Origin of the sequence: Methanobrevibacter sp. (assembly GCF_045644645.1) — an archaeon.
Classification (GTDB): domain Archaea; phylum Methanobacteriota; class Methanobacteria; order Methanobacteriales; family Methanobacteriaceae; genus Methanocatella.
In genome coordinates this window covers 1-45,522 of the sequence record NZ_JAZRHE010000039.1, presented here as the reverse complement: position 1 = coordinate 45,522, position 45,522 = coordinate 1, and the positions used below count along the sequence as shown (strand labels likewise).

General features: G+C 34.4%; 50 protein-coding genes. 43 read left to right on the top strand and 7 right to left on the bottom strand.

The genetic code is table 11. The features are described 5' to 3' along the window. Positions 1-68: 68 nt before the first annotated feature. Entirely contained in the window at positions 69-581 is a 513-nt protein-coding gene (locus ACKI4K_RS02855) for a hypothetical protein (protein WP_407422091.1), read from the top strand. Here the strand turns inward: ACKI4K_RS02855 and ACKI4K_RS02850 are convergent. Then, a complete protein-coding gene (locus ACKI4K_RS02850; RefSeq protein ID WP_407422089.1) occupies positions 570-692 on the bottom strand; it encodes a hypothetical protein in 123 nt (40 codons plus the stop codon). The two genes, ACKI4K_RS02855 and ACKI4K_RS02850, sit on opposite strands and share 12 nt — an antisense overlap. Before the next feature lie 394 nt (positions 693-1,086). On the opposite strand from ACKI4K_RS02850, the gene ACKI4K_RS02845 reads away from it, so the two are divergent. The 31 genes from ACKI4K_RS02845 to serS all read left to right on the top strand — a co-directional run bounded on the left by ACKI4K_RS02845 (position 1,087) and on the right by serS (position 30,531). Beyond that, positions 1,087-1,698: a hypothetical protein gene (locus ACKI4K_RS02845; protein ID WP_407422087.1), complete on the top strand. Its 612-nt coding sequence runs from the start codon at positions 1,087-1,089 to the stop codon at positions 1,696-1,698. A 148-nt stretch (positions 1,699-1,846) separates the two neighbouring features. Beyond that, a complete protein-coding gene (locus ACKI4K_RS02840) occupies positions 1,847-2,164 on the top strand; it encodes a hypothetical protein (protein ID WP_407422085.1) in 318 nt (105 codons plus the stop codon). A 20-nt stretch (positions 2,165-2,184) separates the two neighbouring features. After that, positions 2,185-3,132: a DUF5309 family protein gene (locus ACKI4K_RS02835; protein WP_407422083.1), complete on the top strand. Its 948-nt coding sequence runs from the start codon at positions 2,185-2,187 to the stop codon at positions 3,130-3,132. Between the two features lie 52 nt (positions 3,133-3,184). Further along, on the top strand, positions 3,185-3,562 hold the full coding sequence (locus tag ACKI4K_RS02830) for a hypothetical protein (RefSeq protein WP_407422081.1): 378 nt from the start codon (positions 3,185-3,187) through the stop codon (positions 3,560-3,562). A 60-nt stretch (positions 3,563-3,622) separates the two neighbouring features. Beyond that, positions 3,623-4,123 (top strand): hypothetical protein, encoded by a 501-nt coding sequence (locus ACKI4K_RS02825; RefSeq protein ID WP_407422079.1) that lies wholly within the window; start codon positions 3,623-3,625, stop codon positions 4,121-4,123. A gap of 1 nt (position 4,124) precedes the next feature. Then, positions 4,125-4,469, top strand: a complete 345-nt coding sequence (locus tag ACKI4K_RS02820; protein WP_407422077.1) for a hypothetical protein — start codon at positions 4,125-4,127, stop codon at positions 4,467-4,469. Then, entirely contained in the window at positions 4,470-4,820 is a 351-nt protein-coding gene (locus ACKI4K_RS02815; protein ID WP_407422075.1) for an HK97 gp10 family phage protein, read from the top strand. It begins immediately after the preceding gene. Between the two features lie 21 nt (positions 4,821-4,841). Next, a complete protein-coding gene (locus tag ACKI4K_RS02810; protein ID WP_407422073.1) occupies positions 4,842-5,456 on the top strand; it encodes a hypothetical protein in 615 nt (204 codons plus the stop codon). After that, positions 5,453-5,665, top strand: a complete 213-nt coding sequence (locus ACKI4K_RS02805) for a hypothetical protein (protein ID WP_407422071.1) — start codon at positions 5,453-5,455, stop codon at positions 5,663-5,665. The genes ACKI4K_RS02810 and ACKI4K_RS02805 overlap by 4 nt, the downstream gene beginning before the upstream one ends. A 4-nt stretch (positions 5,666-5,669) precedes the next feature. After that, entirely contained in the window at positions 5,670-6,836 is a 1,167-nt protein-coding gene (locus tag ACKI4K_RS02800; protein WP_407422069.1) for a hypothetical protein, read from the top strand. Between the two features lie 12 nt (positions 6,837-6,848). Further along, positions 6,849-7,238 (top strand): hypothetical protein, encoded by a 390-nt coding sequence (locus tag ACKI4K_RS02795; RefSeq protein ID WP_407422067.1) that lies wholly within the window; start codon positions 6,849-6,851, stop codon positions 7,236-7,238. Positions 7,239-7,374: 136 nt separating this feature from the next. After that, entirely contained in the window at positions 7,375-8,112 is a 738-nt protein-coding gene (locus ACKI4K_RS02790; protein ID WP_407422065.1) for a hypothetical protein, read from the top strand. A 188-nt stretch (positions 8,113-8,300) separates the two neighbouring features. Beyond that, on the top strand, positions 8,301-10,952 hold the full coding sequence (locus tag ACKI4K_RS02785; RefSeq protein ID WP_407422063.1) for a hypothetical protein: 2,652 nt from the start codon (positions 8,301-8,303) through the stop codon (positions 10,950-10,952). Between the two features lies 1 nt (position 10,953). Continuing rightward, positions 10,954-11,571 carry a hypothetical protein gene (locus ACKI4K_RS02780; protein WP_407422061.1) on the top strand — a complete coding sequence of 206 codons (618 nt, stop codon included), beginning with the start codon at positions 10,954-10,956 and terminating at the stop codon, positions 11,569-11,571. Next, the gene (locus ACKI4K_RS02775; RefSeq protein ID WP_407422059.1) at positions 11,572-12,657 is read left to right on the top strand and encodes a hypothetical protein; all 1,086 of its coding nucleotides are present in this window, start codon (positions 11,572-11,574) and stop codon (positions 12,655-12,657) included. 19 nt (positions 12,658-12,676) lie between these two features. Then, a complete protein-coding gene (locus ACKI4K_RS02770; protein ID WP_407422057.1) occupies positions 12,677-13,813 on the top strand; it encodes a hypothetical protein in 1,137 nt (378 codons plus the stop codon). 5 nt (positions 13,814-13,818) lie between these two features. Next, positions 13,819-16,278, top strand: a complete 2,460-nt coding sequence (locus tag ACKI4K_RS02765) for a hypothetical protein (protein ID WP_407422055.1) — start codon at positions 13,819-13,821, stop codon at positions 16,276-16,278. 29 nt (positions 16,279-16,307) lie between these two features. After that, positions 16,308-16,742: a hypothetical protein gene (locus tag ACKI4K_RS02760; protein ID WP_407422053.1), complete on the top strand. Its 435-nt coding sequence runs from the start codon at positions 16,308-16,310 to the stop codon at positions 16,740-16,742. Continuing rightward, the gene (locus tag ACKI4K_RS02755) at positions 16,739-17,890 is read left to right on the top strand and encodes a baseplate J/gp47 family protein (protein ID WP_407422051.1); all 1,152 of its coding nucleotides are present in this window, start codon (positions 16,739-16,741) and stop codon (positions 17,888-17,890) included. The genes ACKI4K_RS02760 and ACKI4K_RS02755 overlap by 4 nt, the downstream gene beginning before the upstream one ends. 260 nt (positions 17,891-18,150) lie before the next feature. After that, the gene (locus tag ACKI4K_RS02750; RefSeq protein WP_407422049.1) at positions 18,151-19,968 is read left to right on the top strand and encodes a DUF1565 domain-containing protein; all 1,818 of its coding nucleotides are present in this window, start codon (positions 18,151-18,153) and stop codon (positions 19,966-19,968) included. A 6-nt stretch (positions 19,969-19,974) separates the two neighbouring features. Next, complete coding sequence (locus ACKI4K_RS02745; protein ID WP_407422047.1) at positions 19,975-21,150, top strand: hypothetical protein; 1,176 nt, start codon at positions 19,975-19,977, stop codon at positions 21,148-21,150. 10 nt (positions 21,151-21,160) lie between these two features. Continuing rightward, positions 21,161-21,427, top strand: coding sequence for a hypothetical protein (locus ACKI4K_RS02740; protein ID WP_407422045.1), 267 nt, complete (start codon positions 21,161-21,163; stop codon positions 21,425-21,427). Next, a complete protein-coding gene (locus tag ACKI4K_RS02735; protein ID WP_407422043.1) occupies positions 21,424-22,110 on the top strand; it encodes a hypothetical protein in 687 nt (228 codons plus the stop codon). Before ACKI4K_RS02740 ends, ACKI4K_RS02735 begins: the two co-directional genes overlap by 4 nt. A 5-nt stretch (positions 22,111-22,115) precedes the next feature. After that, a complete protein-coding gene (locus ACKI4K_RS02730) occupies positions 22,116-24,566 on the top strand; it encodes a hypothetical protein (protein ID WP_407422041.1) in 2,451 nt (816 codons plus the stop codon). A 4-nt stretch (positions 24,567-24,570) separates the two neighbouring features. Beyond that, positions 24,571-25,503 (top strand): hypothetical protein, encoded by a 933-nt coding sequence (locus ACKI4K_RS02725; RefSeq protein ID WP_407422039.1) that lies wholly within the window; start codon positions 24,571-24,573, stop codon positions 25,501-25,503. A gap of 20 nt (positions 25,504-25,523) precedes the next feature. Then, entirely contained in the window at positions 25,524-26,405 is an 882-nt protein-coding gene (locus tag ACKI4K_RS02720; RefSeq protein ID WP_407422037.1) for a hypothetical protein, read from the top strand. A gap of 6 nt (positions 26,406-26,411) precedes the next feature. Next, complete coding sequence (locus ACKI4K_RS02715) at positions 26,412-26,573, top strand: hypothetical protein (protein ID WP_407422035.1); 162 nt, start codon at positions 26,412-26,414, stop codon at positions 26,571-26,573. Positions 26,574-26,697: 124 nt separating this feature from the next. Next, a complete protein-coding gene (locus tag ACKI4K_RS02710; protein ID WP_407422033.1) occupies positions 26,698-27,453 on the top strand; it encodes a GIY-YIG nuclease family protein in 756 nt (251 codons plus the stop codon). A gap of 511 nt (positions 27,454-27,964) precedes the next feature. Next, positions 27,965-28,315 (top strand): arsenate reductase family protein, encoded by a 351-nt coding sequence (locus ACKI4K_RS02705; RefSeq protein WP_407422031.1) that lies wholly within the window; start codon positions 27,965-27,967, stop codon positions 28,313-28,315. Between the two features lie 412 nt (positions 28,316-28,727). Then, a complete protein-coding gene (locus ACKI4K_RS02700; protein ID WP_407422029.1) occupies positions 28,728-29,099 on the top strand; it encodes a winged helix-turn-helix transcriptional regulator in 372 nt (123 codons plus the stop codon). Between the two features lie 154 nt (positions 29,100-29,253). Continuing rightward, positions 29,254-30,531: a serine--tRNA ligase gene (gene serS / locus ACKI4K_RS02695; protein WP_407422027.1), complete on the top strand. Its 1,278-nt coding sequence runs from the start codon at positions 29,254-29,256 to the stop codon at positions 30,529-30,531. Between the two features lie 80 nt (positions 30,532-30,611). Here serS and ACKI4K_RS02690 read toward each other — a convergent pair whose 3' ends face one another. Then, positions 30,612-31,913 carry a dicarboxylate/amino acid:cation symporter gene (locus ACKI4K_RS02690; RefSeq protein ID WP_407422025.1) on the bottom strand — a complete coding sequence of 434 codons (1,302 nt, stop codon included), beginning with the start codon at positions 31,911-31,913 and terminating at the stop codon, positions 30,612-30,614. Positions 31,914-32,007: 94 nt separating this feature from the next. On the opposite strand from ACKI4K_RS02690, the gene ACKI4K_RS02685 reads away from it, so the two are divergent. Both ACKI4K_RS02685 and ACKI4K_RS02680 read left to right on the top strand, forming a co-directional pair. After that, a complete protein-coding gene (locus ACKI4K_RS02685) occupies positions 32,008-32,640 on the top strand; it encodes a flavodoxin family protein (RefSeq protein WP_407422023.1) in 633 nt (210 codons plus the stop codon). A gap of 111 nt (positions 32,641-32,751) precedes the next feature. Beyond that, on the top strand, positions 32,752-33,546 hold the full coding sequence (locus tag ACKI4K_RS02680) for a hypothetical protein (protein ID WP_407422021.1): 795 nt from the start codon (positions 32,752-32,754) through the stop codon (positions 33,544-33,546). Between the two features lie 207 nt (positions 33,547-33,753). Here ACKI4K_RS02680 and ACKI4K_RS02675 read toward each other — a convergent pair whose 3' ends face one another. Beyond that, the gene (locus ACKI4K_RS02675) at positions 33,754-34,239 is read right to left on the bottom strand and encodes a DUF308 domain-containing protein (protein ID WP_407422019.1); all 486 of its coding nucleotides are present in this window, start codon (positions 34,237-34,239) and stop codon (positions 33,754-33,756) included. A gap of 61 nt (positions 34,240-34,300) precedes the next feature. On the opposite strand from ACKI4K_RS02675, the gene ACKI4K_RS02670 reads away from it, so the two are divergent. Further along, positions 34,301-34,816, top strand: coding sequence for a nitroreductase family protein (locus ACKI4K_RS02670; protein ID WP_407422017.1), 516 nt, complete (start codon positions 34,301-34,303; stop codon positions 34,814-34,816). Further along, positions 34,803-35,969, top strand: coding sequence for a MalY/PatB family protein (locus tag ACKI4K_RS02665; RefSeq protein ID WP_407422015.1), 1,167 nt, complete (start codon positions 34,803-34,805; stop codon positions 35,967-35,969). The genes ACKI4K_RS02670 and ACKI4K_RS02665 overlap by 14 nt, the downstream gene beginning before the upstream one ends. 57 nt (positions 35,970-36,026) lie before the next feature. On the opposite strand, the gene nudC is transcribed toward ACKI4K_RS02665, so the two are convergent. Continuing rightward, positions 36,027-36,824 carry an NAD(+) diphosphatase gene (gene nudC / locus ACKI4K_RS02660; RefSeq protein WP_407422013.1) on the bottom strand — a complete coding sequence of 266 codons (798 nt, stop codon included), beginning with the start codon at positions 36,822-36,824 and terminating at the stop codon, positions 36,027-36,029. Between the two features lie 94 nt (positions 36,825-36,918). Here nudC and ACKI4K_RS02655 point away from each other — a divergent pair, with 94 nt between their 5' ends. The 6 genes from ACKI4K_RS02655 (at position 36,919) to ACKI4K_RS02630 (ending at position 40,733) form a co-directional block, all read left to right on the top strand. Further along, the gene (locus ACKI4K_RS02655; protein WP_407422011.1) at positions 36,919-37,419 is read left to right on the top strand and encodes a ferritin; all 501 of its coding nucleotides are present in this window, start codon (positions 36,919-36,921) and stop codon (positions 37,417-37,419) included. Between the two features lie 40 nt (positions 37,420-37,459). After that, positions 37,460-38,113: an adhesin gene (locus ACKI4K_RS02650; protein ID WP_407422009.1), complete on the top strand. Its 654-nt coding sequence runs from the start codon at positions 37,460-37,462 to the stop codon at positions 38,111-38,113. A 15-nt stretch (positions 38,114-38,128) separates the two neighbouring features. After that, positions 38,129-38,839: an ion channel gene (locus ACKI4K_RS02645; RefSeq protein WP_407422007.1), complete on the top strand. Its 711-nt coding sequence runs from the start codon at positions 38,129-38,131 to the stop codon at positions 38,837-38,839. Between the two features lie 266 nt (positions 38,840-39,105). After that, positions 39,106-40,089, top strand: coding sequence for a beta-ribofuranosylaminobenzene 5'-phosphate synthase (locus tag ACKI4K_RS02640; RefSeq protein ID WP_407422005.1), 984 nt, complete (start codon positions 39,106-39,108; stop codon positions 40,087-40,089). An 84-nt stretch (positions 40,090-40,173) separates the two neighbouring features. Continuing rightward, positions 40,174-40,458: a hypothetical protein gene (locus tag ACKI4K_RS02635; protein ID WP_407422003.1), complete on the top strand. Its 285-nt coding sequence runs from the start codon at positions 40,174-40,176 to the stop codon at positions 40,456-40,458. A gap of 2 nt (positions 40,459-40,460) precedes the next feature. After that, entirely contained in the window at positions 40,461-40,733 is a 273-nt protein-coding gene (locus ACKI4K_RS02630) for a hypothetical protein (protein ID WP_407422001.1), read from the top strand. Positions 40,734-40,753: 20 nt separating this feature from the next. Here the strand turns inward: ACKI4K_RS02630 and ACKI4K_RS02625 are convergent, their stop codons facing one another. From ACKI4K_RS02625 to ACKI4K_RS02615, 3 genes are all read right to left on the bottom strand, one after another. Beyond that, positions 40,754-41,536 (bottom strand): hypothetical protein, encoded by a 783-nt coding sequence (locus tag ACKI4K_RS02625; protein ID WP_407421999.1) that lies wholly within the window; start codon positions 41,534-41,536, stop codon positions 40,754-40,756. 68 nt (positions 41,537-41,604) lie between these two features. After that, a complete protein-coding gene (locus ACKI4K_RS02620; RefSeq protein ID WP_407421997.1) occupies positions 41,605-42,045 on the bottom strand; it encodes an acetolactate synthase in 441 nt (146 codons plus the stop codon). Between the two features lie 2 nt (positions 42,046-42,047). After that, positions 42,048-43,349: a phenylacetate--CoA ligase family protein gene (locus tag ACKI4K_RS02615; protein WP_407421995.1), complete on the bottom strand. Its 1,302-nt coding sequence runs from the start codon at positions 43,347-43,349 to the stop codon at positions 42,048-42,050. A 216-nt stretch (positions 43,350-43,565) separates the two neighbouring features. Between ACKI4K_RS02615 and ACKI4K_RS02610 the strand changes: the two genes are divergently transcribed. Further along, positions 43,566-45,491, top strand: coding sequence for a hypothetical protein (locus tag ACKI4K_RS02610; RefSeq protein ID WP_407421993.1), 1,926 nt, complete (start codon positions 43,566-43,568; stop codon positions 45,489-45,491). Positions 45,492-45,522: the final 31 nt, after the last annotated feature.

The window sequence follows — 45,522 nt, the reverse complement described above, 5'->3', positions numbered from 1 at the left end:
TTGGCCTCCGACTTAAAGTTCAAAAAAGGTATTAATATTTAAAACTAATTTTAAAAGGTGAAAAAACCATGCCAACTGATGACGAAACATTAAAAAGGGATAGAGAAATTTTAACTCATATCCAACATAGATATGATGAGGAAGAAAGAAGATTTCAGACTGTTGACTCTAAAATTAGTTCGATGATTGCTGTATTAATAATGATTTTTACAATACAAGGGTCATTATTCACAAATATTTTATCCAATATGGATAAATTAAATATTTTTATCATTGTTCTTTTTATTATATCATTAGTATTATATTTGGTATCTATTGGTTTTTTTATCAAAGCTCATTATTTTAAAAAGTTTTCTGCAACTCCAAAACCTTCTTTTTTAATGAATGAAGGTTCAAACGATGAATCTGAACATACGATTGTTAAAGATATGATTGCATTATATGGGGATTGTGTGAATGAAAATGAAGAAATAATAGAAAATAAAACAAGCATCGCAAAAAAAGGTTTTAATTTTTTAATTTATGGTGGATGCTTAAGTTTCATTTTCTTTGTTTGTTTTTTATTTGAATTATTCATCTAGTGTTTTATTTTCTAAGTTTTTATGTTTGGTAGCACCCTTTTCGACATATACTTTTCCATCTTCTTTTAAGGGGTAAGGATTTTTTGAGTCTTCTTTTTTGTCTTCACTCAATATTTCACCTCCATTTTATACTTTTTATTCTAAACATTTATAAATGATTTTTACATTTTTTTATCATAGTCATTTCGCTACTTTAAAACTTGTTTTCCACCTGGAATAAGTGGTTAAACTGTTCCATCAAATCACCCCATTTATTTCCTGGGTAAAAAAATAGCTTAGCTTACCATATAAAAAAAGTCTTTTTTGTTACCTCCTTTTGTGTAAAAAGACAATTTTTTAGTAACTCCTCATAATAATGAGGGGTTACTCATAAAAAACTTTTTTTTTAAATTATATTTTTTTGTCGTAATGTGAGATAGAATAAAAATACTTTTTTAGAGGATTTAAGGACTCCTCATCTCACAACCCAATTTAAAAGAATTTACTAAAAAAGGCTGAATTAAGAATGGAAACTAAAAAAGAATTCCAATGGTATGTTCCATTGCAGAAAAATAATACTTTAGAAGATGTGAAGTATCAGCTCAATGAGAATGGATCATTGGACATAGAAGGAATTGCAAGTACAATCAATAAAGACTTGCAAGGCGATGTGATGTTACCATCAGCTATTGATTCCATGAAGAAACAAATATTGGCCATGGGTAAAAATCTTCATGGAGACCATGAACCATTCCTTTTCAAAGGATTACTTGGAGCTGTCAACAAAGTTGATGAAACGGATGATGATAAGCTCCGAATCGGTGCTACTGTACTATCTAAGTATGCACAGGATATTAAGGAAATGATTGATATCGGTGTGAATCTTGGATTCAGTGTTGGTGGTGCTGCTACAAAGTATAAACTCAATAAAAGTAATGGTTTGGACATATCTGATGTGTATCTACGTGAAATTAGTTTAACTGCAATGCCCGCTAACCTTGAGACATTAGGCACAGTCACAACTCAAAAAGGAGTAGTGCAAGGCACTTGTCTCGGAGGCATTTGCCAGGAACTATCTAAAAATTTTAAAAAAACTCGAGAAGAGGAGATTACTATGTCTGAAGAAGAAAAAAAATAATCAAGAAGAAAATAAACCTCACGAAGAGGATTTAGACTCTAAAATTAAAAACATTGTTGATGAATTATGGGCTGAAAAACAACAAGGCATTGTTGATGCAGTTGTTAAAGAAGTCCGTTCAGAAATTAAAAATCTTGTTCAAGAAGCAATGAACCCTGAAGAACAAGGAGAAACTGGTGAAAGTGTTGAAAAATCATTTAACCCTGAAGACTTAGGGCCAGTCATTGCCAAAGCTGTACAAGAGGAAATGACAGATTTCAAAAAACAATTCTTTAAAAATATTGATAATAATCGCAACCCACAAAGTGGAGTGGATTTACAAAAACAAGAAGACCTTCTTAACAATAAACAAAAAGAAGAACTTACTAAAACTTATTCCACTGAAGAAACCGCAAAAATCTTAATGAAAAGACAAAGAACTGTTAATCCAATAATGGGTGCAGTATTAAATAATTTAGGTGAATAGATATGTCTGAAGAAATGAGTATGCAAGAAATTATTTCTAAAGTAGCAACTAATTCTGCTGAAATTCAAGAATTACAAAAAACATTCCAACAAGTGTCAGATTATCCAAATGCAATGCAAATTGAATATTCTGATAAGTTACAAACTAAAACTTTTGAAAGAGCACCTTTACTTAGGTTCTTAGAATCAAAAGGTCAAGTGTTTGATAATAAAGCAGCTATTGTTGGTTACTTTAAAGAAAATCCTGGTGAAGAAGACACAAAATGGATTGATGAATTAGAAGATCTTCCAGATTCAAATGCAGAATCCATTGATGAAATCACTGAAAAAATGAAAACAATTGCAGCACCAATCGAAGTCAGTATGATGTCTCAAATGGGAAATCATTATGTTGATATTCTCAAAAGAAGACAAGACCAAAAGTTCATTGAAGTAAACACTAAAACTGATGCTGCAATCATCGAAGGTTTCGGTACTAGTGCTAAAAAAGATTTCAAAGGTGTAACTAGACATGTTACCACAAATACTGAAAACTTAAATGGTGAACCTATCACTGAAGATATTATTGATGACATGTTAGAAGACATTCATAACAATAATGGTAATCCGGATGTTATGGTTGCGTCTTATGGTGTTGCTAAACAATTAAAAAAGATTGTTGCTCCTTACAGACGTTACAATGACAAAATTGACATAGGTTTAGGTCACCGTGTCACTAGTTATGAATCTATGGATGGTACTGAAATACCTATTCTCGTAGAATCAAACTATGATGTTGCTGGTGGAGATAAATTAGCTATTCTTGATTCTGAAACTTTAGAAGTACGTAGATTAATGCCACCTACATTAATCACTGATTTACCAGTCAACAAACTCGCTTACAAAAATGTTATCGCAGCATTCTTAACCATGTTAATGAACGGTGAGTTCAAAAATGGTATGATTACTGGTATTGGTCCTGGAGAATAAACATTCTCCATTTTGATTTTATTTTTATTAAATTTAATGGAGCTGATTAACGATGGCATTAACTAAAAAGCAATTAGCAGCATTAGATTCCTGCCCATGTCTTAAAGAATTAAAAGATTGGTTTATTGCAATTGACAATGAAGATGAACCTGCACCAATCAAAAAATATCATTTCATCAGTTATGGAGAATCAGCATGCACTACTGAATTAGGCCGAGGTACTGTTAAAACAACTGGTGTAACTACTTCAGGATATATTCAAGTCAAAGTAACCAGTAACAGTACAGACCAAAGTTTTGTAGGTCAAAAATTCTATGTTGTTGATACTGCTGAACCTGACGGTGAAACTGTTTATCAATTATACGCTGGTGCAGGAACAGGTGCTACTGGAATGTATGTAAAAATTTCTAATACTGCATTCCCAGAATAAGTGACTTTTTTACTTTTTTGAATTTCACTTATTTATTTTAAGTGGGAGGGATAGTAAAAAATGTCAGAAGAAGAAACAACTAATCATGATGAATTAGATAACTCAAGAGCTTTAATTATTAAAAAAATAAGTGCATATATTGGTGTTCCAATACTGCCGACTAATTTTACTCAATTTGAAAAATTTGATGGTGAAACTTTACATGTGAACATGTTCCCAATAAAAGAAGTAACTAATTTGACTATTGACAATAAACCTATTTCTGAGTTTACTGTTGATAATCAAGCTGGTTTAATTTACTTCCGACAACATTATACTGGTTTTTTGACGTTGGAGTATACAGCTTGTTTAACTGAAAATGATTATTCCTTGTATATTGAACCTTTAGTGGAAGATATGCTGGAATATGAAAATGATTCTGGTTGGGCAAAGAATGCTTCAAGTATTCGTGAAGGAGATGTCAGTATAAACCTTGATACAAGTATAGGTAAAGGTGCTTTAATACAGAAAAACTTGGATAATTTAAAGAGCATGTTTAACACTTATGCGAGAATGATTTAAAATGATTCCCTCCTTTTTTAATAACACCACTATTCAATTATATTCATACAGCCCTACTGGAGAATATGATGAATACGGTAAAAAATTTGAATATGTTTGTAAAGGTACTTTTGAAGTGGATCTACAACCATTAACTCCTGAATCAAGTCAAAAAGTATTCGGGAGAATAGAACAGGATTCATATAAAATGTACCTATCAAAGGATATTCCTATTGAATCAACTGATTTAATTAAAATCCCAGATTTGGGAACTTTTGAAATAGTGGGAACACCGGAAAAATGGAATCATTTATTAGAATACACTAAAGTAACCATTAAAAAACATCGCAAAGAAGGTGCTGTCTAAATGGTTCTGGAAATAGAAGTTGATTTTGGTTCAAAATTTGAAAAAATAACTAATGGTAACTGGAATCAAATTATTGACAGTGCTTTAAAACGAATGGTTGCTGAAGCAGATTCTATTTGTCAAAAAGAAGCACCTGTAAGGACAGGAACTCTCCGAAGAAGTATTGGTGCTTCACATCCTAGCATGTGTGTAGTTTGCCTTACTGGAGTAAACTATTGGGGTTATGTTCAATATGGAACCAGTAGACAATCAGCGAATCCATTTGTAACTCGAACCATCATGGAAGTAAAAAGTAAAAGATTATTTGAACTTAATCTTCGAGATGTACTGATTTCTCAAGGAATTTATTAAAAAAATGGAGGAATAAATTTTATGTTTCCTATGGAAAAAGCAATTTGGAATTTATTGAAAAATTCAATTTATTATGATAATGAAATTGTACTTCCTTTGATTCGTAGATTAACATCTCAAGATGAAACTCCCTGCATTACTATTCAACAAGCTTCAGAGGTTTACATCTCTGGAAAAAGAATACCTAATGCAAATGAGATTATTGAGTTGAAAAATAATGCGGAAGTATGGATCAATATATGGTGTGATACAGAAGAGCAAAGAAACTCTTTAGTGAATCAAGTAGAGACTCGTATCTTTCAAGCATTAGCTAATCATTATACGACATGCGCTAGGTATGATGATGGGGATTGTACTTTTCTGGAAAAGGAGTGTGCAACAAGGAATGTTACAAATGGTCGTACTGCTAAATGTCAATGTCCATATCCAAATGATTATGATTATTGTAGTTGGTTTAAACAAAATCAAATCATTAAGCGCACATTTGCGATAACTGGAGAACAAGACATGGATGAATTAGATTTAGTTAAACCAGTGCTTAGAACAATAATTAAAGTTGGAATGAATTATTATAAATGTTATAACGTTGGAGGCCATGAAATTGGCAATCTGATAGTTAATGAGGAATTATTATGACAAAAACTAAGAAAAAAGAAACCTCTGAAGAAAAATTCACATTAGTGGAATTAGTGAAAAATTCAGATTTACATTACCCATTAATAGTCCTGAATCTTTCTCATGCAGGTTTATTACAACAATATGAAAAAGAAGTTGAAGAAGAAGGCATTTTTGACATTGAGCCTTCAATAACTTTAACCGAATTTAACAAAATAATGGAGGCCTAAAATTATGCCTGATTCAAAAAGACCTGGAGTATATTTTGATGAAACTACTGAATTTGAGCTAGAAGGAACCGGCGGTAAAATCCCTGTTTTTATTGGTAAAACTGGAAATACTGCTGCAACTGGTTATAAAGTAGATGGTACTCAAGTACTCAAGTTCAAACATTATAATGAAGTTTGCAGAAGTATCGCAAATGGTGGAATCGGAACAGATACAACTTCCAACCCTCTACTTGCAGTTTTAGAAGAGTTCTTCGAGGAAGCTGAACCAAAATCTGCTGAAGATGTGGGTATTCCTTACATTTATGTCATTGACGTAGGAGCAGGAACTAGTAAAGATGTTTGGTTAACCGCATTAACAACTGCAAAACGTAAACCAGAGGCTATAGTTGAAGTATATTACGGAGCAGAAAACATCAGCGATAATAATTATACTTTCACAGATTTTATTATGGCTGCTAATGCAAGTATCGCCACCGAGACTGCTAACTTAAATCTTCGTAATGGATTTATCACTAAAGCAGGGGAAACTGATGCTAACTTAATTGCTTTAAATCCAACCAATGGAGGAATTTTAAAATCTCGTATTGGTATAGTTGAACCAGATAAATTTGGTAAACATGTTGCAATGCTTTGTTGCACACCATACTGGATTGAACCAGGATTCCTTGAATATCGCACTGTAAATGTTGGGGAATTTAAAGAAAGAACTGATGCAGAAATTGTAGCATTGCAAAATGCAGGTATCATATTTGGGGCTGATGAAATAGTAGCTGATTTAGCTGTTGCGCGTATGAACCTTGCAGTAAGCACTGCTTATGCTGCAAGCCCAAGACCTGCTGATAGTCTTTTCCATGCTAGATTCAATGCAGACCATTTATTAAGAGAAGTGTTTAAAGCAATATTCACTCAAGTGAAAGCAAATGAAACTGCGACTTATCTTGTTAAAGCACAAACAAAAGTTGATGCTGAAATTGATGCTGAAGTTGAAGCTGAAAGAATGATTCCATTTAACGCCGAAACTGGAGAGGGAACCAAATTAACACTTGTTGAATCTGATATTGAGCCATACAATGCAGAATTAGTTGGTCAAATTCACGGTATTAATTGTACTCATGCAATTAATGTAAGAGTTAAAATTAAAAATCCTGCTCTTAAAGCGGCAGGAGTATAGAGGAGGTTCATTATGCCTGTTGAAACTATTTATTATGGAGAATCACAGTTACTATTCGGAGATTTAGAGATTCCGTGTGATTCATTTAAGATAACTTTTAAAAGAGATAGTGAAGATTTAACTGCAAGTAACAGTAGCACTCCTTACGGCACCCAATTCGGGAAAGTAACTATTGAAGCAGAAGCATCAGATATTGACCCAGCATTAAGAAAACCCGTAAAAAAATTATGGGAACAAAAAGTAAAAGACACTCTCGCGTCATATGACTTTGAAGAAGATACTGGAAATCTTATAGAAGATGATGTACTTTACGGAGCATACATAACAGAAGTAAGTAAAGATACTGCTAATAAACCATTTAGTATTAAGTTTGGTGCTACAGGTTTTAAGAAACAAAACTAAAATTATTTTTTTTGTTTCTTTTATTTTTTTTGGGAATTTTTTTAAAACATTTTTTTTTTTATGATTTCGTTTTTATTGAAATCGTAATTTTTTATTCTTATTATTCTTTTTCAAAAAAAAAGGAGGAATGTTAAAATTGACTAAAGATAAAAAAGCTGCAAAAATGGAAAAACACTTATTAAAAACTCAATTTCCATTAGAATGTAAAGAATTACCTTACGAACATTTAGATGATGATGAAAAAATTGTTGTGGATAAATGTATAGAACATGAAGATCTATCTGAGGATGAGTTCAGTTTGCTTAAAAGAACGTTACAGAAATATCGAAAAGCAATACGTAAACACAAACCCTCTGAAACTGTGGCTTCTGTTGAGAAAACAATACAAATTATTGAAACTGAACAGGAATTATTGGATATTTTGGATAGTCCTGAAATGAAAACCTTGCTAGTGCATTTACCACTTGACGGAAAAATTTATGAGTTAAATTTTGAAATACTTCCGTTAGATAATAGCCGTGCAGTAAAAGGAATTGGCATGCAACTTGAACTTTTCAAGGATTTCACAAAAGAAGAAACTCAACTTTATACTAAATCACAAGCAGGTGAAGAATTATCTCCAGAAGAACAATTAATAGTTGATGAAATGAGTAAAGAAATTGCAAAAAGAGCTAATGAACAACAAGAAGAGATTATAGTCATGTTACTGGCTAATCAATTAAGACTTCCTAACAGTAATCAAGATGTTGAAGCACGTAAAAAATTCTGGGAGAAATTCCCATTCAATGCTAAATTATCTATTTTTATGAAAGTAGAAAACAAACTTGGACTCACTGAGTACAGTAATACAAAACTTTTTCCAACTGGTAACTAGTTTTATGGGGGAAGTGTATTTCAGAATCAGTAAAGATTTTGGAATAATGCCGAGTGAAGTGATCCGGAAAAAATTCACTCCTGATATGAGATTTCTTATTTTAAAATATAGTGAACAGATAAGGCAAGAAATGAGAGAATATCAGAAAATTAAAGAAAAAAGTAATGATTTGTAGAGGTTAAGTAAAAATGGCAACTAATGAAGAAGTAATGGTGTATTTCAAAGGTGTGGATAATGTTTCCAGCACTGCCAATAACATTAAACGTAATGTGAGTGGTATTGGAGATACTGCATCCGGAATCCGTGGTAAAATTAGTGGTATTGCAAGTAGTTTTGATATGGTATCCTCTGCAATTACTGGAGTTCTTGGTGGTATGAGTCTTATGGAGCAGGCCACTAGTATGTGGGAAGCTGCAACACAAAGACAAAGTTCTCAATTGTATCTCATATCTGCTTTTGGGGAAGATGCTAAAGATAAAGCAATTGAAATGCAAGGGAAAATTCAAGATATTGTTTCTCAAGTTCCTGGTGATGATACTTTTATGAATGTAATATTATCAGGAGCGCTTGCAAAACAAACTGACTTGAGTAATGATAAACTTAAGGAAGGAGCGAATGCGATTGCTGATTACCTTGCAGGAAGCGAAATGCAAGGTAAAAATGCCATGGAAGCTCAACAAGATATGAAATCATATATTTTGAGTGGAAGTACTTCAGAATTAGAGCGTTCAAGTATTTTAACTAATCAAGTTGATAAATTAAAAGACCAAGCTACTGTTTATGATAGAATTAACGCTTTAAATGATGCATTAAAAGCCGAAGGATTTGCAGGGTTAAGTGAAGCTGATTCGGCTGCTAATGCTATGACTGAATTCCAAGGCCACATTGAAAAAGCACAAGCGGATTTAGGGACTGTGTTTTTACCATATGTTCAAGATATATTAAAAGGGTTCAATGCTTGGGATACTAGTGTTGGTGGTGGTCTTTCTATGGCTATTGTTGGTGTAGGCACTGCTTTGAGTGGTGTTGTTACTGGTATTGGCACTATTGGAACTGCTTTCACTGGTTTAAATAGTATGATTGAAACTTTTGGGATGATTAAAGAGGTTCTTTTTGGTGCTCAAGCTGCTGAAGAAGCATTAACTGCAACAACAGCTGTTTCAACGGGGGTTACTGAAGCTCAAACAAGTGTTACTTCATTACTTGCTGAATCTCAAATGGCAGCTGCATTATCTGAAGCGGGTTTAACTGAATCTGAAGTTGCAAATATGGCTGCCATGTATGGTGCAACTGATGCTATTGTAGCTCAAGAGGCTGCTACAACTGCATTGGATGCTGGAAATTTAACTGCAATTGCTTCTCAAATGGGTTTATCTGAAGCAGAGTTAAGTTCTGCAATTGCTCATGCTAGTAATATCCCAGTTTTAGAGGCTGAAGGTGTGGCTGCTGAGACAAGTAGTGCTGGATTTTGGTCAATGGCAGCTGCGGAAATTGCAACATTATGGCCAATTCTTGCAATTGCAGCTGCCGTTGCAGCATTAATTGTTATTATTGAACAAATAGGTGAATCACTTGGATGGTGGACAGATTTCAGTACAATGTTAGATGCCATTAAAGCAGGAGTAATGCGTTTATGGGATGCTTTTATGAATAGTCCTCAAGTTCAAGGAACATTAGCAGCGATTCAAGGTGCATTCAATAATCTGATGAGTGCTTTACAACCAGTGTTCTCATGGTTAACTGCAGCATGGAATAACTTATTCAAAAGTGAAGGTGCAGGAAGTGGAGGGCCTGATGTTGTAAGAATGATTATAGATGTCTTTGGACAATTAGGAAGCATTGCAGGGCAAGTATTTGGTTTATTACAACAAGGTTTTCAAACAGTTTCTTATGTGATAACTCCATTATTGAACGGATTGTGGATGATTAGTGTAGTATTCTCACAATTGGCTGATGGAAGTATGTCTTGGCAAGATGCTTTCATACAAGTTATTACTATAATTTGGTCCGCATTGACTAATTTCGGTTCAAGGGTAGGTCAAATTGCATTGCAAATTGGAGCAAGAATATTAAGTGGTATTGTTAATTATGTTCGCCAAATACCTGGTAGATTATGGTCCTTTTTAAACCTTGCAGTAGGTAGACTGGTAATGTTTGCAACGGTTGCTGCGGTTCGTGCTAGATATGCAGGTATGAGAATAGTGAATGGTATTATTAATTACATTCGACAATTGCCTGGTAGAGTTGGACAATTTATGATGCAATTACCAGGAAGAATCGCTGCTGCTGCAGGTGCTGCGGTTAGTGCTGCTACAAGTCTTGCAACACAAGTTGTGAATGCAGTCAAGAATGGTATTGTTGGTCTTGCACAAACTGTTTATAATGAGTTTATGAGTATTCCTGACAAGATTAATAGTGCAGTTTCAAATGCAGTTCAAGCCGCCGCTAATTTTGGTAATGATATTAAAGATGCTGTATTGAATGCTTTGAATATTGCAAGTCCAGGTATTATTCAAAAGAAAATTGCTATTGAGTTTGCAGATATTCCTGGCCGTATAGGTGAATCTAATAAGTATGTATATAGTGCTGCTAGAGATTACGCAGGAAATATTCTTCGTGGTTTTAATGCTCCACAAATGGACATTAGAACATTAGGAGTAATAAGACAAAATTCAGATTACACTCCAAGTCCATCTAATCACAATACAACTATAATTCATGTTCATGAAAACGCTGTTCCTGTCGATGCGAGGAACATGACAAAACAGGAAGCTCAAGGTGTAATAACATATGCATTAGAAGATTTGTTCAGTAACCCTGAAGGAGCTGGAGGTGTATGAAATGGCAATGTATAACATTCCGACTGAAGGATCTAATTTAGAGATTATGGGTTTTCCTTTTTTCATTGAAAATGTTTCACCGGGAGAGGCATTTCGTAGAAGAGAATATAATTTTAATGGTATTGTTGGAGGAACCCAAAAAGTTACTCCTGGTGCTTACGTAGGATTAGATTTCAGTATAACTACTCATGTTCCTATTGATCCAGATAGGCCTGATGAACACAATAGTATTTTTCAGGAAATGATGAGTAAACAAGTTGAGGTTATCTCTCCAGAACTGGGAGGGCGGTTTAATGCTGTTGTAGTGATTAAACCGGAGCATGATAAATTAGACCATTTAAAATTAACTATTAATATTAAAGAAGTTCCAGATAGTCAAAGTTTAATCCCTGGCGAAGAGTTCACAGTTCCTGCAAAAAGAGAAGTTGAAACAAAAGGAGAAGCGAATGCAACCAGCAATACTTCAAGTTTGTTATCACAACTTAGAGGAACAAGTACTGCCGGATGGGCTGGTGTCAAAACTGGTACGGTTGATAAAAGTACATTACAAAGTTTACTTGATAAAAATGGAATTAGTAAAATTAACAGTATTGCTAAAAAAAATAAAGGAAGTGCATAAATGGCTGAAAATTCACTTTCTAAAGCAGGTTTGGAAGTATATGTTACAGAACCCGTCGAAGATCCTAATGTCACAGCTATTGGTAATGTGAATATGACTGGAACTGCCAATATGGTAGGTGATATTGGTAAAAGTAGTGGTTTTACATTTGGAACATCTTCAGAAACAGAAGAAGATGAAGAAGAAACAACAACTACTTCTAGCAATACTGACCCTTCTAAGAATTTTGTCTTACAAAATGGAAAAATATTATCTATAGATTATGTTGGTGAATTGTTTAGTGATAGTTTTGAAAGTGATTACAAAGATATTAGCAGTAATTCCAGTGTGAGTGTACCTATTGAATATCTAAATTTATTTTTTAAAGGGAAGAAAATTGCTTTAAAAAAAGCATGGCAAAATGGAATTCTCAATTGGGAACATATGGAAACTGCGATTCTTGGTTTCATAACTGAATTAACATGGAATAAAGATAAAGTTGATATCAAAATCAGTGGAATGGATAAACTATTAGAAGCTGAAGCAGACTTAGAATTCACACAAACTAAAAGAAGTGAAGTTGTCAAAGCAATCATTGAAGCGGCAGGATTAAAAGCCAAAGTTGATGTAACTGGATTAATTGATGATGTGATTGACTTCAGTACAAAATCAAGTAGTGGGAGTGATGAAGAGGGTAGTGGTGAATCAACTGGTAGTGCCAGTATTGATGAAGCAGTTAATAAAGCTATTAAAGGAAAAAAAGACCCTCTTGATAAAGCAAAAGCAATCGATAAGGCATTTAAGAATCATGTTTTTTACAGTTATTATTGGGATGTGCATCACCCTAACCTTGATGAGGCATGGAAGAATGCACATTTGAATTGTGCCGATGGGGCTAATGTATTATGTGCGATGTTCATAAAAGGTGGATTAAATGCAGTTATTTTACATGTTCCTGAGCATTATATTGTTAAAGTTACAATAAAAGGCAAAGCATACTTCACAGATAATGCAGCATCAGATGGACAGCATACCACAAGACCATTCGGTGAAGTTTGGAGAGGAAACACAAGTGGTTCAGTAGTTGGAACAAAGATTCCTGGATAAAATGGGGGGGTTAAAAAAATTGACAAGTTATTATGTTTGTGCAGATAATATTGATGGTAGGGAAAACTCAAGAATAAATGCATTAATGGAAGCAATGAAAAAAAAGGGACATTCTGCTACAAGTGGTGGTGTTGGTCCGAATACTGTTCAATCAAAAGGATTATCCAGTTCAAGTAGTGGTATGGTTGGTGTTTTTATTGTTGGAGGTTCTGATGCAGGAATGTATGTTGACTTCAGAGATGGGTTGAAAAGAGGATACTATCACTACAAACATATGAAAGTTGTATTTGCAAGTGAAACTGCAACAACCGATAAGTGGATTACTTGTAATGGATTAGCAAATACCCCATTGGTCAGAGCTCACGATGATAATTATAGTGGCTCTAATATTGATGCTGTAGGTCAAACGGCAAAAGCTTTCTTTGATGCAAATAAGCAGTATATCAGCTATGCTTGTGGGAAGAAAGGATGTACTTTTCAAGATGTTATAAATAATTTTTTCAGTGGTTCTGAAGATGGTTCGGGTGATGATTCAGAGGGGGGCACAAGTTCAACATTAAAAGAAGCATTGAAAAAAGCAGTATCAGGTTGGGATGGTGAAGTTGAAATCAATCTCAGAGAAGATACAGTTTATGTTAATAAAATTCATGATCCAACCGAAACCAAATTGTTAATCAATGAGTTTGATAATGTTATTTTTGATAGTGTCACTACTACAGATTTGAATCCTCAAACCCCAAATAAAATTATTATGAATTATCAAGGTCAAGAATTATCTTTGAAAGATGAAATAAGTATCAAAAGATTTGGAGAAATTCCGTTTACTGTTATGCCTGATGAATTTGTGAAATCATATGAAGATGCAATTGCCTATCTTCAAAGAGTTTGGAACAAAATTCGTCGTGACGATGCTAGACAAGTGGAATTAAAAGTTAATGGTGATTTTAGTTGGAAAACTGGTTTATGGGCGAGAACATTTCTCCCTTCTTTTTTTATTGATGATTATATGTATATTATCCGTACTTCTGATGAGGAAGACAGTTCAGGTAATTGGACTACTAATTTAACTCTTGTGGATTACCCCCCTAGTTTTGGTGTTGAAGAAGAAGAACCAGAAGAAGAAGATGAAGAGTCAGATGAAGATGTGGAGGAATAAATAAAATGACTGGGTTTAAAAATATCACTGTAACTGAAGGTCGTACCCGACAAGCATTCAAAGACGGTGTTAAACAATCGATTCTACCTCAAGTTAAAGAAACAGTTAAAACAGCTGTTGAAAATGAGCGTATAAGAACTGGTGTAATTACTAGATATTATCCGTATTTGGATAAAGCGGAAGTTAAACTTGATGATACTAAAAAAACAGTTTTATGTAAAATTCTTCATCGATTTGGTGGAGATATGATTGATTTCTACACCCCACTTGAGTATGAGGAAAGTTTTGATGAAGGTCTCCAAGAACCCTGCATTATTCCACGTGCAAGGCATAATGTTTGTGTTTTACAGATTAATGATAATGATAGTGATGAAAATCTTATTTTAGGATATTATCAGAATACCGATGTTACAGGATTTACTCCTGCTAAAGCAGGTAATATTAAGTTAATGAGTATTACAGAACCGAATCTCTATTGGATTGAATTTGGCCCCAATGGTTTAAATTTAAGATTACCAAAGAATCCAAGCATTGAAATGGGAACATTACCTGTTGAAATGGAAAATGGGGATTTTTACACTAAAAAAGAAGTTGATGAGAAATTAAAAAACACTGGTGATTCACTTGGTGATATGACTTATAGAGAACTCTTAGAAACCACTGAAGATTATAAAGAAACATTAGAAGACCATGTATATACATTGTTCCGTGGGGACTGTTGGACAATCAACAATAACTTTGAATCAAGCGCAGCAGTTACAAGCCAAACTTACAGGGATTTAACAGTTACTGGAACATTCCGTACGAAAAACGACCTAATTGGGTTATATTGGAATTCACAAGATCCTATCCAACATCCTTACATCAGTTATGGTTCTCGTAGTGATTATACTAATGTAATATTAGAATTTGATTACACCATGACTGGTTGTAAAGACTTTGCAGACAATAACAATCAACCTGTGAGTATAACTATTGGTAAAAACAACGGTGCAGTATATTATTTAACAATGAATCGTTTTATTAATAATGGGCATGTAAGATTGGATTTCAACAATTTAACTTTACTTCCTGGAAATGAATATATTAATGAAAAAGGTGAAACAATTACAGTCACTGAAGAAACACCTTTATCTGTAAATGACATTAAATTCATAATGCTTGTAATTGTTCCCACTAATTTTGTTGAGAATAAAACTGAATATACAATTATGGCTAATGCAGACTTTACTTGTAAAATTACAAATATTTCAGTTACCAATGGTAAAATTTGTAATGAGCATGCAATTCTTGAACCTCACTCATATAGATTATGCGAAGGCTATGATGATTTTTATGATTTAAACCCTAAAAGAGTTTGTCGAGAGATGCGAAAATTAGGTTACGCTGAATGGCTTGACCTTTATATTGGAGCATCACATTTCTATGAGAAAAGTGGCACTCCAGGAGATAAAATTGATGCACGAAACTTTGGTCATACTCGTACTGAGAAAATGGTGTTGGATAAGAATGTCCCTTTGAATCGTGCATTCCGTGCATGGTTAGATTGTTACAGTAGAGAATTAAAAGCAAATGACTGCCCTAACCTTGTAGTGTCTGTATCTATGGAAAATTTGCAATGTCCTATAAGTTGGAGGCAAAGGGATTGCAACGGCAATTATGCTCTTACAGGTTGGGTTCCATCTACATTTTTTTATAGCCCGTGTAATGACGAAGTAGCTCCTTATATGCAAATGGTGAGTGAAGCATGTTTAGATATTGTTGTAGCGAATGATATGCAACCAATTTTACAGATGGGTGAGGCTTGGTGGTGGTGGAATGAAAATGATAAACCTAATCAACCTCCTTGTTTTTATGATGATGCAACTCGGACAAAATATGCAAATACATTTGGAGAGAATATTCCTGAATATAATAATGCTTGGGGAAATTTTGATGCAAGTGTAATGCATTGGTTAAATCAACAATTATGTAGTTATAGTGATAAGCTCCGTGAAGTTGTAAAATCAAATAAATATGCTAATGGATTATATATGGCTTTGTTTTTCCCACCATCCGTATTAGATACAGACCGTGTACCTGCAATGATGCAAGAGGTTAACTTCTTAAAAAATGCGTATCATCCAGCCAAACTTGATGTATTGCAAATTGAAGACTACGACTGGGTAACTGGATTACCACAATCTCCAGAGACAAAAGAAAGAGACCGTAGTCATCACCATATCGCTTATGAGATAGGTCAGAAACTCGGATTTAGAGAGAATCGGTTGCATTATTTTGGTGGTTTTGTTCAATATGAAAAAGATGCGAAAGAGTTTTGGAGGTTAATCAAGCAAGCAATGGATGATGCTCTTGATAAGAATTTTAAAGAAGTTTTTGTATGGGCAGGCAGCCAAGTACGGAGAGACAAGAAAATTATTGGTTATGATAATATGGAGTTAGTTCAACAATTAATTTCAAATTAAAAAAATGAATTATAAAAAGGATGTGGATTATGACTTTGCCGGTAGATACTGATAGTTCTGATTATAAATTCAATAAAACATTGAATGAAGATGTTAAATTAGTTAGTAATGAATATGGGAAATATGATTTAGCTATGGAGAATGGAGACTATGTCAATATTACTGGATTGGATTCTTTACGAAATGCTTGTATCATAGCAATATTGACAAGGCACAATGAATTAAAAAATAATCCTACATATGAGGGTTTTGGTTGTCGTGTTCATGATCTTATCAAAGGAAATAAAAACAAATTATTACGATATAAAATGGAAATTAGTCTTATGGAAACTTTAAATCAAATGAGACGGATTAAAACAGTCAATTGGTTAAAAATTGTGGAAGATGATGTTCAATCATATAGGGTTTCTTTCAGCATTACAAGTATTAATGATGAAACTGTGAAAGGTAAGGTGGCATTATGAATTATAGAGAAAAGAGTTATGAAGAAATTTTTGAAGTAGCTTTGAATAATTGTCTTGAAAAAGGTTTAATCAGCCATGCAGATGAATTCATGTCATATATCAATAATCACGAAGATATTTCAAACTATTATGTGATGGATAAATCAGTAATGTCATTTCTTGGGGCATTATTTTACAAATATGGTTTAACTCCAACTTATGAATCTGCAAAAGTGGAATATGCGGGAGGGTTTGATTTAGAGGATATTGGTAAAATTGCTGGAATAAAGAGACCTGCGGCTATCCATGCTGAAGTAGATTGCACATTTGCATTAAAAGACCCTATTGATGAAGATGTTGAAATTCCTGCGGGGATAATTGTTTCTACAACTAATGGACTTATTCAGTATAAAACTATTGAGGATATTTTCATTGCTACTGGTGAAACTGAAACTACTGTATCCGCTAGAGCAGTAATCGGTGGTGTGAGTAGTAATATTATTGAACACAGCATTTCTAAGATTGTTTCAGAATTAGAGTATAATTTAAGTGTTACAAATAATAAGCCAAGCACTAGTGGTAGAGAAGCTTACACTGATGATGAATATCGTTACTTAATTATGAACCATAGAAAAATTGAAATAAAAGGTTCTAATGAAGCTTTTGAAGAGTATCTTGCTAATTTCGATGGACTTGACTCTTATAATCTTGTTCCTAATTGGGATGGGTCAGGTACAGTAAAAGTAATAATGGATCCTGGAACACCGGAACAGTTAAATCGAGCATATGATGATTTACAAAATAAAGTTTCTCAAACAAGTCAAGACATTGTAATGTGTGCTGCTGATAAGAAAACAATTGATATTTATGCAGTTGTTAATGTGGATATAGATCAAATCAATCCTTACAGTGAAATTGAGAAAGAAAACATTAAAGCAAGATTAATATCATGTATTAAAACTTTCATTGATGGGGGTTATATGAACAATGGTCGATGGTATCCTGGGTTGTATCTTGGTGAGGATTTTATTCCTCACAAATTGGCTGTTTTTTTAGATATTGAAGTTCCAGAACTGAAAAATATCGATTTTACTTATCCTACAGGTTATGTGAAGATATCTGATGAAGAAGTAGGTGTTAGTAACAATATTACAATTGAGATGATATGATGACTGTTTTAAAAACATTACTAAGTATGTTCCCATCTCTTTTTAATAAGGATGAAAATAGTAATTTTTATAAATCTCAATATGTTACTTCTGAGATGTTTCGTGATTTGTATCAATCCTTATTTGATATTACTGAAAGTTTAAAATTGGACAAGAGAGTATTTATTTTTCGGGAGCAAAATAGTTCTTATAATTATATTATTCATTTTCAAGCTAATTTTCCTAATTTAAAAAATGTAACTATCTATAAAAATGATGAAATGATATACACAGAGTCATTTGAGGAGGATGATTTTGTTGATACCTTTGAGTATTCTTATAGTCATAGTACATTAGATGACGGTTATGCTGAGGATGTTGTGATTCCTCCAGACTCTTTTCGTTTATATGTTGAAACATGGACGGAGCATATCATTGAGAAAGGATATCCTGAAAATGATACTCAAAAAGGAGATATTTTTGACCATGATATTAGTCTCGATGAAATTGGGGCTTTACATGATATTCCTAGAAAAGAATATTTGACGGGTCTTTCTCCGAATTTGTATCCTGCAACAGAACCCCCATATAACAATCAAAAAACAGAAGATGATTATCATTACATGAAAAGAATAATCACTTATGCAGAAAAGCTTCATACTACTCCAGCTCCAATTTTGGAAATATGGAAACTTTATGGTATCGATGCCACAATGGAAAACAGAGAAAAATTAATATTAAAATTTTTCGATGAATCAAAACATATTGATGAGGAAACGGGTTTGTATAATCCCGATTGGATTCCAGAACCATGGGAGCATAAAGACACATTTTGTAGTTATGAGCAAGTTGGTGGAAAATTCTTGTTTATAACTCCTGAAACCAACATGCCTACTGTAAATAATGATTTAATGATTAGTTTCAAAATTTTAGACGCATTTGGAAAAGAAATCGAAGAAGATTATACATACACTATTAAAATTCAAGATACAATCATTGCAACAGACCTAACGGAAAATCAGTTCATTATTCCAAAAAAGTATTTAAACACTAGCGGTGAACTTGCAATCAATGTAATTTGTTTAAACAAATCTCAAGAGATTATAAGTGATGAAACAGTTTACATCAGAGTAAGAGGTTGCAGTGATGCAGATTGGTATGTAAGTCCAATTGGTTCAAATAATAATGATGGAATGACAATAAACACCCCATTCAAAACGATTACTAAAGCATTACAATCAGTTCAAACAAATGCGAATCTGATTGCATGTGCAAGTGGAAATTATTCTATCACACAGAGGATGAATGTTCCAAGATCAGCAGTGCTAATTGGTTGTGGGAATGTAAATCTCATAAATAATAATGCCGGTGAATATTTTAGATTAACTAAAAAGAAATCACTCAGTATTCAGAACATCACTCTTAAATATGGAAATATTTCAACAGAGGTTATTAATGACGAATTCGTTAATGTAGGGGATATTCCATTGATTGTGGATATTCTTGCGGAAAAATTAACACTAAACTCAACAAAGAAAATCTACAGGGCAACAGAAGAAATAGAATTATCTGGGGTACTCACAGATAAAAATGGATTTGTTGCAAATGCAGACATTGATTTATATTGTAATGATATATTCATTGAAACTCTTTCAACAAATGAGAATGGAGAATTTGAATATTCTTCACTTAAGGAAACCGGAATCTACATATTCAAAGTAGATTATGAAAACAATGAAGGGCGTATTAGAGAAAGCAGCATTAAAGTCACTGTTGGAGACTATGATTTTGAATCATTGATTGAATATCTCAATAGCCTTGGAATATTTTCACTTGTGAACAATCTCACATATGACGATCATATTCTTTCATATTCACTTGAAACAATTGAAGATAGTTCTTCATTCAACAATGTGATTTACAATCTTGAATATGAAAATGGAATTCTCTCATGTGAATCAATTGAAATCTCACAAGAAACTATTGAAAGTGGAATAATTTCAGATGAACTATGGGAAGAAATACTCAATGCAGTTGTAACAATCTCATATGAAAATTCAATTTTGACATGTACAACTGTAAATGATTATATAAGGTGAAAAAACATGACAGAATTGTTTGAAACTTCAGAAGAAGTCAAAAAAGCAATGTATGGTGATGATTACGATACATTCACAGAAAGGAAGTATAATTTTGCAATTATCAGAAAAACAGAAAATGAAGTAGTATATGAAGAGATGTGGATTCTTGTAAATGCATATTATGATTATGTGCATGCAAAATTCATAAAAATTGATAAATATGCAATTAGTCTTGGAATACAACTACAAGCAAAAGGTAACAATCCAGGTTATAATTTTTGGATGTGTCCGGCATGGTTAGATAGTAACGATGAGTATATTGTAGAGATGGATGAAGATTGTTATGATTACACGGATATGAAAAATGAAGGTTATATTGGTGCGGAATATGATAATGAATACTGGGGGGATGATAACGGAACCTGGAGGACATTTGGTATTGCTACTGGATGGAATCCAAGCACCCTAATAACTGTTGATTCTGCATTATCTTCCGAATCAGAAAATCCTGTTCAAAACAAAGTGATTGATGCAACATTGTCTGATTATGTTCAAAAATCACAGACAAGTGGTTTGTTGAAAAATGATGGTACAGTGGATACTAATACTTATCTGCGAGTTTTAAATCATGTTATTCATGTAAAGAATGTATGTACTATTACTGGCATAGATTTAGTTGGCGAAGAATATGATTATGCTCTGGGTGAGTCTGTCGTTTATGCATTAAATGGTTCTCTTATATATGGTAATGATGGTAACGGTACTGAGAGACTCTGTTATGATTTTGAAGGTGATGAGGTTGTATCTGAGGATAAGGAACTTGTAGTAAAAGGGGATATTGCTGACAGTGATTGGACAGATCTGACTTTAACTGGTAACTTCTACAATTTTGATTCAAGTAATAAAGTGCAATACAGGAAAGTATATAAAACTGTTCAAATAACTGGTTTACCTGTTCTTAATGCGAATCCTGCTGCAAATGAAGAATTAATCATTGGAGCCCTTCCTGAAGGATGTAGGCCTCCTCGTAATGTATCTTTTGTAGCGCAATGTAAGGATAGTGTTAAATTATGGACATGTACTGTTAAAGCTAATGGAGACATTACTTTTAAAGATTTAAGAGACCCTACTGATTTTATTGCAGGAACAGCTTTTTCTGATGTTTTAGTATTAAATGTTACTTTTTTCATAAATCCATGAGTTGGTGAAAATGGTTGATAAAAAATGTAAATATTTTCGACATGAACCGTATATGACATCAAATAATTATGATATTTATTTGAACCCCTCTGAAATTCCAGCAAATATCCAAAAAGAAAATGTAGATGATTTACAACATAGATTACAAAAATTGATGCCTTTAGGAAAGTTCATACATATCAATTTTAATACGGATTCAGAAACAATGACAGAATCAAATAGTTTTGATGTTTCAACACATTTTAAAATTAATAATAAGGAAGTGAATCTTATATGAATGTCACGGGCCATTATATCTTTAAATCAAATGAAAAAATAATACTGCAAGGTACGAATATCATAACAAGATTAGGCGAATCTTTTTTTATGAATAGGCTTGTAAATTCAGAATTTAAAGCATTACAGTATATTATGTTAGGAACAAGTAAAATACAACCACAAAAAACAGATTTGCAACTTGGAAATGAAACAGTGAGAAAAAAAGCATACTATGAAATTGACTTAAAGAAAAAACAAATTAAGCTTTCATGCAGTTGTAGCTTATCAGAAGTACTGAACACAACTGAAATAGGAACAAGTGAAGGAAATATTTTGATAAGTCATGATACATATCAGAGAATCACAAAAAGCATGTTGGGAAATGTTGTAGACAGTATTGAAATAGAATATATCTTTAATTTTTCAACATCTAGCATCAAAAAAAATTGGTTATACTATAATCTTGCGGATGTTGAAGCAATCAACAATATTTATTACACGCCTGAAGAAAACATGGTTGTTCGTGTAACTGAAGAAAATTATTCCACTGCTCAAACAGGATACCATGCGGTTAATAGTGTTGATGATTTAAAAACATCTCATGGTGCTTATTACTATGATCCTTTTTCAAAGAATTTATTTATTAGAACTTTAAATGACGAAGATCCGAATAATTCAAAAATTGCAGTGACAACAAGGTGAAAATTATGAGTGAAAAATGCAATCCAAATTATCAAAATTTGAACACGGTTAAATCGTATGGTGAACAGAAACAGGCTACGGTTCAATGGGCAGATCAAGTCTGTGCAAACGACGAATACCTAAAACAAGAAGTAGACGAATTGAACTATCGTTCACCTGCACGTATCCGAAAGAGATGGCAACCCATACTTGTAGATGACCAAAATTCGTATGGGTATACTGTAAATCCAAATAAAACAGTTACGTTCTCAGAATTATTAAGTGATAATGTTACAATTGATTTTAGTGACTTTTCGATGATTGATGTTGAAAGAAGTGATTGTGACTTCAAAATATTCAAAGATGGGAATAACGTTCAACATAAATGTGCAACAATCCCTATGGTAAAGACTGGGACATCTATAACGACTTGCAGAAACTTAAATCCTGGAGATAGTATCAATTCATTCTGGTACTGTGGATTTGATAAAAACAAAGAATATCATATCCGTCCAGATTGGATAAAAGATTGGAAAGATAGTGAAATTCCATCGGTTTGTAGGGCGCAAACGATTACAATTCCGAATGGAGTCACTAATGGGATATTATATTCTGTTGATTTGAGAATTGAAAATAACGGAACAAATAACAGTAATTGGGGAAGCCCATTGTATGTGCAAATATGGAAAACAAAACCAGTAACAGTTGAAAAAACATATTGGGACAATAATAAAAAGAAATCTGTATCATATAATCCGAAACGTTATGAAACAATTCATTATCCAACTGGGACTCCTGAAACAGCTCTTGCTACTGCGGTATATGAACCAACTAGAATAGAGCCACATTTACAAAATTTCACTTTTGACAAAAAAATCACTGTTAATAGTGGTGAGCATTATGCAATTGTTATGATGTCCCCATTGTCTCATTGGGAGCATTGTCCACGGATAGGGGGATGGGGTCGTAATTGTGACTTTGATAAGTATGCTGGAGGAGATGCATTTCTCAGCGAAAACAACGGTCAAACATGGCAAAGATATGGTAAAAATGACACAACAGTAAATCAATATCGGATGGGGATGTATACTCCATTAGATTTTGCTTTTGTGGCGCACATTGGTGTTTTCACTGATGGATATGCTATTAATGAAGATTTCTATTTATATCTTAAACCAATTCAAAGTAATCCAATAAAATCAGTACAGTTGGTTCCTGTTGGATATGGGAATGAAGCACAGGAGTCGGCTATTAATATGGAATTTCAAGTGTCGAAAAGTGGTAAGGCGAATAGTTGGGTCACTCTTGATGCAAATGAGCTCAGTATTAATTTCAATCGTGACCCGAATACAGGGGAATATCCTCATTTTGCTTTTATTCGTGTGAAAATGAAGACTACTGATTCAACAAAAGCCCCATACTTGGATTCATTGAAGGTTATTTATGAAATGGATATTCCTAAAGAGATGTATGTTCGTACAATTAAATATAATCCGAAAACAAGCCCTATGTTAGGCGCTAGCGCGTGGAGTAAATTCTTCAGCAGATTTGAAACAGACCCTCAAGTAAGAGGTTCTGTAGAACTTATATCTGAAAAAATAGGTATCGAACATTTCAGTATAATCACTGCACAAGAATTAGAAAATTATACATATATTGATGGGTTAGATGATGAAAAACTAACTGATGTTGATTTGAGTGTTAGATATGAATATCTGATGAACGATGCAAATGCATTGGATATCTTAAAGGGAAATAAAGTGTATGTGAAACCATACACTTACATAAAGAATGGACAATCAATTACTCATAAAATGAGTTTTAGTGAAGGTATTAAATTTGATAATAGTCCTTCATATCCAATTATTTCTGCTGAATTAAACCCATATGGAAATGCAAATGAAATTCCACTGGCGGAGTGGATAGATTATTCATTTGATTATGATAAGGACCAGTTGATTTTCAATGAAATAATGAATCAATACAGTGAAAATGGTACTACTGTTTATGAAACAATGTCAGAGTATCTTCCAGTTGGGACTCTTGAAGTTGCATATCATCCTATTTTCATACAAAATCTTTCTGCAAATGATGTTGGTATTCGTGAAGATAGTGAAGGATTTGTTCTTGATTACTTCAAAGAAGAACGCATAATCGAGCGAGAAGATGTTGAAAATAGATATATTCCAATTAAGTTCCCATCTTGTGATCCTATACGAAGTCTTGTGATTGATGATAAAGAATATATTGAAGACATACATTTTACAGTTGATTACATCCGTAGAAGAATTAAATTCCCTATAATTGATATTGATAATTCTTCAACACTTCTCACAGAAAATCAAGGAAAAGAAATGTATGTTGTATACACACCAAATATTGAAGACCCTGGTTTGATAATGGCGTATAGGGGAGTTCGTGAAGATACAAGTCAACAAATGAGAATTTTTGAAAATTATATAGAATATAAGGTGTAAAAAAATGGTTACTTTTAAAGCAAATGTGTATCATGAAGACAATGATAATCTTATTGGTGCAGAAGTAATTGTTTACGATGGGGATACTCCCATCGATTCAATTTTAATTACTTCCAAATCAAGTTATGATGAACTTGTTGAGGAGATTGCCAGTTTATCATCAAGATTTGTTAGTTTTCGTGAACAATCTGAACTTAGTGAAAAAACTATTGAAGAAATACTTGAAAATTCTGAAAATGAAATTGGTATCAATGCAAGTCTCTTAAATGGTCATACTCCAAATTATTATGCAAAAGCGTCACATGCTCATATCATGTCACAAATCTCAGATTTAAAGACTTATGAAATTTCATTATCAAATTATAATCCTATTATAGGGTATGGAACACCCGCAACAACAACAGCAACAGTAACTGTTAAAAACTCCGCAGGAGCACCCGCAGCTAATGAACAGGTAATCCTTTCAATAGACGGTACTCTTCATAATGGAACTACCAATTCAAGTGGAACATTCTCAATGAATTTCTCCACATACGATGTGGGGATTCATACTTTTGCTGTGAAAAATCAGAAAGTGCAATGTTTAGTAGAACAGGATACTGGATGGGTAAAATTAAATTTAAATCCTGATTTTAAACCGTTTTCCAGTGGTCATGATTTGAAATTTAAAGTAAAAAATGGATTGGTTCATATAAATGGTATATTAACACCAAACCGAAATTGGAGTACAACTGAGGATAAAACAGTTGCTATTATGCCTAATGGTTTTAGGCCTGCTTTTAAACAGTCTGCATTAATGCAAGGTAGTGATCGTGATAAATTTTTATTAATGGTTGAGCCTGACGGCAAAATTACGGTTAATAGATATGGGCCGGTAAGTAATAATAGTTGGAGCGTTGGAATGTGGTTGCACATGTATATAACTTACCTATTATAAAAAAAATGGAGAGATTCAAAATGAGTAAATGGATTTCAAGTGAAAACTTGTACAATATGGCAAAAGATATAAAAAGGTATGTTGAAAACAATGGTAAAATACCTTATAAATTCTCTTATGGTGGAATAGAGTTCACATTCAATGAAATGCAAGATTTAATGGTTTATGCTGTGCTTTATAGGAATGTGGGAGTTAAAGCTGAAACACATAAATGGTGTCAGAATGCACATGGAGATAGTATAAATGAGAATATTTACACAAATGACTTTTTAGACCAGTGCAAAAGAGTTCGAAACTATATTTTAACTAATAATCAAGTTCCTAACTATGTTACGACTGTTAAGAGTAAAAAACGAGTGAATATTGATTTATTTACTTATTGTATGGCAAAAGTAGTAGTTTGGTATCATGAACACGGTGGTGAATTACCTAATTATTGTAATTATGATTCTCGTGCACTATCTGGCAAAGGTTCACAGTCAACTAACTACAGCCAAGACATACTAAACTATTTCAGTAACAAATTCGGTAGACCATCAAGCATTGATGATGCACTAGCTAAAATCAAAGGTAGGGGCTATGGATACTACTATGATGATGTCTACAGCAACAAACAATCCATTGACAGAATGAGAAACGGTCAAGGAGTCAACTGTACAGATGCATGCCATGTATTCTGGCACATAGGAAAAGCATTAGGATATGATGTAAGAGCAATACATGTAATGTGCAGAGGTGGAGACGGACATGTAAGACTCCAATTTTATAAATCACAATATGGATGGTTCAATAGAGACCCAGCAGCAGTTTTAGATGGTGAATGTGTAGAATGTATTTGGTGTGGGAATGGTGAATACAGAGCCACAAATCCTCAATGGTTCTTAAACAATGTAAATAGGTGAATCATTATGGCATTATCCAAAAAAGAACAAAGCACATTAAAACAAACACGCTTACGCAATCTCAAAAGAAAATACTCAAAGATGATTCGAGACCCCGCTTTAGTTGAGGAATGCATTGAGATGAAAGTGGACATTGATTCGCTTGAAAGAGAGTTAAAATCATTGTAATGGGGATTATATATACTTTGAATGTAATATAGTATAGTGTAGATGGGTTTTCTCTTACTCAGCCCATCTACATCGCCTATCAAATATCAATAAGTGATGAAATCGAGTAAGGGGGCAATTATTAATGGGTAACTGTGGGGTATATTACATCCAAAACAAAATAACTAAACAATTGTATATTGGACAATCCAAAAATCTTAAAATAAGAAAACGAAAACATTTCTCAATGTTAAGAAATAATTCTCATTTTAATAAATATTTACAAAGAAGCTTTAATAAATATGGTGAAAAAAATTTTGAATTTAAGGTTATTGAATATTGTGAACCATCTCAACTGGACAAATTAGAAATAGCATATATCAACTTTTACAATCTTAAAGAACATGGTTTCAACATGAAGGATGGTGGTGAGGCCCTCCCCGACAATAGGGGTGAAAATAATGGAATGTATGGTGCAACAGCACCTAATAGGAGATATGATATAGATAATTGTTTGGATGATATTTGTAAGGAATATGAATATGGTGTCCCTATTACTATGATTGCAGAGCAATGGGGAACTGCAAGAAAAATAATAAGGGAAAAATTAAGAACAGTTTATTCAAAAGAAGAAATGGAAGCCATTAATAATCGAAATTTAAATAAAGCATTGTATCCCCGGAAGTCTTTTACAGGACATCATTGTATAGAATCAAGGATAAACATGAGTAAATCTCACAACACTTCCGGATATTTTAGAGTTTCTTATGATAGTTATGGAGAATCATGGATATACAAATATTATGATGAAAACAAGAAAAGAAGAAAAATATCTGCCAAAACCATTGAAAAATTAGAACAAAAAGTTAAATCAAAAGGATTGGAATGGATTAAATATTAATTCTCTTTTAATAATAAAAGCAATGAAGTAGACTATCCAAAAACCAATTGAAGTGGAGTAGAGAATAGACACTCCAATAGTTGTAAAACTTATAATTTCTTTTTTATTAATTGATTTTAAACTTGTGAGGACACCTTATGTATTTACTCATATCAAAGAATGATTATTGAATTATAAAATTGTATATTATACTCTTTTTTTGGGTCATACTGAAGTAATAGTTTTTTAATATTCCCCAACTGTCCGGTATTTCGGATGGTTGGGGATTATTTTTTTTCAAAATTTTTATATACTTGATGATCATATTTTTAATTGTACTTTTTTATTTGTTCATATTCAAGAAAGTATAAACTCCATGGACATTTTGTCCTGGAGGATTTTTTTAATAAAAATATTGTTCGTTTGAATAATCACGAATGTTTATTTTAACATGAAATCCAAACATTAACTATTTCTACTTCTTTTATCAAATTTTATAGTAACAATAGTAAAAAAGTATGAGGTAACCAAAGTGCTATTCGTAAACTATCCGAAGTGTTCAACCTGCCGCAAAGCTAAAAACTGGTTGGACGAGCACAATATTGAATATGAATCAAGACATATCATTGAGGACAATCCCACTGCAGAGGAACTGCGCAAATGGTGGGAGATATCTGGCTTGCCGCTTAAGAGATTCTTCAACACAAGCGGAATGAAGTATCGTGAGCTGAAACTCAAGGATAAATTGCCCGATATGTCTGAAGATGACCAATTGGAATTATTGTCAACCGACGGAATGCTTGTCAAACGTCCGGTTCTGGTTGATGATGGTGTTGTTTTGGTCGGCTTTAAAGTCAAGGAATGGGAAGAGAAGTTGTTATAGTTTTTTTTTAAAAGAGATAGCTAGAATTTTTTGATTTTAACCATTTTTTTATGGTGGAAAATTATTGTGGGATTCGGAGGCTGGTGATAGCTCAATGCTATCTCAAAAAATTCCTTTTTTTTGGAAATCCTATGAAATTCGGTATGGGATTATTATGCGCAAAGACATTTTTTTCATGTAAGACCTCTATTTTTGGGGAAAATCTTTCATTTTCATTCCAATTTCCTGTACTTGTGGGTTTCGCTATCTCATGGATTTTGAAAGTCGCATTTCTGCAGCTTTCAATACAGACTTATGCCGATTGTATATAAATGTTTTTCGTAACTGTTCGGTAACCTTGTTTTTAACCGATAAGTTTATATATGATTAAAAAGAAGTCAATATAACCAACTTATTTTAGGAGGCAATTATCATGAACATCACTAAACATGTTAAATCATGTCCTATAGAATTGGTTGTAGAATTGATTAACAAGAAATGGGTAATTCAGATAATCCGTGATTTATTCTTCGGCAAATCAAGATTTCGTGAATTTAAGGAAGATAAGCCTGAACTTTCAAATAAGGTACTGAGCGGCTGCCTGAAGGATATGGAGAAGAACGGTTTGATCCAGCGTATCGTTGATAAGTGCGACAAGAAAAATGTCAGATACATTTTAACGGAAAAGGGCCAATCATTAAACAGGGTATTATACGAAATAGCTATGGTAAGTGTTGATGGCGAAGGATATTCCGATCAGATAAAGGATGACGTAAAGGCATCATTTAGAGAGACATTGCTCTAGAAAACTGAAAAATATGGCGGGCGGTGCGCCATATTATTGCTACTTTTTTTATTCGATTTCTTGAAAAATCTATTTTTTCGTTAAATTAGGCATTAACTTTAAAGTATAAAAAAACTAATATTATATTTGAATAAAATATTTTAGGGGACAAAAATTGTTAGATATTAAATTATTCAGAGAGAATCCGGAAATAATCATTGACTCTGAAAGGAAGAGATTCAGAGATACTGAAAATGTTGAAAAGGTAATCGAATATGACACCTTATGGAGAGAAGGTGAGAAAAAACTGAATGCACTTAGATCTGAAAAAAATAAATTATCCAAATCCTTTAAAAAAGCAAAAGAAGAGGGTAATTTAGAAGAGGTAATAGCAAAATCTAAGCAAGTTGCAGAGGACATTAAAGAATTAAGGGCAAATAATGATTATTATTTAAAACTCAGGGAAGATTTCAGATACAAAGTGGGAAACATAATCGATGAGGATGTGCCGATTTCCGATACGGAAGACGATAACGTCGTTGTCAGAACTTACGGTGAAATCCCCGAACATGACTTCGAGCTTTTGAACCATGTTGATTTGATTAAGAAAATCGACGGCGCTGATTTGGAAACAGCGGCAAGCATTGCAGGGGCTCGTTTTTACTACTTGAAAAGAGACATCTTGCACTTGAACCTTGCATTAATTCAATTTGCACTTTCCGAACTTGAATCAGAGGGTTACATTCCGATGCAGACACCATTCTTTGTGAAAGGTGAAGTTGCAGCGGAAACTTCAGAGTTGGGTGAGTTCTATGAGACATTATACAAGGTTGAAAATGAGGACATGTATCTGATTGCAACTGCCGAGCAGACCTTGGCCGCACTTCACAGGAATGAGATTATAGCACCTACCGAACTGCCATTGAGATACTGTGCACTTTCAACCTGTTTTAGAAAGGAAGCAGGTTCTCACGGAAAGGACACTCTCGGGATATTCAGGGTACACCAGTTTGAAAAAATCGAACAGTTCATTTACTCCACTCCTGAAGATTCAAGAAATCAGCATGACCACCTGATGGAAGTAACCGAGAGGATCTATCAGAAATTAGGCATTCCATATCAGATAATAGCAATTGTATCATCCGCTCTGAATGATAATGCCTCCATCAAATATGATCTTGAAGCATGGTTCCCGGGTTCAAAAGCATTCAGGGAACTGGTTTCATGTACCAACTGTAAGGATTACCAGGCACGTAAGACCAAAACCCGTGTTGGAAGAGCAGGTTCCGGAGATGCTCAAATCTTGCATACATTAAACAGCACTGCCATCGCAACCGAAAGAACCATCTGTTGTATTTTGGAAAATTATCAGCAGGCAGACGGCAGCATTAAGATTCCTGAAGTGCTGGTCCCTTACATGAATGGAAAAACTGTCATTGAAGCTAAAGAATAACTATTTTTGAATTCAAGTGTGTTTTTACACACTTTAACTATTTTTTAAAAAATAAAAAAGAATGGTGATGTTAAGATAATCTAAAATCTGGTTATATCATCCCATGTTTCTTTAGGTGTCTTTTTACCATTAAACATATCAAGGTCTATGGCTTTGTTTTTAAATGAAACGATGAGGGTACAGATTGCATCACCGGTCACGTTAACGGCTGTTCTAAACATGTCCAGGACGTGGTCTATTCCCATGATTATGCCGATTGCATCCACCGGCAGGCCTACAGAGCTGAACACCATATTCAATGTAATCAGTCCCACTGATGGAACGCCTGCAGTTCCGATTGAAGCCATCACTGCTGTGAAAATCACTGTTAAAAGGGCGGTCATTCCCAAGTCTATTCCATATGCCTGGGCCGCAAACATGACAGCACAACCCTGCATGATGGCTGTTCCATCCATGTTGATTGTAGCCCCTAAAGGAATGGTGAATGATGAAATTTCACGTGATACTCCAAGTTCTGAAAGTTTTTCCAAGTTCAATGGGATTGTAGCGTTTGATGTTGAAGATGAAAATGCGAAAAACATTACTGAGAAGAATTTTTTGAAGAATCTGATCGGATTTAATCTTGTAAATAATACCATTAATGAAGGGTATACAACGAAAGCCTGCACTGCTAAGCCTATTAGCACACATCCAATGTATTTGGCTAATGGAATCAAACCCTCAAAACCGAGTGATGCGAAGGTCTTGGCCATTAGACAGAAAATTCCTATTGGTGCAAATTTCATCACGATACGGGTCATTTCCATCATGATTCTGTTTCCCTGGGTGAAAAAGTCATTAACAACATTTGTCTCTTCCCTTAGGGTTGCCAATATTATGCCGACAAGCACTCCGAATATGATGACCGCCAGCATATCCCCGTTGGCAAGTGAGCTGAATGGGTTGTCAGGTATCATGTTCAGGATGGTGTCTGTTACTGTTACATTTGACGTAACATTGGCTTTTGCAATGCCCGCCATATTCAAACCAACACCCGGTTGAATGGCACTTGCTATTAAGAGTGCAACAATCACAGCCAGTGCAGTTGTTATAAGGTATATTACTATTGCTCGACCTCCAATTGCACCGATCTTCTTAATGTCTGAAATTGAAGCCACTCCAACGACTATCGAAAAGAAGACCAATGGCACAACCAGCATTTTCATTAATTTGATAAATCCTGTTCCTCCCAGATAAAAAAGATTATTGACTAGGATGGTATCTTTAATAAATGGATTTTTGACATAAAAATTTAAAATCAAGCCCACTATGAAACCTAAAATCATTCCGATTAGCATCCAGTTTCCAAGGCTTATCTTTTTTAGTTTTGCAGTTATTTCCATATTCTCCCTCTTGTATAATATATTGGTTAATTTAGTTTAATAAAACTTGGCAAATGAAGTGAAGTATAAGTCAGATGAACACTAACTTATTATTATGAAAACAATTGTCATTAATGCAAGTCCGAGGAAGAAGTGGAATACTGCTGAAGTTATGCAGGCTGCTCAAAAAGGTGCTGAATCAGTTGGTGCTGAAACAGAGTTTTTTAATTTATCAGATTTGGTTTTTAAAGGTTGCAGAAGTTGTCTTATTTGCAAACAGAAAGATAAAACAAAAGGCAAATGCTATTGGAAGGATGATTTAACAGAAGTGCTTGATAAAATCTTTGAAGCCGACACGCTATTGATCGGTTCACCCATTTACTTCGGAGAGCCTACAAGCGAATTCAGGGCGTTGCTTGAGAGATTGATATTTTGCATAATGTCTTATGATGATGGGTCAAGCTATTTTAGGGGTAGGGTCAATGTTGGAATCTTTTATACCATGAATGCCCCAAGGGAGTTTTATGAACAATCAATGAAGGATAGCTTGTCTAGTGTTGAGTTTTTATTTTCTTTTTTAAATGGGGAAGTGGTTTCTTATCCTGTTTGCGATACCCTGCAGGTTCATGACTACTCCAAATATAATATGGGCGGTTTTTCACAGGAACTTAAGGAAAGGCAATTGGTTCTTCAGTATCCTAAAGATATTGAAAAGGCTTTTGAGATTGGTGCCGAATTAAGCAAATGATTGCAATGTATACATTTTCAAAAAATGAATACAAACATTTATATACTACTTCTGCCACATATTAGTTTGTATACAAATAGCAATTTTGTAATACATATTTGATGTGATTATATGGACACCAAAAAAAATAAAAACCATCATAAAAAATTTGTATTCGGAAACGAGAGATTCGGAGGATCATACACTCCAGGTGATTTTGAATTCAATTTCCCTGAAGACATGACCCGTGAGGAATTTGAAAAGATGTTTACATCAAGAATGCATGCCCTACACAAGAGGGGAAATGATTTTAAGGAAGAATTTTTTGATAATGCATCAAAATCAAAAAAGGAAAATCTAAAACCGTTGAGCATTCGTGTAAAACCCCATACTAAAGAATTTTTCAAAAATAATTCAATACTCTCTCCAAGAGATGTATTGGAGATGTATGAAAACTTCAACAACGGTTCTGAAGCATTCATCAACTCCTTAATAGAGGATGAAAAGGAGCTTGAAAAGGAGTTGGCTGAAGTTCAGGAAAAACTGCACAATGCAAAATTGTTTAAGGAAAAGTTAAGTGAAATGGAACCTCAAAATGATGTTTCAACTGATGAAGATAAGTTATTGAAGTTGAGTCATGAATATGAACATTCACAAATCAAGCCCTTTGGTAATGAAACTTCATTGGAAAAGGCCAAGGCTGATATCATAAGAACTATTCAAATCTACAACACTTTAATAGTTCGCGTGTATAATTCACAGGTAATAACTATTGGCGTTTACACCAATGCCGAACCGGCAGTATATTACTTTAAAAATGAATATCCGAAAGATGATATCAAGGAAATCCTGAATCATGTTGAGGAGTATTGTTCTGAAAACGACATTTCATTTGATGTAAACAGTTCATCTCTTTTCGAAGAATAATTTGAATGTTTTGGAAGTGTGCAAAAGCACACTTTCACACTTCAGCTATTTTTATCTGCTTTTAAAACATAGTATTATCTGGATTTGAAAAAATCCGGCTTGGTTAATCATGATTTTGAGGCTTTTTTTGATGATGGTATGTTGATAATCTTTTTTTTAGTGATTAATCAAGTCTTTTTAAAAAAATAAAAAAAGTAAAGGGTAGACTTATCTTAATAGGAATAAGTTCAAGCCCTCAATTATTAAAACGATTCCGATTATCATTGCAATGTATACCGGTTTTGTAATAGTAAATGCTGCAAGGGCTATTGCAATAATACCCATAACTAAAACGAGGATTGATGAAAAAGTGGATATGCTGCTGCTTTTTGACATCAGTCCGGCAATTCCAAATACAATCATTATAAATCCGACAATATAGAATGATAATCCCATGAGGAATGATAGGGCATCAATGTAGAATGTAAATATGAATCCCAATATTATTGATATGATTCCAATAATGATGAATGCTGTTGAAAATGCATTATATTCTTTTCTCATGTTCCAACCCATAAATACGGAGGAAATACCAAAGAATAACAAGCTTAGGCCAATGATTATTGAGACCAGATTTTCAAAAAACATTGGGAATATTATGAACATTATACCTAATATGATTGATAGGATTCCTGCACTTCTGTTTATGAACAATTGATTCACCTCCAATTTTGTAAGCTAATTATATATATTACATTAAATGTTATTTATTAGTATGGTAGAATTTGATGAAATTGTTAAAACTAGAAGAAGCATTCGCGAGTATGCTGACAGGGATGTCAGCGATGAAGATATCTTGAAAATCATTAAAGCTGGAATGCAGGCGCCGGGGTCAAGACTTGGAGCCGAGCCGTGGGAATTTGTCATTGTCAAAAACAGGGAAATGCTGGCGAAACTTTCAGAGATTAAGCCCAGAGTCAAAACAGCTCCGGTTGCAATTCTGCTTGTTGCCAATATAGAAAGGGCATTTTACAAACTTCATTGGCAACAGGATATGTCTGCTGCAGCCGAAAACATGTTGCTTGAAGCGGTCAACCTTGGTTTGGGAGGACTTTGGAACGGGGTGGCCCCCACAGAGGATACAATGGCGAAAGTTGCGGAGATGTTTGATTTGGATAATGAGAATCAGATTCCGTTCTGCATAATCACCATAGGCTATCCAGCTGAAGGATGGGAAAACAGGTTCATGGATAAATTTGATGAAAGCAGGATTCACTATGAAAAATACTGAATACGATTTTGAAAGTGTAGTTGACAGGAAGGGCACGAATTCCCTTAAATGGGATTTATTTGATGATGATGTTCCGATGTGGGTGGCGGACATGGACTTCAAGGTGGCCCCGGCCATTGAAAGGGCCATTTCAAAAAGGGCTGATCATCCTGTTTTCGGATACCCTATTGTTCCGGATGAGCTGTTTGAAGCTTATATCAACTGGTGGGACAGACGCTATGGCTTTAGGATGTCCCGCGAGAATATGGCCTATTCAATCGGGGTGATGCCATCAATATCATCGATGATAAGGTGTCTGACGGATGCCGGAGACAATATACTGATTCAAACCCCAGTCTATCATGTGTTTTTCTATGTTATTGAGGATAATAATCGTAATGTTGTGGAAAATCAACTGATTTATGAGAATGGCGGGTACAGAATCGATTTTGATGATCTGGATGAGAAACTGTCGGATGTTAAAATGATGATACTCTGCAATCCCCATAATCCGATTGGCAGAATATGGTCTGAAGAGGAGCTGCTTCGAATTGGTGATTTATGCAGGAAACATGATGTGATTTTGATTTCTGATGAAATCCACTGTGACCTAACAGACCCTGGAGTTAAATATAATCCATTCGAATCATCTGATAATGTCATCACATGCATGTCTCCTTCAAAGTCATTCAACATTGCCGGCTTTCAAAGCTCCATTGTCCACACTGAAAACCCGGAACTGTTGGACAAAATAAAAAATCAAATGCACATCGACAATTCTGATTCGTGCAATGTGTTTGCATCATCGGCGGTGATTGCCGCATATGAGAGGTCTGAAGAATGGCTGGAAGAGCTGAAGGATGTCTTATACGAAAACAAGAAAATCGTCAGTGAGTATCTGGCCAGCGAATTGCCAATAATAAAATTGGTTGAATGCGATGCAACATATCTGCTGTGGCTTGACTGTTCGGCCTTGAAAGTCTCTTCAAAAGTTTTATCCGAGTTTTTAAGGACTAATCAGGGATTGTTTTTATCAGCCGGAATCGATTTCGGTCAAAACGGTGATAATTTCTTGAGGATGAACATAGCATGTCCTCGGGATTTATTGAAGGAAGGCTTGGGAAGGCTAAAGGCCGGAGTGACCGCATTAAGCATAGTCAAAAATCAATTTTAGCCACTGACTTTAAGAATGAAAAATTAAGTTTGATGATTATAATATTTGCGGAAGATATCAGTCCATGGAGTCGATGAACTGCTGAATCAGCCAGTCGGATATGCTGATGTCTGATCCGTATCTGATTATTTCATCTCTTTTAAACCATGCAGCCTTAAGTATCTCATCACCGTCCACCTTAATGTCTCCGGATTCATACTCTGCAGTGAAGCCAAGCATCAGTGAGTTTGGAAACGGCCAGGATTGGCTTCGCTGATACTCCAAATTTTTGATTTTAATTCCCACTTCCTCTAAAACCTCACGGTGCACGGCATCTTCAACGCTTTCACCGGGTTCGACAAATCCTGCTATTAGGGCATATCTGATATTGTCGTGATAGCTGTGCTTTGCCATAAGCAGTTCATCACCCTTTCTGATTGCAACGATAATTGCGGGAGCGATTCGGGGATAATGGTTCTGCCCGCAATTCGGGCATTTTAACATCATGTCCTTTTCATCCAGCTGTGTTGGTGTTGCGCATCTTCCGCAAAACCTGTGGGAAATGTACCAGTCATTGACAAGAACGGCCTTTGCCGCCATCAGATATAGGTCATGGTCCAAATCATAGACTTCTTTTAAATTGTAATGGGCCTTTCTGCCGTTCACGTTTACAACAAACGCCTTTTTATCATTATAGGTGCCGATATATAAACAGAAGTTGACATCAAAATTATCCAAACTATCTGCCAATTTTTTATTTGAATCCAGGTATAATTCTCTATTTTCATTGAAAATGAACAGGTAATCATCGGGTGCTGGTGAAATCTCATCACTAAAATCAATCTTGTAGTCTTCATATATGGATTTTTCAATCATATGGAATTATCTATCTTCTATTTGTAATTAAGTTATTGAATGGTTACTTAAGATTTATATCTAATCAAATACTAAAATTATAATTGGTGATATAATGGTATCCGAAAAAATGGAAAAAGCTTTAAACGGTCAATTAAATGCCGAAGTCTACTCTGGATATTTATACTTATCCATGGCAGCTTACTTTGAAGATGAAGACTTAGCAGGATTTGCAAACTGGATGAGAGTACAGGCAAATGAGGAATTGGAACATGGAATGAAATTCTATGATTACATAATAAGAAGAGGAGCTTCCGTAACTTTAACTGAAATCGAAGGACCTCAAACCGAATGGGATTCCCCACTCGCAGCATTTGAACATGTCTTAGAACATGAAAAGAAGGTCAGCGGTTTAATCAATGATTTAGTTAACTTGGCTATAGAAGAAAAGGACCATGCAACAAACAACTTCTTGCAATGGTTTGTCGAAGAACAAGTCGAAGAAGAAGAAAATGCAATGGATTTGGTTGCTAAAGCCAAATTGGCTGATGGCGATAACAGATTGATTTATGAATTGAACAAAGAATTAGGTGCACGCGCACCATCCGAAGACTAGATTCTATTCTAGTCTAAACTTATTTTTTTTAGGTGTTTTGATGAATTATCCGGAAGGCCCTACCAGTGAAGCCCAAGTCGACTCAACAATCTATGAATCCATGTTGATGGGTGAAAATGATTTGGGAAGCGTCTATGTTCACGGCCCTTTTGGAAATGTCGAATCGGATGTCAAAATAGCTTATCTGATTGGAATGCATCCTCTTGAAAGCAAATCTCACAGGGCACTGTTTGAGGAATTGGCCTCTAAAGACGATTTGAAGTATTGCTATTATCTGTATAACATTAATGTTTTTGATAAGGAAAGCCAATCCGAAGGAAGGGATGAGGGTCAGCTGTTGGCACGGGAATTTGTTTGTGATGACATTATTGATAAGGGGTATGACTTGTTTTTGGATATTCACTCAAACAGGGGTTCTCACGGTCCCGGCGATTATCAGATAACCAATTTTGTCTTTGCTCCGGGCTTTGATGAGGCATCTTCTAGGTTCATGAATGAAATCATCGCTTCGATTGATGAAATTGTATATTATGCTCCGGAATTCAGATCAAGCCCTCCGTATATTACCGAACCAACCGCAAATGCAGGAATTCCAACACTTGTCTATGAATGTTATTCATATGAGCCGTTTTCAACCACATGTGACTTGGCTTCGAAATTGATTGATTCAGTGGACAATTTAAATATAGGTTAGTTAATATAATTATTCATGAAGAAGTCTAAACAGGCATTATATTTATTATTGATTTTGCTTACATTAGCAGATATTTTGTTATTGGGGTACATAACATTCTATCCCATTTCTTTGCAATTTAAATATTATGCATTTACTTTTGATTTGGTTTTATGTATTGTTCTGTGGGTAGAGTTCATTTACAGTTACCTGCATTCAGATGATAAAAGCCAATACTTAAATGATAACTTATTGAGCATTCTTGGAATGTTGCCAATTGATTTCATTTTTTTAAGAGCCTTGAGGCTACTTAAACTTTTCCAGTTAATCAGGATATTTGTCGTTTCAAAGGATGATGAAGATTTATTCACCAACTTTCTAAAAAGGACATATTTGGATAAGATAATTATAATAGCAATTATTTTCATTTTCGTCATAACTATTTTAATCAGGGTTGCCGATTCCAATATCAATGATATACAGACGGCTTTGTGGTATATTATCGTTTCCATGACCAGCACAGGTTATGGGGATGTTATTCCGGTTGATGTTTCCGGGCGCATCATCGGAATAATTGCAATGGTTGGTGGAATTTTAATTTTCGCCACCATTACCGCTGTAATCTCATCGCTTTACATGTCTAGAATCGCGAGGGATACTCATAATGATTTCGACTCGAAAATTGAAGAGCTGACTTCTGAAATTGAAAAGTTAAATAAAAAGATTGATGAGTTAAAAAAAGATTAAAAAAGGAAAAAAGAGGCTTTTCCTTTTAAAATGAATAGATCAATGCTATAGCTAACGGTATAACTAATGTAAGGTATATGGTTGCAGCTACAACATCGATTTCATTTGTTTTTGGGATTAGTGATTTTAAGTTCATGTAATATATTTTACATTCACTAATATAAAATGTTTTTTATTTTTTATAAAGTTAAATTGATAATATATGAAAAGTGTTATATATATTTGAAATAAATAAATAATTAGTATTATTTTAAGGAAGTGAAAAAATGATTATCAGAGCACCTTCAAGAATTCATATGTCTCTCATTGATTTAAATGGGTCATATAGAAGAGTCGATGGTGGAATCGGTCTTGCATTGGCAGACCCACAATTCGTATTGGAAGTTGAACAGATAGAAAGTGGAATCGAACTTGAATTTTTGGACACTGTAGATGATGAAGAAGCTATTTTGGAATGTAGGGAAAAAATTCCTGACGCAGCTCAAAAGACTATAGACCATTTTAACATTGATTCCGGTTTTAAATTTATTGTACATCAAACTTATCCTCCGCATTCCGGATTTGGAAGCGGAACACAAATTGCCATTTCAACAGCTCACTTGATTACTGAAACTATGGGAATTGAAATAGAAAGCCGTGAATTGAGTAGCATTGTCGGAAGGGGAGGAACTTCCGGAATCGGAACATACACCCATGATTTGGGAGGATTTATCTTAGATGGTGGTCACAGTAAGGAAGAAAAACCTTTATTCTTGCCGTCAGGAGCATCTAAGGCAAAACCTGCAACATTAATTGCAAGATATGATTTTCCTGAAGAGTGGAATATTCTAATAGCAATTCCCGAAATTGAAAATCACATGGAAGGAGACGATGAGGTGGATGTTTTCCAAACTTACTGTCCAATACCTAAGGAAGAGGTGGAGCAGGTGTCCCATTTGATTTTAATGAACCTTGTTCCTTTCATGATTGAAAAGGATATTAAAAACTTTGGCTGGGCTGTGAGTGAGCTTCAAAAAGTCGGATTCAACAAGCTTGAACACTCACTTGATGCAAGCTACTTGCCAACCATGCAGGCCATTGAAAAGGCTGGAGCATATGGTGTGGGCATCAGTTCATTTGGACCCGTCCTTTATACCTTCTTTGATGAATCAAATGCATTCATCGTGGAAAAGACCAAGGAAATCCTTGGCGATAAGGGAACTGTATTTGTTACAAAAGCCCAAAACCACGGATATACCATTGAGAAGTAGTCTATCTTTTCTTCATTGAATTTTCAGATGGAAATAAATGAAATATAAATATTATCGTAATAAATATGATTATAGGTGCAAAATATGTTGGAAGAATACTTACCATTTATATGGCTGATAGTTTTTGGAAATATTGAAAACCTGATTTTATCTTCACAGGGTGTTGTCAACGGTGTAAATCCTAAGATATTGGGTGGTTTGAGTATACTTGTTGTAATATTCTGGCTGTTATTAGGTACCGTGCTTACGGATATGGCAACACAATATTCAGATCTCATCAATTTCATCGGTGGTCTTGCAATATTCATATTGGGTATTCAGTCTGTAGTTGAAGCCGTTAAAAACCTTAAATCAAAAGGAAGTGCATAGTTATGGTAAACTGGAAAGATTATGCTCCATTCACTGGTTTGCTTATTTTCGGAAACATAGAAAACCTGATTTTGGCATCACAGGGAGCCACAGCTCATGTAAATCCGGTCATATTGGGTGCATTAAGTGTAATAATGGTTATAATCTGGCTTTTGATTGGAACATACGGTACAAAAATGGCCATTAAATATGCAGATTATATTGAAATCATCGGTGGTGTGGCCATTATTATTTTAGGTATAGAAGCCATGCTCGATGCTGTGGGAATAATTTAGGTTTTTCCTACTTTCTTTTTTTATTCTTTTTTGTTGTTTTCTTCAATCATTTCCTCTAGCTTTTCAAACCTGCTGTTGAAGTGTCTTATCAGGATTCCGGCAGTCAATGTTGCGGTACCTACGCTTGACAGGAGATATCCTCCCCAAACCAGAATCACGGAATCTATTTTTCCAATAAGGGTGCTGCCTAAAATTGTGTATCCGTTACTTGTAAATGCATTTGAAACCATGACAAGTGAATCCAAAGGTTCGACGCCTTCCGCAATTTGGGTGATGAAAAAGCTAACGAAGACTAAAAAGAACAATAGGATTATGGCTATTCCCAGACTGTTCGATTCGGTGTATTCCCTGAACTTGTCATAATATACCTTTATGAAGTAGATGAATACCGGAACATGTATCAAGTCAAGTATTCCGACAAGTGACTTGTGGAATATCAGGAATGTCAGGGAACCAAATGGAATCAGCAGAAAAACAATAAACTTATTTTTCAGGGAGCTTTTATCCAATCTTGTAGCAAGATACAGTGAAAGGATGATGTCGAATATTGCAAATGAAAACAAATCTCCTCTGATGAAGACAATTTTGTACAGGATGTTTATGAAGAACAGTCCCATCATGATCAGATAGGATATCTGTATTAATGAATGGAGCTCCTCTTCGGGGAAATATTCTTTGGGATTCAATAGCCTGTGCGGATTGTTCTTGAGCTTGTTGTAAGTGTACTTGAAGACAACCATCAGAATCAAGAAAACGATTATCTCCAAAAGAACCTCTAGAATTTCTATATAAAGCAATTCCACTTTAAACACCATATGCAATATTCTTGAATATTAAAGATATTAATTAATAGGGATGCTAATTTCGTCAGTTATAGATTGTAGACTTCGTCAGATGGGACAATGATGCCATCATTTTCTTTTAGAACTGATATTAACTTATCGATATCATCGGAGTGAAGCAATAGAATAGCCTTTCCTTTTTTTTCATGGGTAAATGCGTAAAGATATTCCAAGTCAATTTCATTGTCTTTAATGATTTTCAAGACATTTGTAAGGCCGCCAGGGGCGTCATCCATTTCAACGCCTATGATTTCTGTGATTTTCACTAAAAAGTTGTTTTCTTCAAGTGCCTCTTTTCCTTTTTCGGGATTGTCTACAACAAGTCTTAAAATACCGAATTCAGAAGTGTCCGCCATACACATCGCCCTTATATTAACATCAGCGTTGCTGAGCACTTCCAGCGGTTTTGATAGGCTTCCCATTCTGTTCTGTAAAAATATTGATAATTGTTTGATTTTCATCTCATTCACCTTTAGTGTAAATTTCTCTTATCTATTACTCTTTTTGCTTTTCCTTCAAATCTCGGAAGAGTTTTTGGCTCAATAAGAGTTACTTTTACCCTGATTCCTGTTTCGTTTTCTATTGAGTTGCCGATTTTTTCTTGTATTGCCATCATCTCTTTTACGCCATCAAAGAAAATATCCTGTGATGCTTCTACTTTAACTTCGATTTCATCCAAAGTTTCGGGTCTTGTAACTATAATCATATAATGAGGCTCTACATCACCGACTTTAAGCAGTGCTTTTTCAATTTGTGATGGGAAAATAGCCACTCCCTTAACTTTAATCATATCATCGGACCTGCCTGTAATTCTGCTCATTCTTGCATGTGTCCTTCCGCATCCGCATTTTTCATAGGTAAGTTTGGTCAGGTCTTTTGTTCTGAATCTAATGACTGGCATTCCTTCTCTTTGAAGGTTGGTTAAAACAAGTTCTCCAGATTGATTTTCGCCTAAGACTTCTCCGGTGTTCGGATTAATTATTTCCGGATAGTATATGTCCTCTGCAATATGCAGTCCGTTCTGCTCACTGCATTCCATTCCGACACCAGGGCCGGTCAATTCAGTTAATCCATAGATATTATATGCTTTGGCACCGAAAAGTTCTTCCACTCTTTGTCTTATCTCTTCAGTCCATCCTTCAGCGCCGAATCCGATGGCCTTTATTCCCAATTCCTTCGGATCAATTCCGTCCTCCAAGGCAACCTCGCCTATGTGAATTCCGTATGATGGGGTGAAGATCAGGCATGTTGTTCCGAAATCGCTCATGATTTCAATCTGTCTTCTTGTCTGGCCAGTGGAGATGGGAATGATTGCGGCACCAACCTTGTGGGATCCGTAGTGAACTCCGAATCCGCCTGTAAACATTCCGTATCCGTGAGTATTTTGAATTATATCGTTTTCACCCACACCCATCATGGTCAACCCGCGTGCTATGGTTTCAGCCCATGTATCAATGTCTGTTTCAGTATAACCTGACACTACAGGTTTTCCGGTTGTACCTGATGATGAGTGCAGTTCCTTTATGTCCTTAATGTCAACAGCAAAAAGACCGAACGGATAGCTTTCTCTCAGGTCATCCTTTGTAATGAATGGAAGTTTTTCTATGTCCTTTAAGGTTTCTATGTCTTCCGGATAAACTTCAGCTTCACTATATTTTTTATTATAGTATGGTATTTTATCAAATGCTCTTTTAACGGTTTCTTGAAGTTTCTTTAATTGCAGTTCCTCAAGTTCCTCTCTTGGCATTGTTTCAATCTTCTCGTTCCAAAACATATTTTGCCTCATTATTTTTTTAATATGAATAGTATGTTTTTTCAACTTTAAAAATTTTATAGTTAAATTTTCATCGAAATATAGTAAATTTTTTTAAAAATAAGTTAGATATATTAATTCAGTAATGCCATTCCGCATTTCGGTGCGGAATTTGTGTTACTAGTTTGATGTATGTATAATTGCGCAATTAATTATACAGAAAATTAGGAGTAATTCATGATCAAACACGGTGTTGTTATGGTTACTTTATTGATTTTAACACTAAGTTTGCTTGGAGTTGTCTCTGCGAGTGATGAAATAACTGCATCCGATGTTGATACGCAATTGTCATTAAATCATGAAAATGCTCAAGTGGAAGTCACGAATGATGAACTGATGTCTGCAGGTAATGCGGAATCTTCGGATTTCGGGGATATCGGTTCGCTGAGTGGCAATATTGAGGGTGATAATCCGATTTATTTAAATAGTGAAAATGTGGTTGAAATTGAAAATAAGGCTTTGGATTCCGGTATTGATATGGGTCATTCTGATTTGATTATTGATGCTGGTGTTGAAAGTGACATTTTCGTTTCCGATGTTGAATTATTGGATAATGGTGAGGAAAACAATATTTCAGTTTCCATGGATGCTCTGTCTGTGGTGATTGATAGTGATTTAAGTGATGATGATTACAAATTTGGGCAAGAAATAACAATTTCTGCAAATGAACTGTCGGATTTCGAATCTGCAGACGAAATAATGGTTGTTGCGGAAGTTGGAGAAGACGAAATTGATAATGTAACTGTCGAAAATGTGTTGAATGGAATTAATGATGCTTCTAATGGATATATAACTTATAGAAAAGGTAATCTTGTAAAATTATCTTCAATAGAATCAGGTTTAAAAAATATCGCATTCTTTATTAAGAAAGGAGAATTTCTCACTATGGTGTTCTATAAAACTGGTGATATGACTCCTATATATTCTGATAATGTGGTTCCACAAGATTCCGTTGGTCTTTGGATGAAATCAGAGGAGTTGCTGTACTTTAATGGCGCTTCATCTGGTGCTAAGTCCTTGTCTGATGGGTTATCAAAAGATGTATTATCTTCTGGTAATAATGGATATCATGATTTTGCGGATATTACACTTGAACAAGCTATGATTCAAACTTTATTGGAATATGATCTAAATGATGATACTGATTTACCTCTTGACAGTACTGGAAAGTGCGTTATTGGTGTTTCAGGAGACTCTGATGATAATGCGTTTATTTGGTATGCTCCAGATAAAAGTGCGTACTTAGGTGTTGATTCAAATGATAATAATATGATTGGATTTAATTTGGAGGATAACACTTTTCAATCTAGAATGATTACCGTAATGAGTTATGACCAATCAAATTTAAAAGAAATGTTAGAGAATAGTTTAAATCCTGAGGAATCTGTGATGAACGGTACATTTAATGGTGCTGGCGAAATAACACCTGAGGCCATTAAACAGATCGGTGTTGATGCAGGCAACAGCGCTTTAAGTTACTTTGACTCACAGGGTATTGATGTAAATAAGTATTATCGAAATTTTTACATTTTAACTTCTGCAGGCAACGTTAAAATTAATGGATTAGATACTCGAAGTGCCATCGACGGCATTATTGAAGTATTTGGCAATAAGATAAGTGAAAATTTAATATCTATAAACAGTCCATTATGGAAGGATTTAGTATTCTATTTCTTATGGGTAAATAGTCCGAACAGTGATGATATTACATCTTACGGCTTAAGATATGAATCAGCAACTGGAAATCTAATTGAATCCGGTGAAGTTAAAAGGCAAGGTGATGCTATTGCCTATGCTTTGGGTTTGTACGGAAAACATCCAAGTCCAACTCCAAAACATCCCACTCACTACACCAAAAAGATTAGCAATTCTTATGTTGCATCTCAATTAACTTCAATGGGTGATAAGTTGACTAATAACACTACTAATATGACAAACAAAACAAATGCAACTGGTTTGAATTTGTCCGATGTTAAAAAGTCTGTCCCTAAAGTTAATAATACGCCAACAACTGGTAAGGGTAGTCCTTACAATATTCTATATAATGTGGCTGCAATTTGTATAATCTTCATTATATTTGGGGCTAGTTATTCAAAACGTTAAAAATTTTATATTTCACAATTCTTGTGAAATA

What these genes read in the sequence shown, in the direction of transcription:
- ACKI4K_RS02655 (WP_407422011.1), top strand. Translation starts at nt 36,919, where the DNA reads ATGGTATCCGAAAAAATGGAAAAAGCTTTAAACGGTCAATTAAATGCC.
- ACKI4K_RS02830 (WP_407422081.1), top strand. Translation starts at nt 3,185, where the DNA reads ATGGCATTAACTAAAAAGCAATTAGCAGCATTAGATTCCTGCCCATGT.
- ACKI4K_RS02650 (WP_407422009.1), top strand. Translation starts at nt 37,460, where the DNA reads ATGAATTATCCGGAAGGCCCTACCAGTGAAGCCCAAGTCGACTCAACA.
- ACKI4K_RS02710 (WP_407422033.1), top strand. Translation starts at nt 26,698, where the DNA reads ATGGGTAACTGTGGGGTATATTACATCCAAAACAAAATAACTAAACAA.
- nudC (WP_407422013.1), bottom strand. Translation starts at nt 36,824, where the DNA reads ATGATTGAAAAATCCATATATGAAGACTACAAGATTGATTTTAGTGAT.
- ACKI4K_RS02840 (WP_407422085.1), top strand. Translation starts at nt 1,847, where the DNA reads ATGAACCCTGAAGAACAAGGAGAAACTGGTGAAAGTGTTGAAAAATCA.
- ACKI4K_RS02690 (WP_407422025.1), bottom strand. Translation starts at nt 31,913, where the DNA reads ATGGAAATAACTGCAAAACTAAAAAAGATAAGCCTTGGAAACTGGATG.
- ACKI4K_RS02715 (WP_407422035.1), top strand. Translation starts at nt 26,412, where the DNA reads ATGGCATTATCCAAAAAAGAACAAAGCACATTAAAACAAACACGCTTA.
- ACKI4K_RS02610 (WP_407421993.1), top strand. Translation starts at nt 43,566, where the DNA reads ATGATCAAACACGGTGTTGTTATGGTTACTTTATTGATTTTAACACTA.
- ACKI4K_RS02725 (WP_407422039.1), top strand. Translation starts at nt 24,571, where the DNA reads ATGGTTACTTTTAAAGCAAATGTGTATCATGAAGACAATGATAATCTT.
- ACKI4K_RS02745 (WP_407422047.1), top strand. Translation starts at nt 19,975, where the DNA reads ATGACAGAATTGTTTGAAACTTCAGAAGAAGTCAAAAAAGCAATGTAT.
- ACKI4K_RS02670 (WP_407422017.1), top strand. Translation starts at nt 34,301, where the DNA reads ATGGTAGAATTTGATGAAATTGTTAAAACTAGAAGAAGCATTCGCGAG.
- ACKI4K_RS02815 (WP_407422075.1), top strand. Translation starts at nt 4,470, where the DNA reads ATGGTTCTGGAAATAGAAGTTGATTTTGGTTCAAAATTTGAAAAAATA.
- ACKI4K_RS02765 (WP_407422055.1), top strand. Translation starts at nt 13,819, where the DNA reads ATGACTGGGTTTAAAAATATCACTGTAACTGAAGGTCGTACCCGACAA.
- ACKI4K_RS02665 (WP_407422015.1), top strand. Translation starts at nt 34,803, where the DNA reads ATGAAAAATACTGAATACGATTTTGAAAGTGTAGTTGACAGGAAGGGC.
- ACKI4K_RS02720 (WP_407422037.1), top strand. Translation starts at nt 25,524, where the DNA reads ATGAGTAAATGGATTTCAAGTGAAAACTTGTACAATATGGCAAAAGAT.
- ACKI4K_RS02635 (WP_407422003.1), top strand. Translation starts at nt 40,174, where the DNA reads ATGTTGGAAGAATACTTACCATTTATATGGCTGATAGTTTTTGGAAAT.
- ACKI4K_RS02810 (WP_407422073.1), top strand. Translation starts at nt 4,842, where the DNA reads ATGTTTCCTATGGAAAAAGCAATTTGGAATTTATTGAAAAATTCAATT.
- ACKI4K_RS02780 (WP_407422061.1), top strand. Translation starts at nt 10,954, where the DNA reads ATGGCAATGTATAACATTCCGACTGAAGGATCTAATTTAGAGATTATG.
- ACKI4K_RS02630 (WP_407422001.1), top strand. Translation starts at nt 40,461, where the DNA reads ATGGTAAACTGGAAAGATTATGCTCCATTCACTGGTTTGCTTATTTTC.
- ACKI4K_RS02750 (WP_407422049.1), top strand. Translation starts at nt 18,151, where the DNA reads ATGATATACACAGAGTCATTTGAGGAGGATGATTTTGTTGATACCTTT.
- ACKI4K_RS02740 (WP_407422045.1), top strand. Translation starts at nt 21,161, where the DNA reads ATGGTTGATAAAAAATGTAAATATTTTCGACATGAACCGTATATGACA.
- ACKI4K_RS02755 (WP_407422051.1), top strand. Translation starts at nt 16,739, where the DNA reads ATGAATTATAGAGAAAAGAGTTATGAAGAAATTTTTGAAGTAGCTTTG.
- ACKI4K_RS02645 (WP_407422007.1), top strand. Translation starts at nt 38,129, where the DNA reads ATGAAGAAGTCTAAACAGGCATTATATTTATTATTGATTTTGCTTACA.
- ACKI4K_RS02805 (WP_407422071.1), top strand. Translation starts at nt 5,453, where the DNA reads ATGACAAAAACTAAGAAAAAAGAAACCTCTGAAGAAAAATTCACATTA.
- ACKI4K_RS02825 (WP_407422079.1), top strand. Translation starts at nt 3,623, where the DNA reads ATGTCAGAAGAAGAAACAACTAATCATGATGAATTAGATAACTCAAGA.
- ACKI4K_RS02730 (WP_407422041.1), top strand. Translation starts at nt 22,116, where the DNA reads ATGAGTGAAAAATGCAATCCAAATTATCAAAATTTGAACACGGTTAAA.
- ACKI4K_RS02820 (WP_407422077.1), top strand. Translation starts at nt 4,125, where the DNA reads ATGATTCCCTCCTTTTTTAATAACACCACTATTCAATTATATTCATAC.
- ACKI4K_RS02680 (WP_407422021.1), top strand. Translation starts at nt 32,752, where the DNA reads ATGGACACCAAAAAAAATAAAAACCATCATAAAAAATTTGTATTCGGA.
- ACKI4K_RS02800 (WP_407422069.1), top strand. Translation starts at nt 5,670, where the DNA reads ATGCCTGATTCAAAAAGACCTGGAGTATATTTTGATGAAACTACTGAA.
- ACKI4K_RS02775 (WP_407422059.1), top strand. Translation starts at nt 11,572, where the DNA reads ATGGCTGAAAATTCACTTTCTAAAGCAGGTTTGGAAGTATATGTTACA.
- ACKI4K_RS02685 (WP_407422023.1), top strand. Translation starts at nt 32,008, where the DNA reads ATGAAAACAATTGTCATTAATGCAAGTCCGAGGAAGAAGTGGAATACT.
- ACKI4K_RS02735 (WP_407422043.1), top strand. Translation starts at nt 21,424, where the DNA reads ATGAATGTCACGGGCCATTATATCTTTAAATCAAATGAAAAAATAATA.
- ACKI4K_RS02835 (WP_407422083.1), top strand. Translation starts at nt 2,185, where the DNA reads ATGCAAGAAATTATTTCTAAAGTAGCAACTAATTCTGCTGAAATTCAA.
- ACKI4K_RS02640 (WP_407422005.1), top strand. Translation starts at nt 39,106, where the DNA reads ATGATTATCAGAGCACCTTCAAGAATTCATATGTCTCTCATTGATTTA.
- ACKI4K_RS02795 (WP_407422067.1), top strand. Translation starts at nt 6,849, where the DNA reads ATGCCTGTTGAAACTATTTATTATGGAGAATCACAGTTACTATTCGGA.
- ACKI4K_RS02855 (WP_407422091.1), top strand. Translation starts at nt 69, where the DNA reads ATGCCAACTGATGACGAAACATTAAAAAGGGATAGAGAAATTTTAACT.
- ACKI4K_RS02785 (WP_407422063.1), top strand. Translation starts at nt 8,301, where the DNA reads ATGGCAACTAATGAAGAAGTAATGGTGTATTTCAAAGGTGTGGATAAT.
- ACKI4K_RS02845 (WP_407422087.1), top strand. Translation starts at nt 1,087, where the DNA reads ATGGAAACTAAAAAAGAATTCCAATGGTATGTTCCATTGCAGAAAAAT.
- ACKI4K_RS02760 (WP_407422053.1), top strand. Translation starts at nt 16,308, where the DNA reads ATGACTTTGCCGGTAGATACTGATAGTTCTGATTATAAATTCAATAAA.
- ACKI4K_RS02615 (WP_407421995.1), bottom strand. Translation starts at nt 43,349, where the DNA reads ATGTTTTGGAACGAGAAGATTGAAACAATGCCAAGAGAGGAACTTGAG.
- ACKI4K_RS02700 (WP_407422029.1), top strand. Translation starts at nt 28,728, where the DNA reads ATGAACATCACTAAACATGTTAAATCATGTCCTATAGAATTGGTTGTA.